The organism is Niveispirillum fermenti, from assembly GCF_048066175.1.
Classification (GTDB): domain Bacteria; phylum Pseudomonadota; class Alphaproteobacteria; order Azospirillales; family Azospirillaceae; genus Niveispirillum; species Niveispirillum fermenti.
Window position 1 is genome coordinate 1 of the sequence record NZ_JBLTXA010000032.1, and the last position, 52,239, is coordinate 52,239.

Consider the following 52,239-nt stretch of genomic DNA (forward strand, 5'->3'; position numbering starts at 1 on the left):
GAACATGGTGCCGGATCGCCACACGGATATCCTCTATACGCAAGATATAGGCCGGCCACCGGCTTTTTTCCGTGGCCGCCGTGACGCCAGCCCGCATACTGCTGCCCAATCACTTTCGTCCGCAGGAATATTTGCGTGCCGCACGAAGCCAATCTTCTCGTGACATTGTCGGTCGCCTTCGTTCTTGCCTTCGCCTTCGGCCTAGCAGCCGACCGGTTGAGGTTGCCGCCCCTGGTGGGCTATCTTCTGGCCGGGGTGCTGGTCGGCCCCTTCACGCCGGGTTTCGTGGCCGATGGCGACCTGGCCATCGAACTGGCCGAAATGGGCGTTATCCTGCTGATGTTCGGTGTCGGCCTGCATTTCTCCACGGCCGACCTGATGGCCGTGAAGGGCATCGCCATCCCGGGTGCCGTGGCTCAGATCGCCATCGCAACCCTGATGGGGGTAGGGCTGGCCGAGTTCTGGGGCTGGGGCCTTGGCGCAGGGCTTGTACTGGGGCTCAGCCTGTCGGTGGCCAGCACCGTGGTGCTGCTGAAAGCGCTCGAGGAGCGGAACCTGCTGCAGACGCCCAACGGGCGGGTGGCCGTCGGCTGGCTGATCGTGGAGGATCTGGCCATGGTCGTGGCGCTGGTGCTGCTGCCGGCCACGGCGGGCCTGCTGGGCGGACAGGGCATGGGCGACGGGGTGCAGGACGGGTCCGTGGCCCTGACGCTGGCCATCACGCTGGGCAAGGTCGCCATCTTCGCCGCGCTGGCCCTGCTTCTGGGGCCGCGCGTGGTGCCGTGGCTGCTGACCCAGGTGGCCCGCACCGGCTCGCGGGAACTCTTCACGCTGGCCGTCCTGGCCGCCGCCCTGGGCATCGCCTACGGGTCGGCCCATGTCTTCGGCGTGTCCTTCGCGCTGGGCGCCTTCTTCGCGGGTGTCGTGCTGAGCGAAAGCCGTTTCAGCCATAAGGCCGCGGCCGACAGCATGCCCCTGCAGGACGCCTTTTCCGTCATCTTCTTCGTGTCGGTCGGCATGCTGTTCGACCCGTCGATCCTGCTGCGGGAGCCGCTGGCTGTCGCCGCCGTGTTGCTAACCATCATCGTCGGCAAGTCCCTGGTGGCGTTCGGCATCGTCCTGCTGCTGGGCTATCCCGTCGCGTCGGGCCTGATGGTGTCGGCCAGCCTGGCGCAGATCGGCGAGTTCTCCTTCATCCTGGCGGGAATGGGCGTGGCCCTGGGCCTCCTGCCCGAGGAAGGGCGCGACCTGGTGCTGGCCGGCGCGCTCCTGTCCATCACCTTGAACCCCCTGGTCTTCGCCGCGGTGGAAAAGGTGGCCGTCAGACGCAAGACCCAGCGGGGACAGGCATCATCCTATGGACAGGAAAAGTTCCGGAAACTGACGCAGGAGGTCAACCGTGTCCGCGACAAGATGGCCGAACGGGAAAAGGCTCACAGCCTGCAGGTTCGCAAGCTGGTGGAAACCTTCCCCGTGCTGGCGCAACTGGACATGGCGGAACTGGACCGGCTGCTGCTGATGTTCCGGCCGGGATCGGCGACACCGGGGGCCCGCGTGATCCGCAATGGCGACCGCGCCGACAGCATGTATTTCATCGCCTCCGGCGCCGTGGAGGTGCAGTTGCCAGACCGCACCACCTTCCGCCTGGAGACCGGCAGCTTCTTCGGGGAGATGGCGCTGCTCAGCGGCAACCGCCGCAATGCCGACGTCACCGCCGTGGATTACTGCCAGTTCCTGGTGCTGGACCGGCGCGACTTCAACCAGTTCACCCGCCAGCATGGGGAGGTGCGGGCCGCCATCCTGGAAATGGCCAACCAGCGCCGCCGGTTGAACGCCGCCGCCAAGGCGACCGGGGCCGCCGCGGAAAGTGCCTGACCCGGAAATGAAAATGGGGGCGGACCCGGACGGCCCGTCCCCATTTCAGGTCACCACCGTAGCCCGGCCCTACCTGAAGGCGTCCGCATTCTCGATGATGTGGCTGACGATGCCATATTCCCTGGCCTCTTCCGCCGACATCCAGAAATTACGGTCGGTATCGACGGCAACCCGTTCCACAGGCTGGCCCGTCTCCCGCGCGATCTCTTCATTGATGCGCTTGCGCATCTTGATGATTTCCTTCGCTTCGATCGCGATGTCGGTAGCGGGGCCACCCACGCCGCCGGCCGGCTGGTGGATCATGAAGCGCGTGTTGGGCAGGCAGAACCGGTCCTGCTTGGCGGCACCCAGGAAGATGTGCGCACCGGCCGAGGCCACCCAGCCCGTGCCCAGCACCAGGACCCGCGGCTTCACGAAGCGGATCATGTCATGGATCGTGTCGCCGGATTCGACGTGCCCGCCGGGAGAGTTGATGATGAGCTTGATCGGCTCGTCATTCTCGGCGGCCAGCCCCAGAAGCTGGGCCGTCACGGCCTGAGCGACCTTCTGGTTGATCTCGCCGAACAGCAGGATGGTGCGGGCCTTGAACAGGTTCTGCGCCACGTTCGGCGGCGTCTTCGCCTTTTCGTCCTGGGTATCGGACCCCGGCTTTTCGTCCTCAAGACGCATCGGATTGACGAGCAAGGCGGCACTCCTGGTTGGGTAACTCGATCTCATGTTCTGACCTAGCGGGAAATCGGTCGCGGTTCAACAGGTCATTGGCGGCACGACGGCCGGAAGGGCCCGCCGCCTGTTATGAAAGGTCGATCCACACGCTTTTCAAGTCCGTGTACTTCTCCATCGCATGCAGGCTCTTGTCGCGGCCGAAGCCGGACTGTTTGAAACCGCCGAACGGCGTCGTGATATCACCCGCATCGAAGCAGTTGATCCAGACGCTGCCGGCCTTGATTGTGCGGGCGGCCTTCATGGCAACGGAGATGTCGCGGGTCCAGATGGCCGAGGCCAGGCCATAGATCGTGTCATTGGCGATGCGAAAGGCCTCTTCCGTGGTCTTGAAGGTGAGGGTCGACAGGACGGGCCCGAAAATCTCCTCCCGCGCGATGGTCATGGAACTGTCCACGCCGTCGAACAGGGTCGGCTCGATGTAGAAGCCGCCCGTATCGGTGCGCGCCGCATTGCCGCCCAGGCGCAGCGCCGCCCCCTCCGCCGTGCCCTTGGCGATGTAGGACAGAACGCGCTCGTGCTGGCGGGCATCAACCATGGCGCCCATGGTGGTGGCCGGGTCCAGCGGGTCACCGGGCTGCCAGCGCCGGGAATGGTGGATGACGCGCTCCAGGAACTCGTCCTTGATGCTTTCATGCACCAGCAGGCGGGAGCCGGCATTGCACACCTCCCCCTGGTTGAAGAAGATGCCACCCGCGGCGTTTGCCGCCGCCTTGTCCAGGTCGGCGGCATCCGGCATGATGATATGCGGCGTCTTGCCGCCGCATTCCAGCGACACGCGCTTCAGGTTGCTTTCCCCCGAATAGCGCATGAAAAATTTGCCCACCTCCGTCGATCCGGTGAAGGCAAGCATGTCCACATCCATGTGCCGGCCAATGGCCTGGCCCGCCGTCTCCCCGAAGCCCGGCACGACATTCAGCACCCCCTTCGGCACGCCGGCCTCATCGGCCAGCTCGGCCAGGCGCAGGGCGGTCAGCGGCGATTGCTCGGCCGGCTTCAGCACGACGGAATTGCCCGTGGCCAGGGCCGGCGCCAGCTTCCAGACCGCCATCATCAGGGGGAAGTTCCAGGGCACGACGACACCGATCACGCCCAGCGGCTCCCGCAGGATCAGCGACATGGCATCGGGCCCGCTGGGACCGACCTGGTCATAGAGCTTGTCGATCGCCTCCGCGTAATACTGCACGCAGCGGGCAGACAGCGGCACGTCGATGGACCGGCTGTCGCGGATGGGCTTGCCCATGTCCAGCGTCTCCAGCAGGGCCAGCTCGTCGGCATTCTCCTCGATCAGGCGGGCAAGCTTCAGCAGCACGGCCTTGCGCTTGCGCGGGTGGGCATCGCGCCACACGCCGCTTTCAAAGGCCCGCCGCGCGGCGGCGACGGCACGGTCCACATCCTGCACGTCGCATTCGGCGACGCGCGTCAGCACCTTGCCGTCCCGCGGGCTGATACAGTCGAACTGCTTGCCGCTGGCGGCGGGCACGAAGGCCCCGTCGATGAAGGCCTGGGTGCGGAAACTCAGCCGCGCGGCGCGGTCCTGCCAGTCGGTGGCGGATAGGGCGTCCATGGGATCGTTCCTTGGCAATGGCATCCGGCGCGGGCGGATGGCCCGCTGTCAGGCGCCAGAGTGCCCGGCCCCGCGACAGGCGGCAACCCCCCAAAAGGCGCCGCCCGTCCGGATGCCGTCAGGCCGCCCGCACCTCTGCCAGGAAGCGGTCGACCTCCACCCGCAGCCGGTCGGCCTCCCGCGACAATTCACCGGCAGCGCCCAGCAACTGGTTCGCGGCCTGGCCCGTATTCTGCGCCGTCTCATCGACAACGCTGATGTTGGTGGCGATCTCCTGCGTGCCGACGGCCGCCTGCTGCACATTGCGGGCGATTTCGCGCGTGGCCGCGTCCTGCTGCTCCACCGCCGCCGCAATCGCCGTGGCGATCTCGTTGATCTCCCCGATCGTGTGCGTCACCTCCACCGTGGCCGACACCGCGCTGTTGGTGGCCTGCTGCATGGAGGCGATGCGGGAGGCGATGTCGTCCGTGGCCTTGGCAGTCTGCGTGGCAAGCGACTTCACCTCCGACGCCACGACGGCAAAACCCTTGCCGGCTTCCCCGGCGCGGGCTGCCTCGATGGTGGCGTTCAGCGCCAGCAGGTTGGTCTGGCTGGCAATGTCGGCGATCAACTGCACGACGGTCCCGATGGCATTGGCCTCCGAAGCCAGGGCCTGGATGGTGCGGTTGGTTTCCTCCGCCCTTTCGGTGGCCGTGCGGGAGATGGTGGCGGCCGAGCCGACCTGCCGCGTGATCTCGCCGATGGACCCTGTCATTTCCTCCGCCGAGGCGGCGACGGTCTGGACATTGGCCGAGGTCTGGCCGGTGGAGGCCGCGACCATGCCGGTCTGGTTGCGCGTCGTTTCCGCCATGCCCGACAGGTCGCGGGCATTGCCCTGAAGCTGCGTGGCGGCCGACGCCACCTGCGACACCACCGAGGAGACGCTGCTTTCGAACTGGTCGGCCATCTGGTGCAGGGCACGGCGGCGGTCCGCGGCGGCCTGCTTTTCCGCTTCCTCCATCTGCTCCCGCATGCGGCGTGACTCCAATGCGTTCTGCCGGAACTGCTCCAGTCCCGTTGCCAGCCGCCCGACCTCGTCCCCCCGGTCCAGGCCCGGCACGGACAGGGCCAGATCACCCCTGGCCACCTTGTCCATGGCGTCGGTCACGGCACCCAGCGGCCGCGTGATGGTGATGATCGCCACATAGAGCGACAGGGCAACGGACAGCAGCGACCCGATCCCCGCCACCAGCAGCATGGAATAGGTGGCCGCATCGACATTGGCGGCGGCAGCGGCAGCGCCATCGTCTATCGCCTTACGAATATTGTCCGTCAGCGCGATATTGGCGTCACGCAGCCCTTCCATCCGCGGATCGAAGGACCGCATCACCAGATCCTCGGCATCCTGACCGCGGCCGGCCGTGGCCAGGGGCATGATCTTGTCGAATTCGGCTCGCAATCCTGCCAGTTGCTGTTCAAGCGCCTGGATATCCCGGCTCCAGCGCGGCAGGCGGGCGCGCATTTCAGCATAATCGGCGGCGGCCTGATTGAAATCGGTAACAGCATCACGGGCGGCGGACGCCACATGTTCCGTACCGCTCAGCAGCACTGCCTTGTATGTATGCCTTCCGATCGCAATAACCGTCCGGTTAGTACGGGCGAGATTGACCATCACGGCAACCTCATCTTTGATAAGGGAAGAATATTCACTGTTTCCATGGGCCATGTTTCGTTGGCCAATGAAGAATATGACACCAGACAGCAAGATCATAACGGAGATTATTGCCAGTATCCTGACACTTATCCGTATATCGACAACACGAAACATACAAACCCCCTACAGATGTTCACTGTTCCCCGGCACCAGTATCAACAATTTTAGACTTGTTTTGCCTTTCTCCAGGCTGATCGGCCCCACTTTGCCGAGCAATATCGGTTTTTTCAATATCGGATTTTTCGATTTATCAGCGCTCGGATAACATGACGCCCGGAGGAAGGCAGTGTGGATTGCGCCGCGAGAGCATTGTCTGGTCGGGGAATGCCTGGAGAGCGCCAGAAAAGGCGCGCATGTGACACAACAGGAACTTGCATCACGCCTGGGCAAGCCTCAATCTTTCATATCATCGTATGAGAATGGGCAACGCCGGGTCGATGTTCTGGAGTTCCTGACCATTCTGCATGTGCTGAACCAGGATGCACTGCCCGTTTTCATGGAAATCCGCCGGCGTTTCCTGCCGGCAACGGATGAAAAACCTTCACCCTATCCATAATTACAGTCCCCGGTGAGTACAGTTCACCGGGAAACAGTGTAATATCAAGCTGCGCTGCGCGCCCATGCGCGCGTAAGCCAAAGCCGCCGGATGGCGGCGCCCGGCATCGGGGATACATTGATCAGCACCATAGGTTCTGATCAATGCAGATGCGTATATGGCGCGATGCTGCCGGCAAGCCGATTGTCATGCCGACATGTTTTGCATTGCCGCAAGGCCGGGTCCGGTGTCTCCATCGCAAAATCCACAACCGACGTGACCGCCATGCGCCCCAGCCACATCGCCCTCGCCTTTCTGGTCGCCATCATCTGGGGCGTCAATTTCGTCTCCATCAAGCTGGCGCTGACCGGCTTCCCGCCCATCCTGCTGACGGCGTTGCGTTTTGCCCTGGCGGCACTGCCCGCCCTGTTCATCGCCCGACCGGCGGGGATCGGCTGGAAGCAGCTTGCCACCGTATCGACCTTCCTGTTCACGGGCCATTACGTCTTCCTGTTCATGGGTATCGACCAGGGGATGGCACCGGGTCTGGCCTCCATCGTGCTGCAATGCCAGGCCTTCATGACCATGCTGATCGCGGCAGGCATGCTGGGGGAACGGCCGCGGCCCCAGCAATTGCTGGGGGCCGGCGTGGCCGGCGTGGGTCTTCTGGTCACGGCCACCACGGTGGGCCTGGATGTGACCTGGATCGGCTTCGGGCTGACCCTTCTGGCCGCGGCAAGCTGGGCGATGGGCAATGTGCTGATGCGGCAATTGCCGCCCAGCCCCACCCTGCCGCTGATGGTCTGGCTGTCGGTCGTGCCGCCCCTGCCCGTGTTCACCCTGTCGCTGCTGTTCGAAGGGCCGGAACGAGTGGCCGCGGCGCTGACGGGGGTCACCTGGACGGCCGGGCTGGCCCTGCTCTACATCGTGGTGCTGTCCACCCTGGTCGGTTTCGGCATCTGGGGCATGCTGCTGCGGGAATACAAGGCCAGCCTGGTGGCCCCCTTCTCCCTGCTGGTGCCGGTCACCGGCACCGTGGCGGCCCATTTTGCTTTTGGCGAGACCTTCGGCCCCATGCGTCTGACCGGCATGGCGCTGCTGTTCGCCGGGATCGTCATCACCATCCTGCCGTGGCGGAAGGTGCGGCCGGCGGTGGCGTGATCATGGCTCCACCAGCACCTTTGCCCGCATCTTGGGATGGATACGGCACTGGATGATGAACTCGCCCGGCGCGGTGAAGGTCACCGGCGTTTCCGTGTCGGGGTCCTGCAGCCCGATATCAAAGACGCCGTTCATGCTGGGCGAATAGACATTGTGGCCGAACGGATCCTCGTTCCGGAAGATGACCTGATCACCCACCTTGATGGTGACCGACCGGGGAGCGAAAGCGATGTCCCGCTGGGCGATCACCATGGGTGCCTGGGCGCCACCGGATCCCGTCAGCATGCCCAGGGCCACCAACGGGACAAGCGCGAAGACGCGGTTGCGCCGACCGACCATCAACCCGCCCCCGTCCGATCAGCGCTTGTCCAGGATGGCGATGTCGATCACATCGCTTCCATCCCCGATGCGCCCCATGCGCTTCATCGCGCCCCGCTGCACGTCCAGATCATAGAGGATGCCGCCGGCAACGGCCCGCCCGTGATATTCGTCCTCGGCATCGGTGAAGATATCCACCCCTTCCACGATCGTGCCGGCCGGCACGCCGAGCGGTCCGATGGTGCGCAGGACGCCATCGTTCGGCGGGTCCTGCGACAGCCACGCTCCGGCGGCGCTATCGACGTCGAAAAGCTGCGTCTGCGTCGCCCCGGCGAAGGAATTGATATAGGCGCCGGCATAGACGGCAGGCTTTTTGCCTGCATTGACCTTGTCCTTCGGGTGGTAGGCCAGCGGCTTGTCCACGGCCGCCGCTCCCGTCTCCACATTGACGCGCAGATTTTGGCCGTCCGATCCCATGACACGCAAACGGTCCGCCTGGGGATTGAAATCGACCACCACATGGTCGATGGCCGTCAGCGCGACCGACAGCCTGGGCCCAGCCGTGGCCGCCCCCGTCGCCAGATCGATGGCATAGAGATGGTTGTCGCTGGCCAGCCCATAAAGCGCACCATTGGCCGGACGCACGTCGATGCCCAGCAGCTTGCCCTTCACACCTGTCACGGGCAGCACTTTCACCATACCCGGCGACGTGTCGGAAAACAGCAGCAGTTCATTGCGCTGATTAAGACCTGCAATTTCCAGCGCCTGCACCGGAACTGCCATGCCGGCCCATGCCAGCGCGGTCAGAATGATCGCCCGTCCCCTGTTCATTGCGTCCTCCCCACACGACTCCGGCCCAATGCCATTGTCGGCCGCATGATAAGGTAGAAGAATGAAAGCGCCTGTCACCTATCCGTAAGGGCAGGCGATCATGGCTTGATGTTGAAAATGGCGCAGATTTTCTGGCGCAACTGCATGGGGGAAAACGGCTTCACGATATAGGCATCGACCTTGTTGGCGCGGGCGGCATGGACGAAATCCGCCGTCTGGTTCCCCGTCAGCATCAGGAACGGCATGTTCTCCCACGTCTTGCGAACATGCTGAAGCAACTGCAATCCCGTCACGTTGGGCATGTTCCAGTCCGAGATGATCAGGTCATAGCGCAATTCGCTGTCTTCCAACGCCTCGATAGCCGCCTTTCCGTCCTTGACGATATGGATGTTCTGGATTCCCAGATGGATCAGCACCTGACGCGCCAGGCGCTGGGCAAAGACATTATCCTCCACCAGCAGCACGCTCAGTTTCTCGAAGCCGGGTATTTGGTCACGGTTCAGCATCAGGTTATCTTGGAACAGGCCGTCAGGCATCAGGCCGCAACCGGCAAATGAAGTCAACGTATCCAACCGGATCATGTCCCATCTTCCGCGGGGACCGGGGATAGCGATAGCAGGCGGTCGCGCTGCCCGCGCAGCCAGATCAGCCCTTCGTCAAGATCATGGCGCAGTGCCGGCAGCAGCACGGCCAGGGACGGGACATCGCCCCCGTGCCCCGCAAGCTCCACCTTCGACGCCGTTCGATAGACCCCGGCCATTCCAAGGCTGCCCGCCGCGGATTTCAGGGAATGGGCTACCTCCGCGACCTGCTGGGGGTCCGGCATGCCGTTGGCGGGAAACAGATCGGGTTCCACCTCCGGGAGGATCGACAGGATGGTCTCGATCAGATCCAGGACCATCTCAGGCCCCATGCTGTCTGCCATGTCGGTCAGCATTTCCGGCACGAACGGATCGGTTCCCGTCAGCAGGGAGACGGCACCCGCCTCTGCGGCCCTATCATCATGCGGCGACGATGCCATCTCTTCCTGGCCGGCTGCTTCGGTCCCATCTGGGAACAGGCGATGGATCACCTTGAACAGATTGGCCGGATCGATCGGCTTGGCGACATGCCCATTCATGCCAGCATCCAGGCAGCGCTGAATGCCGCTGGTGCCCACGCTGGCCGTCGCGGCAACGATCACGACGCCGGACGCCGGCCCCGGCAGGGCGCGGATGGCGCGCGTGGCGGTCATCCCATCCATGCGGGGCATATGCACGTCCATCAGCACAAGGTCCAGCGCCGGAACGGCGTCGCGGACGGCGGCGACCGCCTGTTCCCCGTCCGTGGCAAACAGCACCTCATGTCCATGTTCCGCCAGGGCGCCGGCCAGAACCTTGCGATTAACCGGATTGTCATCGGCCACCAACACACGCAACGGCCTCACGACATGGTCGTCGAAGCCGGCTGTCGCGTCACCCGCGACCGGGTTGCCTTCCACCAGAGGGATTTCAAACCAGAATGTACTGCCCTGGCCGGAAACGCTGTCGACGCCGATGGTCCCGCCCATGGCCTCCACAAGCTTCTTGCAGATCGCCAGGCCCAGGCCGGTGCCCCCGAATCGCCGTGTAATGGAACTGTCCGCCTGCACGAAGCTGCCGAACAGCTTGGCGCGCGCCGCTTCCGATATGCCGATGCCGGTGTCGGCCACCTCCACCCGCAGGCGGGCGCCATCGGGCAGCATCAGGGCACGCAAGGTGACGCCGCCCTCCTCGGTGAACTTGATGGCATTGCCCACAAGGTTCAGCATCACCTGGCGCAGCCTGTTGGGGTCGCCCTTCAGATAGGGGGGCAGCCCCTCCTCCACCTCTTCCTGCAGCCAGAGCCCCTTCTCCTCCGCCCGGTTGCGCATCAGCATGGTCGTGCCGGCAACCAGTGACGCCAATTCGAAATCCAGCACCTCGATATCGGCCTTGCCGGCCTCCAGTTTCGAGAAATCCAAGATGTCGTTGAGGATGCGCAGCAGCGATTGACCAGACAGCAGGACCGTCGACGCCAGTTTCGTCTGCTCCTCGTCAAGACCCGACCGCAACAGCAGCCGCGTCAGCCCCAGCACGCCGTTCATGGGTGTGCGGATTTCGTGGCTCATCATGGCCAGGAACTCGGACTTGGCACGGGTGGCGGCCTCGGCCTTTTCCTGGGCCTCCCGCACCACGGCCATGGCACCTTTGAACACGCCCAGCGCGCCGGCCACCCGGCCGATCTCGTCCCGTCGCGCCATGTGCGGAACCGTTACCTCCATATCGCCGCCGGCCAGTTGGATCGTGGCGCGGGTCAGACGGTCAAGGGGCGTGACGATATTGCGGATCAGGGCGATGGTGATGCCGACCACCAGCGTGAACAGCACCGCGATCAGCATGCTGGTGCGATCGGCCGCCGCCCTGATCGTCTCCTCCGCTGACAGCCGGAAGCGATACCCATCCTCCGCCGCCATCTGGGTGACAATCTCCAGATTGTTGATGATGCCGATGCCCAGCCGCTCCATCGACCGCATCGCATCCTCACGACTGGCGCCGCCGGGCATGTCGATCAATCCGCGAACGGCCTCGATCCAGGCAATGTTCTGTTCACGGATGCGGGCGACATATCGGCCGATCTCCGGGTTGAGGCCGCGCTCCTCGGCAACCGCCAGACTGGCCAGGAAATTCTCGTCGCTGATCTCCAGATCCTCGCGGAAGGTCTCCGGCAACCCTCCAGGGGATTTCAGAGCCCGATCGACCATCAGGTCCAGCATGACGAAATCGGTCTGTGCCAGCCGGGCATAATTGATGGCCTGAAGCGGCTGATCATACATGCGGATGACTAAATCGCCGGTTGACCGCACCACCAGGACAGCAACGACCCCGATGATCACGGCGGCAAGGACCGCCACCGCGAAAGCCGCCGCCAGCTTGAAACGGATGGTTCTGAGCATGCCGGACGGCCCCGTGCCTGAAATACCGTTCCTTTATGCGCGCAGGAGGCAGGATGCCGCAAGCCGTCAGCCCGCCCCGACCCGTCACCGCCTTGACAGCGCGGTCCGCCCCTGCTGCCATGCAGCCGTCTGAACCAACATGGGATCGTCCCCGGAATGACCGCCAGCGCCGACCTGCTTCGCGAGATCGATCTTTTCCGGCAGCACTATCCGGCCGTGACGGCCGTCGATGTGCTGCTGCCCGATCTCTGCGGGGTCTTCCGTGGCAAGCGTGTGCCCGTGGCGGAACTGGACAAGGTTTGGAAGGACGGCGTCGCATTCCCCGGCTGCACCTTCGCCGTCGACATTACCGGCGACACGGTGGAGGAAACCGGCATGTCGGTGGAGAAGGGCGTGCCCGACCGCGTCTGTCTTCCCGTTGCTGGCACATTGGCCCCGGTGCCGTGGGCCGCCCGGCCGATGGGCCAGGTTCTGCTGTCCATGCGCGACGGGGACGGCTCCCCCTTCCCCTATGCGCCGCGCGCGCTGGTGGAAAGGCTGGTCGGCGAACTGGCGGGGCGCGGCCTGACGCCCATGGTGGCGATCGAGCTTGAATTCTACCTGCTGGACCGTGACCGGCCGGCGGGTGTGCGCCCGTCGCCGCCCGTGTCCAGGCGCAGCGGCCTGATCCAGAACCGCACGCAGGTCTATGGGCTGGCCGAGTTGGAGGATTTCGAGGAGGTGCTGGACGAGATCACGGCGGCGGCCCAGGCCCAGGGCATCCCCGCCGGGACCGCCATTGCCGAATATGGCCCCGGCCAGTACGAGATCACGCTGGCCCACCGGCCCGACGCCCTGCGCGCCGCCGACGATGCCGTGCTGTTCAAGCGCGTGGTCCATGGCGTGGCCCGGCGCCACGGGTACGAGGCGACCTTCATGGCCAAGCCCTATGGCGATCAGGCCAGCAGCGGCATGCATATCCATATGAGCGTGCTGGACCGTGAGGGACAGAATATTTTCGCCGCCGAGGCGCCGCAGGGCTCGCCCCTGCTGGCGCACGCCATCGGCGGCATGGCGGAGACGATGCCCGCCTGCATGGCGCTGGCGGCGCCCGGCGCCAATAGCTGGCGCCGCTTCCAGGCCGGGTCCTATGCTCCGACGGTCATCGCCTGGGGCGTCAACAACCGCACCGCCCCCTTGCGCATTCCGGCCGGCGGGCCGGACAGCCGCCGCGTGGAATACCGTATCGCCGGTGCCGACGCGAACCCCTATCTGGTGCTGGCCGGCATGCTGGCCGGCCTGCTGCACGGGCTGGATGGCAGGATCGATCCCGGGCCGGCGCTTGAAGGCAACGCCTATGCCGCCGACGCGCCGCACCTGCCGACCGAATGGGGCGTGGCCCTGGATCTGTTCCAGGGATCGCCCGTGCTGCGGCATTGGCTGGGCCAGGCGTTCGTCGACACCTATGCCATCACCAAGCGGGCGGAGCGCGCCAAGTTCAACCAGCAGGTCACGCCGCTGGAATGGGAATGGTACCTTCGGGGCTGACATCACGGTGCGGGACCGCGAAAGGCCCCGCCCGCATCAGGCCAGGCCGCCACACGGTTCAGGCAGCGGCCGTCAGGTCGCTCAGCTTGGTCAGCAGGTAATCCACATCCTCGCTGGCCAGTTCCTCGAACTGGGTCAGGATGCGTTCCAGCATGCGGCGGCGGTGCCGCTCCCGGTCATGGTCCAGCCCATCGAAATCCGTCTCGTTCGCCACATCCAGCGCAATGCGCAGGGCGGGATAGAGCTTCGGCGGCAGGCCCGTCCGGTCGAACAGGGATTTCAGCCCCAGCCGGCCGGCATCATGGATCAGCAGACGCGCATTGGCCACCGGTACCTGCCCCAGTTGCGCCAATGCCGTCTCGAAAAACGGCACGTCGCCCATGCACAGCGCCCGCAGCAGCAGCGACGGGGTCAACCGGTGGCTGCGGCGCAGTTGCGCCACCAGCTTTTCCAGCTCCACATCACCGGCACCGCCCACCAGGCCATAGGTCGCCCGCTCGCGCGTCTGGAGAACCAGATCGGCCGCGACATCGTTGGGCAACTCGTGCTTGGCGACCAGCCGTTCACGCAATTGTTCGGAAACCAGCGCCACCAGCCGTTCGGCCACGGTCACGGGCAGCTTGGCCCGGTTGACCATCGGGGCGGCCACAGCCTCGCTGTCCGGGAACCGGTCCAGCGCCTTGACCATGGCCTTTTCGCCGACCGCCGCCGTTTCGTTCGACAGCAAGGTCGCGACGGCCTTCTCGCTGCCGCGTTCCACCAGCGCATCGGCCACCGATTCGGCGACATTCGCCCGCTTGGCCACGGCCGTCTGCTTGTCGGACGACCCGGACCGGATGATCTCCACCAGGTCCTCATCCGTCAGGACGGTCGAAACCTCGATGAAGGGCAGCGACACCTCCTCCACGTCGCGGGCCATCGCAATGGCCACGTCGCGGGGGATGCCGGCGTTCGTCTTCAGGCTGTCCGCCAGGGCGGAACGCACGCGCGTGGCCACATCGCGCGCCATGATGCGCACGATGTCCTCCGCCAGCACCCGCTCCGACGCCGTCAGGTTCGGCTGGGCGAAATGCTTGGCCACCTTCCCCGCCATCTCGGCGCGGGTGGTGGGGGATGGATCGGTCAGCAGACGCTGCACGTCCTGCTGGGACAACTTGTCGGACATGGGGTGGACGCACCCTCCCTGGATCGACCGCGTGGCCGATACCGGCCATCAGGCAGCCGGTACGGACTCCGCTGTTTCTTTAACATTTAGTGCAGAGTTCTGCCAATTGCGAACGCCAATTTGGATCAGAAACCACAACGGGAACAGCGTACTGCGCAAGCATGGCAAGACCACCATCCGGAAGGATAGGTGAAAAACCATTGCGCCAGAGGAAACAGGCGCGTCCCGCATGCCTATGAATGCATGCCTTGTCCGACTCGTCCAGCCCTTCCTTTACCCCTTCCCGCCGGCAAGGACGGGAGGCCACCCGGCGCGCCTACCGTCCCGGCGGCGATGCGGCGGCAAAGGCCTTTTGCGCCACCGGGTGCAGGGGGGCGGTGCGGGCCCGCTCTGCCATGCCGTCACCCTCCACCCCACCGAAGGCCGGGTGCTGGGCGGTCAGGTCCGGCCGCTGTTCCAGCAGGATGCGCACCATCTCCGCCACAGCCGCCTCATCCGTGCCGGCCCGTGCCACCAGGGTAGCGGCCACGCCGATGCTGGCCACATCCTCCGGCACGCCGGGATAGACGGCGGCGGGAATCGTGGCACGGACCAGATCCTTGCGGCCCTCCAGCAGCTTGTCGATGCCCGGCCCGCCGATCGGCAGCACGCCGGCCCCGCACGTGACGGTCGCATTGTGAATGGCGGCGTTGGGATGGCCGGCCGCGACGAAGGCGGCATCCGTCTCACCGGCGCACAGGGCCGCCAATGCCGCGTCGGGCATCAGGTCCCCGGTCTCCCGCAGGCCACGGACCCCCGCGGCATCCAGCACCATGTCGGCCAGATTGCGCAGCGCCGAGCCGCGCGGGCCCAGATTGACGCTCTTGCCCTTCAGCTTGGTGATATCGTCGATCTCGGCCCCCGGCCGTACCAGCAGGGTGACCGTCTCCGCATGCAGCGTGGCCACGGCGCGCAAGTCCGTGAATGGGCCGTCACCGGCAAAGCGCCCGTCCCCGCGCCAGGCGGCGGCCTGCCAGTCCGACTGGACGATGGCGAAATCCACCTGGCCGGCACGCAGGGCATTCAGGTTATAGACGGGCCCATCCGTCGCCTCGACCAGACAGCGATAGCCATGGCGCGCCCGGTCCTGGTTCACCTGCCGGCACAGCGCACCGGCCATGGGATAGTAGAGCCCGTTCACGACCCCGGACGCGATCACCATCTGCCGTTGCGCGGCGGGCGTCCCGCCCCCGGACTGGGCAGTGGCGGACCCGGGCAGCAGGGGGGCGGCCAGCAGCGTCACGAGAAGGGCGAACGGCAGACGTCGGGAACAGGTCAAGGCTCTCTCACCAAAAGGCTTGGAAAAGGAGGGTCACCGCGGCAGCGGGTCGACCCGCACATTGGCCATGCCCTGCTGCAGCGTCCATTCGACGATACGCCGCAGCACGGCACCCGATGCGCGGTCGAAGGCGTGGATGATGTCGCTCAACGCCGGACTTTCGGCCCGGACCTTGGCTTCGAACGTCTCCCCCGCCACGATGTTGCGCCGGGGCATGCGCACCAGCTTGGCATTGATCCGCACGGTCGCCTCGGGCGCCACGTCGCGGGTCTCCCCCCCGTCGTAGCTGGCGTGGAAATCGCGCATGTCGGTCTTCAGGACGAAATCGGCCCGCAGGCCCGACCGTTCAACCCCCACGGCGACGATGCGGCGGCTGTTCTCGAAACTTTCGACGATCAGGGTCTGCATCATGTCGGGCGCCGTGTCGGCCCATGTCGCGCCGGAATAGTAGGTCATGCGGTTGGCCGTCTCCCCCAGCATGATGCGCGGCGTATCGATGGCGGAATTGGCCAGCGGCGTCTCCACCAGCAACTGCCAGGGCGCACGGGCCAGCCCGGCCGTGAACTCCTTGGCCGGTGTCAGCACATAGATCTTCTGCGACCGCCCGCCCGTCAGCAACTGGGCGGGCGAACAGGCGGCCAGCGGGACCAGCGCCCCCAGGGCCAGCAGGTTGCGGCGGCTGAATGTCATGTCGCTCACTCCGTTTTCACTCCGCTATTGCCGCCGAACAGCAGGTCCGTGGGGTCGCGTTCCAGGCGACGGGAGACGCGGCTGAGATTGGCGGTCAGGTCCTGCAGATGCACCAGCAACTGGCTGAGATCATAGAGGCCGGTAGAGGTGAAGTCGCGGATGGGTTCCCGGTTCTCCTCGATCATGCCGGCCAGCGAGGCGGACAGGCGATTGATCTCCTCCGTGGTCTTCGCCAGTTCCGAGGAGATGGTGGTCGCATTGCGCCCGACCGTCCCGACCGTCTCGTTCGCGGTAACCATCAGCGTCTCGGCCTGCCGGCCCAGCACATCCACCTGCCGGCGCAGGTCGGTGATCAGCAGATTGGTGTTGCGCACCGTCTCGTTGGCATTGCCGCTGGCCAGAGCCAGATTGGACAGCAGGGCACCGATGGCCTTCTGATTGTCATCGTTCAGCAATTCGGTGAGGCGGCTGGAAATCTTCATCAGGTTTTCCAGCACCTCCGGCGCCTTGGACAGGACCGCGGCGATGGAGCTTTCACGCGACGGGATGATGGGAATGCCCTGCGTCTTTTCCCGCAGCAGGGGAGCATCCTTGCTGCCGCCGGCAATCTCCACATAGACGCCGCCCGTCACGCCCACCGGCTCCAGCGAGGCGATGGCGTCGGTCTTGATCGGCGTCTCCTCCGGCACCTCGATGGTCAGGCGGACCTGCTCCACATTTTCCGGATTGATGCGGATGTCGGTCACCGTGCCGACATTGACGCCGCGATAGCGCACGGGCCCGCCCTCCACCAGCCCCGTCACGGTGCCGGTGACCATGATGTAATAGGGCTGGATCGCCTTGTCGAACTGCACCTTGGCCAGCCAGATGACGAAGATGAAGATGGCCACCGCCAGCGCCAGGACAAAGGCACCGACAGCCGTGTAATTGGCCCGTGTTTCCATGTCCTATTTCCCTTTCGCCGCACTGGCCGCGCGACCGCGCGGCCCATGGAAGTAATCTCTGATCCAGGGATGATCCTGGCGCAGCAATTCGTCAATGGTGCCCACCACCACCTTCTTGTCGACCAACACCGCGATGCGGTCGCAGATGGCATAGAGGCTGTCCAGATCATGGGTCACCATGAAGACGGTCAGCCCGAGACTTCTTTGCAATGATCCGATCAGCTCGTCGAAGGCGGCGGCCCCGATCGGGTCCAGGCCGGCCGTCGGTTCGTCCAGGAACAGGATCTCCGGGTCCATGGCCAGCGACCGGGCCAGGCCCGCACGCTTGCGCATGCCGCCGGAAAGCTGTGACGGGTATTTGGGGCCGGCATCAGGCGGCAGGCCGACCATGGCCACCTTGACACGCGCGATCTCGTCGATCAGGTCCTGCGGCAGGTCGGTATGCTCCTTCAGGGAGACCTGGATATTCTCCAGCACGGTCAGGGAGGAGAACAGCGCCCCGTCCTGGAACAGCATGCCCCAGCGCGCCTGCAGCGCCAGCCGTTCGCGTTCGCCCAGTTCTCTGGTATCGCGGCCCAGCACCTCGATCCGGCCGGCCGACGGTTCCATCAGGCCCACGATCTCCCGCAGCAGCACGGACTTGCCCGTGCCGGACCCGCCCACCAGGCCCATGACCTCGCCCTTGGTCACGTCCAGGTCCACCCCGTCATGCACCACCTGGGCACCGAACCGGGTGACAAGGCCGCGCACGCGGATGATCGGTTCCGTCGCCCCCTGTGCCGGCTTTTCCGCATCCGTCATGTCATATCCCGATATAGGAGAAGAGGACGGAGAAGGCGGCATCCAGCACGATCACCAGGAAGATGGAAACGACGACCGAGCGCGTGGTCAGCAAGCCCACGCTTTCGGCACTGCCGCTGACCCGAAGGCCTTCGTAGCAGCCCACCAGGGCGATCACCACAGCGAAGACGGGCGCCTTGACCAGCCCCACGAAAAGCGTCGTCGTGTTCACGGCGATCTGCAGCTGACGGGTAAACTGCACGAAATTGATGTCGAGATAGACGTAGGCCATCACCGCACCCCCCGCGAGTGCCACGACATTGGCAAAGAAGCCGATGAGCGGCAGGGCGATCAGCAGGGCCAGCATGCGCGGCAGCACCAGCATCTCTACCGGGTCCAGGCCCAGCGTGCGCATGGCGTCCACCTCCTGGTTCACCTTCATCGTGCCGATCTGGGCCGTAAAGGCCGAACCGGAACGGCCGGCTACGATGATGGAGGTCATCAAGATGCCGATTTCCCGTAGCACCCCGATGCCCAGCAGATTCACGACATAGATTTCGGCTCCGAAACGACGTAGCTGATCTGCGCCCTGATAGGCGAGAACCACGCCGATCAGGAAGGAAAGCAGGCCAACGATGGGCATCGCGTTGAGGCCCACCTGCTCCAGATGAAAGAAAAGCGGCCGCAGCCGCAGCCGGCCGGGGGACCGCAGCACGCGCAGGGCCGTGACGGTCACCAGCCCCAGGAAATTCAGCATAGACAGAATGTCTTGCCACATGCCGATCGTTGCGCGACCGATCCGATCGGCCAGCGCAAAGGGTACCGGCCTGGCGGCCGGTGCAGGGGGTGCCTTGTCGGCGATGGCGCCGCGCACATCCTCCAGCAGGGTCAACAAATCCTGGCGGCCGCCGTTCAGCGAGACCTTGTGGCCATCCGCCTCCAGCCGGCCGATCAGCCGGTCCAGCAGGATGGCGCCGGTGGTATCGAGCGCCGCAAGCGAAGACAGGTCGATGCGAACATCGACCTGTCGCCGGCCCTGGGCCGGGTCGCGCATCTGGGATTGCAGCTTGGGGGCCGAAGCCAGATCCCACCGGCCCGATGCTGCCAGCACCAGCCGATCCTGCTCCCAGTTTGACGTGAGGGTTCCGGTTTGCACTGTCACCTGGTCCGTGGCACGCCGCAACCAAGGGCGGCATCCCCTTCCCATTGACATGGCTCGACCGGACCGGTCAACACCTGGATACCCGCCGCCGCCCCTGCGCTCACCATTCGCTTAGACTTAGAACATATAGTAATCACTATCGATATAGGCCTGCCGGCCCTCTTCCATCCCCCATTTCAGGTAATGGTAGAGCGGGTTGAGGTCGGCTGCGGCAACGTCGGGGTTGGCGGTCAGGTAGGCGTCGCCATCAAAGAAAGGCGACGGGTTGCGTCCTTCCTTCCAGCCATACAGCTCGTAATGCGCCCAGGCGTCGATGCCGGACGCGGCGACATCGGGATTGGCTTCCAGGTAATAGTTCGCATCGAAATAGAGATGCGTGCTGCGACCCTCGGCCAAACCGTTGGCTTCATAATGGGTAACGGCCGCCACGCCGGCTGCGGCCACGTCGCCATAGACCTCGGCATAGTAGGCCGCGTCGAAGCCATTGGTGGCCTGGAAGGGGCGGCCTTCGAAACGGCCGTAATACTCATAATGCTCGGCGCCATCCTTGTAGATGCCGGCCTGCACGGCCGCATATACGTCGGGATTGCTGTTCAGATAGAATTCCTCGTCGAACCCGCCCCAGAAGGGGGTCGGCTCGTACAGGGCGATGACCTTGTCGGCGAAGATGGCGAACTGGATATTGACCAGCGTGTCGTGATTGTCGGCGCCCGTGATGGTGATGACCCCATCATCATTGTCCAGGTCGTAATCGGCCGCCACGCCGGTATAAAGGGCAGCGTTCAGCCCGCCACCGCCGTTCAACACATTGGTACCGGCCCCACCGGCGATCAGGTCGAACCCGATGCCGCCGTTCAGTGCCTCAGAGGCGTTGGTGCCATTGATCCGGTTGAATTCGTGGTAGATCGTCATGATCCTCGTCTCCATCGTAGCGTTTCCGCCGCGGGGGCGCCATTGAGGGCCGCCGCGACCTGCCGGGCGAACGTCGCGGAGCCATCCGCCGGTCGCGAGGCTCGACAACGACGCGGGCGTTGCGGCCCGGTGTCGATGCACGCCATTGCGGGGGCGTGCGTCGGGTAAACGCCATGCCGGGTGGATTGGGGCCGCCGGGCATTGGCATTACCCGCAGGGCCGTACCGATTTGGGATAGGGGACAGGCATCCGCCCCACACCGCGTGCGGCTGGTGACAGGGCATTTGGCAGGGACGGACGGAAACGCAGCCTATCCTGTCGCGCCGGGATGCCAGCGCCGCAGCAGCAGGCGCTGCACCCAGGACATCAGGGCGAAGATCAGGATACCCAGCAACGACAGCAGGACCAGGGCGGCGAACAGGCGCGGCATGTTCAGGCGGTTACCCGCCTCGATCACCCGCCAGGCCAGCCCCTGGGCCGTGCCGGAACCCGCCACGAATTCCGCCACCACGGCGCCGATCAGCGCCAGCCCGCCTGAAATCCGCGCACCGGCCAGGATATAGGGCAGGGCGGAGGGAAGCTGGAGCCGCCACAGAACCTGCCAGCGACCGGCACCATACAGCCGGAACAGGTCCCGCAGGTTGGGATCGACCGCCGCCAGCCCGGCCGTGCTGTTGGACAGGACGGGAAAGAAGGCGACGATCCAGGCCAGGATCAGCAGGGCCAGGCCCACCCGTTCATACCCGACCCAGATGATCAGCAACGGGGCGATGGCCACGACGGGCGTGACCTGCAATATGATGGCATAGGGATAAAGCGCGGCAGAAAGCGCCCGCGACTGGTTGAACAGCACGGCCAGCCCCACCCCGCTGACCAGCGCCAGCAGAAAGGCCTGGACGGTGACCACCAGGGTGAGGACGGTCGAGCGCAGCAGGATGCCGGCATCGTTCCACAGGGCCGCTGCCACCAGATGCGGCGGCGGCAACACGAACACGGGAATGTCCCACAACCACACCACCGCTTCCCACAGCCCCAGAAACAGCAGCCCGACAAGCGGCGGCAGCAGGCGCTGCATCCATGCCCCCGTCATGTCGCGGCCTCCCCCATGGCCCGGTGCAGCCGCTCCGACACGGCCCGGCAAAGCGCACCGTAATCAGAGCCCGTCCGGGTGGACAGGTCACGCGGCCAGGGCAGATCGACGGGCAGGTCCGCCACGACCCGGCCCGGGCGCGCCTTCATGATGGCAATACGGCTGGAAAGATAGACGCTTTCGAAAACGGAATGAGTCACGAACAGGGTCGTGAACCGTTCCCGGCGCCACAATGCCAGCAGATCGTCATTCAGTTTCAGCCGGGTGATCTCGTCCAGCGCGGCGAACGGCTCATCCAGCAGCAGCAGGCGCGGGCGCGTCACCAGGGCCCGGGCCAGGGCGGCGCGCATCTTCATGCCGCCCGACAATTCGCGCGGCCAGGCCCGCAGGAAGTCACCCAGGCCGACACGCTCCAATCCTTCGGCGGCACGCGCATTCCCTTCGGCCCGGTCCATCCCGGCCAGATCCAGGGGCAGGCGCACATTGTCGAGGATGCGGGCCCACGGCATCAGGGTCGGTTCCTGGAAGACGAAGCCGACATCACCGCGTGCCAGGGGCCGTTCCCACGCCACGGCCCCCGCCGTCGGCGCGATCAGACCGGCGACCAGCCGCAGCACCGTGCTTTTCCCACAGCCGCTGGCCCCCAGCAGGGACAGGAATTCCCCCTCCGCCACCGCCAGGTCCAGACCATCAAGGGCGCGGGTGCCATTTGGATAGGTCAGGGACAGGCCCGACAGGCGCAGCAACCCGCCGCTCACAACGTGGACCTGATGATGGGGAAGACTGGACGCATCACCTGTTCCTCTTTCGGGCGCGGGCTGATATTAGCGCGCAACAGGCCATTGTCGAGCGATCGGGCGGATTGATGACACCCTCCCCCTATTTCCAGATCCTTGTGCGCGAGGTTGCGGCATCGCTGCCCGTGGCCGGGCGGCCGGACGGGCTGCCCTGCCTGATCAACCTGCGCCTTGGTACGAATGTGACGGGTCCCTTCACGGGTGACCCCGATGATATCGGCATGACGGTCGATTATTCGCAGATCGTCCGCCATATCCTGGGACCCTTCGCCCAAAAGGGGCCCTTTGCCGACGCGCCGTCGCTGGCGCAGGCACTGGCCGATTTCATCTTCGCCTTCGATGACCGCATCCTGTCGGTGAAGCTGGCCTTGCGCAGCCCGGCCGACCCCGGCTTCGACCACCAGATGGAATGGGAGCGCCCCGCATGAACCAGCCGCATGCCGTCCTGATCACCGGCGGCGCCCGCCGCCTGGGCGCCGCCATGGCGCTGGCCTGTGCCGGGGCCGGCATGGATGTCGCCATCCACTACCGCACCGAAGGACCGGCGGTCGCGGAGATGCTGGACCGGTTGCGGGCCCATGGGGTTGCCGCCACGGCCGTGGCCGGCGACCTGGCCGATCCGCGCCAGGTGCCGGGGTTGATGCCGGCCGCGGCGGAAGGGCTGGGCCGGCCGCTGACCGCACTGGTCAATTCCGCCTCCATCTTCGAATGGGATGACATCACCAGCCTGTCGGCGGACAGGCTGGTGGCCCATTACCTGCCCAATACCGTGGCCCCCGCCCTGCTGTCACAGGCGCTGCTGGCACAATTGCCGGCGGGGGCGGCCGGTACCATCGTGAATATCCTGGATCAGAAGCTGTCCAATCCCAACGGCGACCATCTCAGCTACACGCTTTCCAAATATGCGCTGATGGGGCTGGGGAAGACGCTGGCCCGGGCCGCAGCACCCCGGCTGCGCGTCAACGCCATCGCACCCGGCTATGTGCTGCCCGCCCCGGGGCAGGAGCAGGCCGCCTTCGAACGGCTGCACGACCGCACGCCGCTGGGCCGGGGGCCCGACGCGGACGATATCGCGGCGGCCTGTCTCTACCTGCTGCAAGCTGACAAGGTGACGGGCCAGACGATCCATGTCGATGCCGGGCTGCGTTTTGCGTCCCTGGAACGCGATATCAGCTTTTATTGAGCCCTTTCCGCCTTGCCTGCCCCCCCTCGCCTCTGCCTATACTGGTCCATCCGAAACAATGTGGAGGGCTGCGGGCGTAGCACCAAATTCCCAGCCCCGGCGGGCAGGCACCTGTCCCGGCCGTCGCGGATGCTTCTGGGCCGCCAACCCGCGGCGTCGTCATGAGTAAGCTGGAAGAATTCATCCGTTCGCGGCACATCACCGAGGTTGAGTGCCTGGTGCCGGACATGGCCGGCATCGCCCGCGGCAAGATCGTCCCGGCCGAAAAGTTCCTGCGCATCCTGCGGGATCGCGGCCTGCGCCTGCCCGAATCCATTTTCATCCAGACGGTGACCGGTGAATACCCGGAAGACGAGGATGTGACGAGCGTGGAGAACTGGGACGTCTACATGACGCCCGACCCCGACAGCGTCCGCATGGTCCCCTGGTACAATGAACCCACGGCGCAGGTCATCTGCGACTGTTTCTATGCCGATGGTTCCACCGTCGATATCTCCCCCCGGTCGGTGCTGAAGCGCGTCCTGAAGCTGTACGAGGCGCGCGGCTGGAAGCCGATCGTGGCGCCGGAGCTGGAATTCTTCCTGGTCGCCGTCAACAAGGACCCGGATTATCCGCTGGTGCCGCCGGTCGGACGGTCCGGCCGGCAGGAAAGCGGCCGGCAGGCCTATGGCATCGATGCGGTGAACGAGTTCGACCCCATCTTCGAGGATGTCTACGATTTCTGCGAAAAGCAGGCGATCGACGTCGACACGATGAGCCACGAGGCCGGGGCCGCGCAGATCGAGATCAATTTCAATCATGGCGAGGCGCTGGACCTGGCCGATCAGGTGTTCCTGTTCAAGCGCACCGTGCGCGAGGCGGCCATCCGGCACAATGTCTATGCCACCTTCATGGCCAAGCCCATGCAGAATGAGCCGGGCAGCGCCATGCATGTCCATCAGTCGCTGCTGGATGCCAGCACGGGCGTCAACCTTTTCGCGACGGCGGATGGCGGCGATACCCCTTTGTTCATGAGCTTCATCGCGGGCCTGCAGAAATATCTGCCCTATGCCATGCCGCTGCTGGCGCCCAATGTGAATTCCTATCGCCGGCTGGTGCAGGGATCGGATGCGCCCATCAACGTGCATTGGGGCCGGGACAACCGGACCACGGGCTTCCGCGTGCCTGTCAGCCCGCCGGAGGCGCGGCGCGTGGAAAACCGCGTGGCCGGTGCCGATGCCAACCCGTACCTGGCGCTGGCCGCCTCCCTGGCCTGCGGCTATATCGGCATGACGCAGGAACTGGAGCCGTCCGATCCCGTCAAGGGCTCGGCCCACCGGCTGGCCTTCGCCCTGCCGCGCCACCAGGGCGACGCTCTGAACAAGTTCAATGGCTGCAAACCGTTGAAGGAGGTTCTGGGCGAGCGGTTCGTATCGGCCGTCAGCTATGTCAAGCAGGCCGAGTATGACGCCTATCAGCGGGTGATCAGCAGTTGGGAGCGGGAGAACCTGCTGCTGAACGTGTGATACGCCGCGCCTTGAAGAGCCGGGCCGGCTCTGCTTCACGGCCGCATGCGCAGGGTTGAAAGGCGGTCCGGTCACGGGTCCAGGGCCGCTTTTCAAGCCATGCGCGGCACGCAGGCTTGCCCAGGCGCCGCCCCCGGATGGCGCAAAGCCGGAAGCGCAATTATATTACGCCCATCGAAAACAACGATGGAGACTATCATGCGGTACTTTTTCATGCTTCCCATGCTGCGGCTCGGTGCTTTTTCTCCGTTCGCCGCTTCGGTTCGGCAGTACCCGGCCAACCGCCGCGATTGAGGCGGAAAGGCCTGCTTCTTTTAGCAGTTCCCATTTTTCAGTCTGAAACCGAATGCGCTGCCGGTTGTCTATCTCCTCCGGCATGGTTGTCAGGACCCCGCCCCGGCGATTACCTTCGCCGGGGCGTTTTATTCAGGGGGCCCCGCCAGCCGACAAAGGACCGCGCATCATGACCACCCCCGTCGCCGATGGTTTCCACATGCCGGCCGAATGGGCACCGCATGCCCGCTGTTGGATGGCGTGGCCGGTCCGGGCGGAAAGCTTCCCCAACGGGCTGGAGGCGGCGCGGCAGGCCTATGCCGCCGTGGCCAAGGCCATTGCGGGGTTCGAGCCCGTGACCATGCTGTGCCCCGATGGCGCCCTGGCCGATGTCAGCCTGGCCTGCGGGGCCGGCGTGTCGGTCCTGCCCATGCCGACATCGGATAGCTGGGTGCGCGACAATGGCCCCAGCTTCGTCATCGATGGCCGGGGCGGGGTGGCCGGGGTGCATTGGGGCTTCAACGCCTGGGGCGGCAATTACAGCGATTTCCAGGCTGATACCCAGGTCGGCCGCCTGATCCTGGAAAGCCAGGGTCTTAAGCGCTATGCGGCGCCGCTGATCATGGAAGGCGGGTCCTTCCATGTGGATGGCGAGGGAACGCTGCTGACGACCGAGGAGTGCCTGCTGAACCCCAACCGCAACCCCCACCTGACGAAGGCGGAGATCGAGGCGCATCTGGCCGCCCATCTGGGCGTGCGGCAGTTCATCTGGCTGAACAAGGGGTATGAGCAGGACGAAACCGATGGCCATATCGATGAGATCGCGGCCTTCGTGAAGCCGGGCACCGTGCTGACCATGGTGACGGACGACAAGGATGACCCCAACTACCCGATATTTCAGGACAATCTCGCCCGCCTGCGCGCGGCCCGCGACGCGGCGGGCCGCGAACTGGAGATCGTGACCCTGCGGACACCGGCCCGGCAGGAACAGGACGGGGTCCGCCTGACCCTCTCCTATACGAACTTCTACATGGCCAATGGCGGCATCGTGATGCCCCAGTTCGAGGACCCGGCGGATACCGAGGCTGTCAGCCTGTTCCGCCGGCTGTTCCCGGACAGGAAAATCCTACCCGTGCCGGCGCTGGATATCGTGCGCGGCGGTGGCGGCATCCACTGCATCACCCAGCAGCAGCCCGCCGGTCAGCCGGCGTAATCGCGCAGCAGGGCCTCCAGCCGGCGCTGTTCGGGCAGCAGGTTGAGCCGGTAATGGGCCGCCCCGCCCAGGATGACCAGCAGCAGGGCGCCGCCGGCCAGGGCCAGAAACTGACCGGCATGATCGGGCGCCATCTTGCCACCCGCCTGCAAACCATCCAGTGCCAGCAGCAACAGCGGCAGCATCACCAGCCACGCCCCCCCCACAAACAGCAACCGCAGCCGCCCGGCCCGGTTCGCGTCCAGCATGGCCGCAACACTGTCCGGCAGTGTACGGCCGGCGGCCCCATGGTCGCGCAGATGGCGACGATGGGGCCGCCCGACCAGCAGCAACAGGCCCCAGCACAAAGCCAGCGGCGGCAGCGCCGTCCACAGGTCGGCCCCGTCCCCCTGCCCCGCGATGGAGGTGGCGAACGCCCCCGCCGTGACCAGGGAAAGGACGGCCCCGACGGCCCCCAGGAACCAGCTTGTCCGGTGGCGTCGCCCGATCAGGTCGCGCATCATGGCATCGATCATGGCGTTCTTCTCCTTGTCGGCAGGGTGGTTGGCACCGGACGCGAAGGTCCGGGACAAAGGATCATCATTCATGCCCGGGTTCCTCCCGCAGCAGGGTGGTGACACGTTGCCGGGCGCGGGACAGGCGCACGCCGACATTGGTGGTCGAGATGCCATGCATGGCCGCCATCTCCCCATAGGAGACGTTCTCCAGCGACAGCAGCATCAAGGAACGATCGACGGAGGACAGGGTACGGATGGCCGCGTAAAGCCGGTCGACCCGCTCCTGTCCGCCAGGGTCGGCGCCGTTGCCGGAAAACAGGGCCAGATCGGCCTGCCCTTGCCGGGCCCGGCGGAACAGCCAGTTCTCCCGCCGGCGCCAGGTCAGTGCCCGGTTATGGGCGACCCGGTGGATGAAGGTGACAGGCGACGACTCGGCACGGAAGGCGGGAACCGCCTTCCACACTGCCAGCATCAGTTCCTGGAGAAGGTCGTTCTGGTCCGCCGGGTCGGCGAAGGCACGCGCCACATGGACCAGCAGGCCCACATGCGCCTTCATCCATTCCCGGAATACCTTGTCCTGCGCGTTCATCCCCGCCCCGCCGATGGTTCGAACCGTTAGACGGTGGTCCCCATCCATTTCTTACAGGGCGGGATGAAAATTCCGGACCGGGCCGATCCGCGGCGGCGGACAGACCCGCCCGTCAGATGCCCCCGCCCTGCTGCTGCTGTTCGCGGCGGAACGGATTGGCGGGGTAGACGCCCAGGAACTTCACCTCGCGCGCGAAGAAGCCCAGTTCCTCCATGGCCAGGCGCAGGGACCTGTCCTCCGGATGGCCTTCCACATCGACATAGAACTGCGCCGCCGTGAAGCGGCCGTCCACCATGTAGCTTTCCAGCTTGGTGATGTTCACGCCATTGGTCGCAAAGCCGCCCAGGGCCTTGTAAAGGGCCGCCGGCACACTGCGTACCCGGAAGACGAAGCTGGTCACGCTGTCCGTGCCGCGCGGCGGCACATTGGGTTCCCGCGCCAGGATCAGGAAGCGGGTGGTGTTGTGCGCTGCATCCTCGACCCCCTTGGCCAATATTTCCAGCCCATAGATTTCCGCGGCCAGGTCGGAGGCGATGGCCGCCTTGGTCGGATCGTTCCATTGCGCCACATCGGCCGCCGCGCCGGCCGTGTCGGCGTGGTTCACGGGGGCAAGACCGCGCTCACGCAGATAATTGCGGCATTGTGACAGGGCCTGGATGTGGCTGTGGACCTCCTTCAGCCCTTCCATGGTGGCGCCCTTGGGGGCAACAAGGCAATGCACCACGCGCTGGTAATGCTCTGCGATGATGTGCAACCCGCCATGGGGCAGCAGATGGTGAATGTCCGCCACACGGCCGGCGACGGAATTCTCCACCGGGATCATGGCCAGCCGGGCCCGTCCCTCATGCACCGCGGCGAACGCATCCTCGAACGACGTGCAGGGCAGTGACACCATCTGGGGAAACACGCTGCGGCAGGCCAGGTCGGAATTGGCGCCGGGCGCGCCCTGATAGGCGATGGTGGAAGCGGGCATGGTCGTCACTTCGAGAAGGGTTGGCGGGGAAGGCGCCGCAGGTTACGGCAGAGCCCTCAAGGGGCCAGCACAAGGCGGGCGCGGTCAAGGTCTTCGATGGTATCCACGCCCAGCGGCACAATGTCCACCCGCGCCAGCGCGATGGTCATGCCATGGGAGAGCGCGCGGAGCTGCTCCAGCCTCTCCCGCCGTTCCAGTATGGAAGGCGGAAGGGCGACAAACCGTTCCAGCGCCGCCCGGCGATAGGCGTAAAGCCCGATATGATGGAACAGGGGGCCTTCGCCCCAGGGGGCCGTGGCGCGCGTGAAATAAAGGGCGCGGCCGGCAGCCGCGTCGTCCGCCATTTCAACCACGGCCTTCACGACATTGGGGTTGGTGCGCTCCGCCGGCTGGGTGATGACGGCGCCCAGCGTCGCGATGTCCACAGCCGGATCGGCCAGCGGGCCGAACACGGCACGGATGGCGGCAGGGTCGATGGTCGGCAGGTCGCCCTGCACATTGACGATGGCATCATGGCTGCCATCGGGATCGACATGGCGCACCGCCTCCCACACCCGGTCCGATCCCGACGGATGATCAGGATCGGTCAGCACGGCACGGCCTCCCGCCGCTTCTACGGCCCGCACGATCGAGGGCTCGGCCGCGGCGACAAGAACCGGGCCGATCGCCGCCTCCATGGCGCGGCGCCAGACATGCACGATCATCGGCACGCCATGGATGTCGGCCAGCACCTTGTCAGGCAGGCGGGTGGAACCGAGGCGGGCGGGGATCACCACCAGCGGACGGCGGGGAAGGGAGCGGTTTTCTGCGGTCATGGTTTTCCCGTGCGACATTTGGTCCGCCGGGTCAAGCCGGAAAGCCATGTGCGTCCGCGCATCCTTCGGCTAAGTATCGCGCATGGATGGAAGACATGGCGGGCATGGACGTGCCCGCCGGTTGGCGTTATTGTGCCCGCGCCCGGCGCACCCAAGGGATTAGGACTGATGGCGAGCAGCACCTTCAACAAGATTTCGATGGCGATCCTGACGGCGGTCCTGATCGCCTTTCTGGCCGGATTCGTCTCCAAGAAGCTGATCCACCCCACCTTCCCGGCTGAACGCGCCTTCAAGGTGGAAGTGCCGGAGACCGATACCGCCGGCGCCGCCGCCCCCGCCGCTCCGGCCGAACCGGATCCGGTCTCCCCGATCCTGGCCGCCGCCAGCGTGGAAGATGGCCAGAAGCTGACGCGCGCCTGTGCCGCCTGCCACAGCTTCGACAAGGGCGGTGCCAACAAGGTCGGCCCCAACCTGTGGAACATCGTGAACAACAAGCATGCCCATGCCGAGGGCTTCGCTTATTCCGACGCGATGAAAAGCCAGGAAGGCCCGTGGGACTATGAGCACCTGAACAGGTTCCTGGCCAATCCGAAGGCCACCATTCCCGGCACGAAGATGAACTATGCCGGCATGCGCAAGGTGGAGGATCGCGCCGCGCTGATCGCCTATCTGCGCACGCTATCGGACGATCCGGCCCCCCTGCCGTAAACGCAGCGGATCGGCAATGTGTTATGAAGGGGCGGTCGCAGGGCCGCCCCTTTTTTCTCGTCCTTATTCATCCTGGCCCCCCAGCTCCGGAGTCGTGACATGTCCAGCGTGCCTGACAGCCTGATCGACCTCGCCAATCGCTGCGCCGATGCGGCCGGGCTGGTGGCCCGCCGGCATTACCGCACACCGGTCCCCGTGGATGTGAAGGCGGATGCCTCGCCCGTCACCATCGCCGACCGGGAGGTGGAATCGGCCATCCGTGCCCTGATCACGGCCGAACGGCCCGGTGACGGCATCCTGGGCGAGGAACATGGCAGCCAGGGTCTGAACGCGGAATATGTCTGGGTCATCGACCCGATCGACGGCACGAAATCCTTCATCACGGGCCGGCCGCTGTTCACGACCCTCATCGCCCTGCTGCATCGTGGCGTGCCCGTACTGGGCATCATCGACCAGCCTGTCATCGGCGACCGCTGGATCGGGATCACCGGCCAGCCCACGACCTTGAACGGCAACCCCGTGCAGACGCGCCCCTGTTCCGATATCGCCATGGCCACGCAGGCGGCCACCATGCCGTTCCATCAGGTGGAATTCGCCATGACCCATGCGTCCAGCCGCTACATGGTATGGGGTGGGGATGCCTATGTTTTCGGCCTGCTGGCCGCCGGCTTCGTCGACCTGATGGTCGAAGCGGGCTTGCAGCCCTATGATTGGGCGGCCCTGGTCACCGTGATCGAGGGCGCCGGCGGCGTCATCACCGATTGGGAAGGGTTGCCGCTGCGCCTGGGTTGCAGCGGCAATGTCGTGGCCGCCGGCGACCCGGCCCTGCATGCCCATGTGCTGGCGATGTTCCGCGACCGGCGCTGATTTGCCGGCGATGTGATCAGCAGGAAGGCCGGCCCGCCATCGCCCGATGGGGTCAGGCCCTCATCCCGGTTCCGCCAACACGGGCTGCCGGCAGGCGCACCGTGACGGTCGTGCCGACGGCCGGCGTGCTTTGCATGGTCAGGCTGCCGCCATGCGCCTCGGCATAGCCGCGGGCCAGCGGCAGGCCCAGCCCGGCACCCGGCTGGCGGCGGTTATGCCCGCCCTCCACCTGGGCGAACGGCTCCAGGGCGATGCGCATGGCGTCCACCGTCATGCCGATTCCCTGGTCCGCAACCTCGATCAGCATGTCCCCCGTGATGGCGTCCAGCCGGACACGGACATCGATGCGCTGGCCGCTTTCCGAAAAGCGGATGGCGTTGCCCATCAGATTGACCAGCATCTGCTTCATCCGCACCTCGTCCGACAGGATGCGAATGCCCGGCGGGGACACATCGATGCGCAGCGGCACCCCGCGCTCCACCGCCTTTTCCCGCACCAGCCGTTCGCACCGTTCGATCAGGGCGCCGATTTCCACCCAGCTTTCCCGCAGTTCCAGCGCCCCGGCATCCATGCGGGCAATATCGAGCAGGTCATTGACCAGCCGCAGCAGATGCAGCCCGCCTTCATGGATGTCGTTGGCATATTCACGATATTGCGGCGCCCCCAGGGTGCCCAGCAATTCATCGCGCAGGATTTCCGAGAACCCGATGATGGCGTTTAGCGGTGTCCGCAATTCGTGGCTGATATTGGCCAGGAACTGGCCCTTGGCACGGTCGGCGATGGCGGCACGCGCCTCCGCGGCGCGCAGGTTTTCGCGGCTGGCCATCTCCTCCCCGCGGTCACGCGCCACGATGGTCAGTTCACCCGCCCCCATGCCCGGCGATGACAGCACGATCAGGCTGACCGGCACCGCACCGCCACCGGGGCCCGCCAGATGCAGCGGCGCCCAATCCGGCCGGCCGGGCTGCGTCCCCGACTGCGCCCGGCGATGGAAAGCCAGCCTGTCATCCGGGACAACCAGATCGAGGAAGGGACGCCCCAGAACCTGGCTGCGCTGGCCAGGCATCAGGCCGAACAGGGCCAGACCGGCCCGGTTGACCAGCTCCACCCTGCCTTCCCGGACCAGACAGACCATGTCGGGCAGGCTGTCGATCAGGTTGTGGCAATGGTCCAGCATGCGGGACAGCGCCTGCTGCGTCTGGCGTTCACGTTGCACAATGCGCTGGCCGCGCAGCAACATGAGGCCAGTCAGCATGAACAGGACCAGGATGACGAGCGCCAGGGCCCAATAGATGCCATGCAGGAAATCCTGCGCCGGGGTTGGCATGCGCCAGCTTATCCAGCCGACCGGCGGCGCGTCATCGGGTGCCCCATATTCCCGCAGGGCCAGCACACCGGTTGCGCCTCCCGGTACCAGACGGGACGGCATGTCCAGATTGTCCAGCAGCAGGGGTTCCAGCGCATGGGCCACGGCGGCCCGATCCACCCTTTGAAGGAACAGCAGGGTCAGCCCGTCCGGCCGGGCGCTGCCGCCCAGAGCCGGCCTGATATCGGCGGCACTGGCGAGATAGAGGCCGTCGGGCATCCGGACCAGCCCCGTCACCGCCTCCGTCATGCCGGGGGGATTGGCAATGGTACGCGCCACCATCTGCCCCAGGGCCGGCGGCAGGTGCAGTTCCCCCCGCCTTTCCGCAGACAGGCGCTTGCCATCGCGAACCGCATAGACCACCCGTTCCTGACGGTCCACCACCATGGATAGCGCGATGCGGAAGGCCCCGTTCAGATAGATGCCGACATTCTCGTCTGCCCAGGGCTCGTTGAAATTGTCGACCATATGTGTGACGGCCGCGTCCCAGCCGGCATAATCACGGGTCGTGGCGGACAGGGCCACATCATAGGCGGCCAATGTCCGGCGGACACGCTGCTGGGTCCGCTCCGCCTCGCCGGAATCGAAATGCCGCGCAGCGGCGAACAGGATCATGGCGATGGCCGTGATGGCGATGGCCAGCAACATCAGCACCGGCACGGCGGCGGTGGGAACCGCCCGCTCGCCGTTGTTCGGCAGGGATTGTAGCGGGTCTGGCAGCAGGTCCTGCATCGCGGAGGGGGAGCGCTCTCTCAAAAGGGCCGGAAGCCCCATCCTTTACCCGAAAGGGGTAGGCTTGCAACCAGGATCGCGCATCAGTGTGGCAAAGCGGCCATCCTTCCAGGGCAGCCCTGCGGAGAGGCCGGCAATTCCCTCGGGCGGGACAACGGACAAGCCGCCCTTCCTCCCGTACCTCGTGTTGTTTAAGCCACACAGCCAGTGGCGTCATGAACACGTCATAAAACCGCATCAAATCGGCAATGCACCTTTGGTAGCCCTCCCCCGGGGCCTGAGGGGCAGCCGACGATAACCCGCAAATGGGAATTCGGCCGCGCTGACAGGCTTTGTCGCCGCGATATCCCATCGGAGAACAACAATGAGCCTCAAGTCCAACCTGCTGGCCGGCGCTGCCGTCGGCGCCGCCATCCTGGTCGCCGGCCCGGCCGCCGCGCAGACCGCCGCCCCGTCCCAGGCGCAGATCGACACCCTGTCCCAGCAGATCCAGGCGCTGCAGAGCCAGCTCACCTCGTTGAAGGACAGCGTCGCCAAGGATTCCGCCGCGACGAAGAAGACGCTGGAGGCGATGCCCAGGGTCACCGCCGACGGCGGCCGCATCCGCATCCAGTCGGCTGACAAGAAGTTCGACGCCGCGATCCGCGCGCGCATCCACATGGATTACGGCTTCTTCAACGCCGGCAAGAACTTCACCACCGACGCCACCGACGGGTTCCAGATGCGCCGCGCCTTCCTGGGCGTCGCCGGCAAGGTCTATACCGATTGGGCCTATGAATTCACGGCCAACTTCGCCGACAACCGTGGCGGCGGCTCGCAGATCCAGGCGGCAAACATCGCCTATACCGGCTTCAAGGACTGGACGATCATCGGCGGCGTGCTGCAGCCGAAATTCACGCTGGATGACAGCACCTCCTCCAACGACATCGCCTTCATGGAACGCGCCCCGGTCGGCAACATCGTTGTCGGCATCGGCGGTTCCGACAGCCGCACGGGCGTCGGCATCATCAACAAGGGCGAGAGCCACATCCTGGCCGCCTATGTGACCGGCAACGCCACCAACACCAGCGGCACCATTGACGATCAGGTCAACATCCTGGGTCGCGCCGCCTATGCCTTCTGGCAGAGCAATGAAGGGGCGGCCGGTATCGGTGTCTCGGGTGTCTATCAGACCAGCCCGCAGGCCACCGCCCGTCCCGTCGCCGCCGGAACGGCCACGACCTCCATCTCCTTCGGCGACCGGCCCGGCCTGCGCGTCGGCGGCAACCGCACCTCGCTGACCAGCACCGGCGCCATCAACCAGATCGACGGCGCCTATGCCTACGGCGCCGACCTGGGCGTCAATTTCAAGAGCTTCTGGGCCGCCGCCGAATATTACAATTTCGGCGCCAAGTATGACGATTACACCGCCACCGGCGCCGCCCAGACGCTGGCCGACCCGGAATTCAGCGGCTACTACGTCTCGGCCGGCTACATCCTCACCGGCGAGCGCCGCAATTATACGCCGGGCGAATGGGCCGGCGTGAAGCCCGCCTGGCCGGTCGGCCAGAATGGCTTCGGCGCCTGGGAAGTCGCCACCCGGTTCAGCCAGGTCGACCTGATCGACCGGGCCGGCGGCATCGCCGGCACCGGCACGGGCAAGGAGACCAACTGGACGCTCGGCGTGAACTGGTACGTCAACCCGGCCATCCGCTTCATGCTGAACCATGTGATGAGCGAGACCAAGCGCCCCAACGGCACCGATGTCGAACTGGATATCACCGCCGTCCGCATGCAGTTCCAGTTCTGACCCGCGTCAACGGGCTGCGGACCCCGTCCCTGCCAGTATTACGGCAGGGACGCCACAGCCCGATATTGGAAGGGCCGGCCGGATCAATCCGGCCGGCCCTATTATTTTATACCAGCGCCCAATCGGCACCCCATCGTCCGATGGGAAGGGGTCACAGACGGCGGATCGCGGTAATGCCCTTCGCCCCGGCACGGGCCAGCACATCGGCCAGGGGTTCCGCCACGACCTGCATATGGAAAGCGTTGGCGTGCAGCAGGGTCGCCGCATCGGTCATGATGCCGACATGGCCGGGGAAGAAGACAAGATCGCCACGCTGGTATGTCACGCCCTTGCCATCACCGGACACCAGGGTGCCGATAATCGCCGCCTGCTGATCACTGTCGCGCGGACAATGATGGCCGGCCGCCAGCAACGCCACCTGTACCAACCCGGAACAATCGATGCCGATGCTGGTCCGCCCGCCCCAAAGATAAGGCGTCCCGGCGAACTGTTCCGCCACGGCAACAAAGTCCGCCGCCGTAATCGCCACGGGCGCCAGATGGCGGGCATGCAGCCAGCCCCCGCCATCCACCTGCCGCCATTCCCCCTGTTCCGCCGTCACCACGACGCGCGCGCCCAGCGACAATACATCCACGAAGGGCTGTTTCAGGTCGGGTTCAGGCAGCAGGAAGGTACGCAAGGCCGAGACCTTGTGCGTGGGCAGGGTGATATCGGCGTCCAGCGCCTCCACCCGCACCCACCCGACATAGCCGTCGGTGCCGTTCTGGCCCCAGGCCCAGCCGTCGCGTTCATCCAGGACCGTGAAGGTCTCCCCGAACAGCAATTCGGTGGTCTGGCCCGCCTCGAACGAAGGCTCCGCCTTCACGGCGGCAAAGCCGCTGCGAATCTGGCAGGGAACACCATCGATGAAGCGGGCGGCATCGACGCGGCCACGCAGATAGGATGCGGCGAGGTCCTCCCGGTAGGGATGGACGCGGGGATCAAGCTTTTCAGTGTCGGTCATGCCGATGGGGCCAGGGCTTCGGTTCGGGCACCGTCCACCAGCACGGGGGGTACGACGCCATTGATATCCAGGACGGGATCGATGATCCCGCCTTCCTCGCCGACCGCGGGCGCCTTTTCCGCATCGATCACCATCTGCCCGAACTCGGCCAGATAGACGGACCCTTTCACGGTCCGCTGGACCAGTACGTTACGGCGATCCTCCTGATCGCGCTTGCGCTTGATGTAGCCCAGCCGGCCCAGCCGGTCCAGTGCGCGGGTGATGGCCGGTTTCGATACGTTAAGGGCGGATGCCAGCCCGCGTACCGTATGCGGCGGCGGCGTGAGGAACACGGTGAGCAGCAGGGCCAGTTGCCGTGCCGACAGGTCGGGTCCATCCTTGCGCACGCTGGCCACCAGGGCCCGTCGCCATAGTTGCAGCGCCTCAAGGTTCCGTGACATGCCCGCCCCCCGAACTGCGACACCCGGCCCTGCGGCAAATCGCAACCGGACACGAAACGGAGTGTGCCGAATAAAGGTTTCTTCGGCAAGACGCGATCCGTGACGACAGACGGGCAATCGTACAGGCATCGGGGTCAGGCGGGCGGAACGGCCTTTCCAGATCGGCGACGGCCCGCAACCCGTCAGACAGTCACTCCCATGCCTGCAACGCGCTGCGAGAGATCCCGGCCCAAGCGTCCGACGGGGTCCGACCAGTCGCCGGCCCGCGCCTGCCGGTAGAGGCGGGCGGAGGGATACCACGGACTATCCCCGGACAGATGGCCCCACCGCCAATCCGGTACGGCCGACAGCAGGATGGCCACGGGCACGCCGGCCGCCCCCGCCAGATGGACAGGCATGGTACAGGCACTGACCAGCAGGTCCAGTTGCGACAGGACAGCCAGCGTATCGGCCAGATCCCCCAGACCCGGCGCCAGGTCAATGGCGTTTCCGGGCAGATCGTGGCTGTCCAGATCATTGCGCCCACCCCCTTTCTGCAGGATCACAGGCGTGATACCGGGCAGCCGCATCAGGGGCAGCACGGGGCCAAGGCCGGGCGATCGTGACCGGTCGCGCTTGTAATCAGGATTACCCGCCCAGACGAAGCCGACCTTCAGCCCGACGGCACCGGACAGGGCTGGCCGCCATTGCGCGACGAGTTCCGGATCGGGAGACAGATAGGGCATGGGACCCGGCACATGGCCGGCATCATCGATGAACAGTCCCGGCAGGGACAGGCAGGGCAGAACACCGTCCACGGCGGGCACGGGGTCACCATCTTCCAGGAAGGTTTCCACGCCGGCGAACCCGTCCAGCAGACGGCGCAGGGGCGCCGGCCGATGCATCACGATCCGCACGCCCTGCGCAGCCAGCAGCGGAATGAAACGCAGCACCGTGACGATGTCCCCCAGCCCCTGCTCCACCGTGACCAGGACCCGCATTCCCGGCTCTGGCCGGCCTGTGATGAAGGGCAGACCGAACGGTGCCGGCGTCGGACCGCGCGTGCCGCCCGGCCGACGCTCGAACAATGGCCACCCCCGGCGGACGTCCCCACGGGCCAGCAGCAGCATCGACCGGTTCCAGTCCGCCCGCACCGCCTCTGCCACATCGGCAGGCGCCACCCGTGCCGCCTGACCGAAGGCGCACAGCGCGGCCACATCCGCCCCATCCTCGAACAGGGCGGCCCCCAGGCTGTTCCAGCTTGCCGCCGCATCGGGGGCCAGGGCACAAGCCCGCCGCAGAAACCGGGCCCCATCCGCATACCGGTCCTGGGCGATGCGTGTCAGGCCGAGATTATGCCACGCACCGGCCATCGCCGGGTCCAGCCGGACCGCCGTGCCATAGGCCTCCGCCGCTTCTGCATGCAGCCCCTGGGCCCGACAGGCATTGCCCAGAAGCATATGCAAAGCCGTCATGGCGGGCTGGGTGCGCAGGACTGTCGTGAAATCGGCAGCCGCCGCCGCGGCCCGACCCAACAGCAACAGCGCCTGCCCCCGCAATATCAGTGCATAGGGATCGCTGCGCGCCAGCCGCAAGGCCGCTTCCGCCGCGGCCAGGGCCCCTGCGCCATCCTGCGCCGCCAGCCCTTCCTGCGCCCGTTGCGTCAGCCGGGCCAGTTCCGCCAGCAGGCTTTCGCGTTGCGTCGAAGAAGCCATCGGGTCCATCCATGGAGACAGGGAAAAAGCAGAGACAGGGGAAAAGGCAGCCGGACAATGACCGGCCCAAACACCGACCCCGGCTGAACCGACGGCGGCCAGCCTGAAGTAATTTTCTGAAAATTGAAAGGCAGACGGCAAAACGATACCGCTGCCAGAAAGCAGCGGCACCGATCAGATCATTCTTGCAAGGGATTGAATTGGGAAGGGATCGAAAAGACGCCGGGTCAGGCGACGAAATTGACGGCACTGCCGGCCGTACCGCCACCGGCAATCGCAACCGTCGGAGAGGCCGCAACAACCGGCATGCTGCCGACACCCGCCCCACCCGAGGGGGGTAAGGGGACACCCCTGGCAGCGCCCGCAATAGCGGCCACATCAGCCCTGGCGGAACTCAGCAGGCTGTTGCCCTGCGGTTCGCCCTGCCCACCCTCATCGCGCGTGGATGCGGGCATGGCCATTTCACGGCCCCGCAACTGATATTCCCGAACGACCTGCTTGGACGGGTATTGCTGCTCCACATCACCATTATTGCCATCCCGGAACATCAGGATGGCGATGGCAGCGTCGTTGTCATATTGCAGGACGGGGCTGAGATAGGGCAGAGAGGCGCGCTGGGCCACCGGGGCTTCAGGTACACGGGAACCGTCCGACGCGCCGCTGGTCTGCGTCACCGCCGGTTGATAGGTCGACCCCAGGCCTCTGATCCCCTCGATAAGCATGATCGTTCGCCCATTTCAAAGCAATCCTACGATAGCGCGCTTTCAATCGACCTGCAAACAGATTCTTAACTTCTCTGCAGAACCCGCTGAATCAAGGTTGAATCCCGGCACAATCGGGCTAGTCCATGGGGAGGTGCCTGCGGTCGAACGACTCCGACCTGTCCAAAAGTAAAAGCTCCCTATTCTTGGCGGGACTTGCCCCTCCTCTTGCCGCGACCCAATCTGTTAGCTCATCGGCCAGATCGGCAATCACAGGGCGCCAGTCACCCCAGGCCGGCTGCCGGAACAGCTGCAGGCCGGGATACCAGGGACTGTCCCGCCGTTCCCGCAGCCAGCGCCAGCAACCGTCGAACCGCGAGAGGACCCAGACAGGCACGCCCAGGCCGCCGGTCAGGTGGGCCACCGCCGTATCGACGGCGATCACCAGGTCCAGTTCCGCCACCAGCGCCGCGGTATCGGCGAAATCCGACAATTCCGCGGTCCAGTCGGTCAGGGGGAAGGGCACCGCCGCCGCATCGGCTGCCCTGTCGCCTTTCTGCAGGCTGATCAGGCTGACCCCCGGCACGGTGCCCAGCAGCGTCAATTGCGGCAGGGAAAGGCTGCGGCGGCGGTCGATCGCGGCGGCCCGCGGGTCGCCGGCCCGGCCATCCCCGGCCCAGACCAGCCCGACCCGGGGGCCGGGCTGGCCGGACAACCGGTCCCGCCACCGCGCCCGCCGGACAGGATCGGCCATCAGGTAGGGCACGCGGGCCGGAACATCCGCCAGCGTCCGCGTGCCCAGGCGCAAAGGAAGGCCCAGCAACGGGCAGCGCAGCCCTATCCCGGCCGGCACGGGGCTGCCCAGCGCCGCCACCGTTACGGCCGATGGCAGGCTTTCCCGGAACAGCCGAACCAGGGCCGGCTGCACATGCAAGATGACATCCAGCCCCCGCTCCACGAGCATGGGCACATACCGCACGAATTGCAGGCTGTCCCCATGTCCCTGTTCGGCATGGACCAGCAGGCCCGTTCCCGGCGCCAGGCCATCACCGTTCCAGACGGGCAGCGCCTGGAGGGCATCGGACAGGGGGAAGCCCGGCACCTGCCAGCGCCACTCATATTCCTGCCAGCCCGTCGCCAGATCGCCGGCCATGAGCCGGGCCTGGGCCCGCTGCCAATGAGCCACCGGCAGATCGGGGGCCTGCCGCAGCGCGCGGCGATAGCAATCCTCGGCCCCGGCATCATCGCCGAGATCGCGCAGCACGGTGCCCAGGTTCATGGTGGCCGCCAGGCTTTCCGGCTCCAGCGCCAGGGCCCGGCGCAGGGACTGTTCGGCCTGGGCCAGATTGCCCAGCCCATGATCAGCCGCGGCCAGCGCCACCAGGGCCGGGGCGCTGGCAGGTGCGAGGCGGACCGCCTCCAGCGCCGTCTGGCCGGCCTTGGCGAAATGCCCCAGCACGGCCAGCGCCTCCGCGCGGCCAACCAGGGCCGGCACGCAATCCGGGTGACGGCTCAGCCATTCATCGAAAATGCCCAGCGCCTCCGCCGGGCGTTCCATACGCAGCGACGCCGTTCCCCGCCGGATCCAGGCAGCCTCCATGTCCGGGGCCAGCGCCGTCGCCTCGGCCAGGGCGGCCCTGGCTGCGGGCTGCGTCAGGCTTTCCGGGGTGATGAACCGGTTGAGCAGCAGGCCCGCCAGATTACGCCGCAGGTCGGCATGGCCCGGCGCCTTTTCCAGCGCCTGCCGAAAGGCGGTTTCTGCCGCGGCAGGATCGCCGGCCTGGGCCAGCAGGGCCCCCCGCTCGCCCAGCGCCTCCGCCTGCCGGGCCGGTTGGCCTTCATAAAGGGGGATGGCACGGGAAAGGGCATCCAGGGCCCCTTCCCTGTCCCCCGTCTGGCGCAGCGCCTTGCCGAGATTGAACCACCATTCCGCCTGCCCCGGTTTCATCCGCACGGCCTGGCGCAGCGCGCGCAGGGCCGGTTGCTGCTTGTCCTGGCCCAGACAGGCCATGCCCAGCAGGTAATGGATATCGGCCAGGGCCGGCACAACGACCAGCAATGCACGATAGGCGGCCTCGGCCTCGGCCAGCCGGCCGGCACGGTGCAGGGCCAGTGCATGGTCGACGGCCTGGTTGATTTCCGTGGAATTCATGGATTGGCCTTGGCAGGGACCGGCGGGGTGGCCCGGCCTGTGGTCGCCGCGGGGTCGGAGGATGGAACCAGCGGGGTCGGCGGCAGCGGCGCGGCTGTAACCGCCGGCGTTGCGGCGGGCGGCATGACGGCGGCAGGCTGGGGCGCCGGCGGGGAAGGCGGCGGTGGACGGGACGGCACATACATGTAATTGCGCGTCACCTGCCCCTTGTGGCTGGCGCAGGCCGGCAGCAGCAGGCAAAGGCCAAGAAGCAGCGCCAGCCCCGGATAATTGCCCTTCACGTCCACTTGCATCCCTGTTCCGGCCGATCGTCCATGGCGGCCAGCCTACGCTCAGCGGGATATCTGTTCCAGAAAGCTTTCGTCATGCAGCACCAGATAGCCGTTGCGATAGCTGATCGCCCCGGCATTCTGAAAGCTTTTCAAGGTCTTGTTCACGATCTCGCGTGACACGCCCAGCATGTTGGCCAGGTCCTCCTGGCTGATGAAGGTCGCGATGCGGACACCGGCATCCGACGGGCGGCCGTAATTCTGCGCCAGCATGATGATGCGCTTGGCCAGACGCCGCGTGACATTCAGGAACACCGTGTCCTCGATGATGGCGCTGGTCCAGCGCACACGCTCGCACAGCACGACCATCAACCGGATGCACAGATCCGGGTGCTGTTCCAGGAAGGGCATGAAGTCGCGGCGGTCGATGCGGAGCAGTTCCGTCGGCTCCTGCGCCACAACGGTGGCCGTCCGCTCCCCTCCGTCCAGCATGGCGATCTCGCCAAAGACCGAGCCGCTGTCCATGATGTTCAGCAGCATCACCTTGGCATCCTGCGACTCGGTCTGAACCGCCACGCGGCCGCGCAGGATGATGTAGAGACTGTCCCCCGGATCCCCCTTGGCGAATACCCGTTCATCCGCCACAAGGCGGCGGGGCCGGGCGAAGCCCATGACGGCTTCCATTTCCGCATCGCTCAGGGCGGCGAAAAGCCCGTTGCGGCGCAGTGTGCCGAGATCGACGGCCGGCGGCACGGCAATCCCCCTTCATCCTGTTCACCGGAACGACAATCGCCGGCTTCGCAGCGTAAAGGATTGATCCCGCACCCTGAAAATGCAAGTCAAACGTGCAGCGGCAGGACCGGACGGGCCACACGCTCCCACATGGTCGTATGCTCGAAGGCGAAGATCGGCCGCACAGCCAGGGTCCCGCCGGCGATCTTGTCGCGCAGAACGGTCAGCAGCGCCAGCGCATCCTCCCGCTTCTGATCGGCCCGGCCCGTCGGCAGCCAGTCGCGGAAGGCATTGATTTCCGCCGCGTCCACCCCCTCGCCGGCCGCGTCGCGCAGGATGCGGCCGAAATTGCGGTCCCGATAGGAAAGGTCCTTGGCCAGATCCTGCAAAAGCCGGCGGGTGCCACCGGACAGGATGCCGGCGGCATAGGCGTCGGACAGGGTGCGGCGGATATTGACCATGGCTTCCGAGAGAACGGGATAGCCCAGTTCGGCGGGCCCGTGTGTCACCGCCACCTCGTCATCATCCTCCAACCGGCCATCGGCATAGGCGTCGAACACGGCGCCGACACCTTCCATCCCGAACGGATGCAGTTCCGCGGCCCGCAGGGCGCCCATGCTGGCCGCGCCCAGGACGGGGATGCCCTTGCTCAGGGCGAACAGGATTTCCTTATGCCAGACGGCCGGCACATTCTCAAAGAAACCGTCGATGATGGCGATGGCCGCGGGATTCTCCGTCACGGCACGCAGCACATCGCCCTGCGCCACGGGCGGGCGGTAATCGGCCTGCAACACGCGGCGGGCGGCCGATACGGGCAGGGACGGGCCCAGGAAGACAATGACATGGTTACTCATGACGTTCAGCCTCCGGCTGGCGTTTAAACCTATTTTGCGGTGATCAGAACCTGTTGGCTCTGATCACCGCCCTCAATCGCCGGCGCCAACATTCGTTGGCGCGGGCGACGCCGCACGAGCGGTGCTGTGGCGGTCGCCGCCGGACCAACGTGCGATGAGTTCTACTCATCGCAAGGTGGTATAAGCGGATGGTGCGGCGACCGTCAGAGGCTGGCCACATGGCGGGCGCGGGCGCCCAGGCAATAATTGCCGGCGCTGTCGATGCCTTCCAGGCCGGGCACCACGACGCGCACGACCGGCAGGCCGATCTCGGCCCGCGTCAGATCGACGACGGCGATATCCTCGATACCGACAGTGGCCAGACGCCGGCGCAACTCCTCCAGATCACCGCGCAACGACTGGCCCTGCCAGCCGCCCACATCGTTGAAATTCCCGATCGTGGCGCCCAGGCGCAGGCGCTTCAGCCATTCCGCCTGCTGCTCCTCGGCCAGGTAATGGTCGTACTCCTCGCGGCGCATGTCGTCGCGCGCGCCGGAAATGAAGGTCAGGCGGCTCTGGGCTGCCTCCGTCAGGGCGCGGGACAGCGCGATCTCGGGGACAAGATGCGTGCCATAGCCGGCCGCCGGGCGCACGGTGACGCCGGGTCCCTCGCAATCCTGGACGATGCGGGCCATGAAGGTGGGCACGCCCGTGTCGGCCGTCTGGTCCCAGACGCCGACGGCAACGCCGGCCTTGGCGAACCGGGCGATCAGGGCGCGGCAGGTCGGATCGGCGATGGTTTCCAGGTCGATACGGGTTTCCTCCTGCGCCTCTTCCGGCAACAGGTTCCACAACGTGCGGGCATCACGCTCGATCACCTCGCACAGCCCATGGATCACGGCCTCGATCCAATGGTTGCCCGAAGCCAGGCCGTTGGACGTGGCCTGGAAGCAGCCATGGCCCGTCGGCAGCGGCAGGGTATAGTTGGTGTGGACCATCTCATAGGGGATCCACAGGCTGTTGCCATCGCGCAGATTGGTGCCTTCCGCCCAGAGAAGCTGATGATAGGGCGTGTAGGCGCTGTCCATGTGGCAGGGCAGGCGCGTGGGGTCGACAACGGGCAGCGAATAACGCAGATCCTCGTATGACCCGATCCGCAGCGACAGGTGCGTCGCACGCTCCGCATGCCAGCTTTCGATCGACTCCATGACGGCGGACGCCTTGGCGGCCGCCAGCGTCGTACCCTTGCCCTGCGATACGGCCAGGGCCCGCGAATTGGGCCGGTTCACCATCACGACCGGTATGCCGATCGTATCCAAGCCCGTCACATTGGCGACGCGCGTGATGCCGAACAGGGGAAACAGGGGCTTGACGCGGGCCAGCGTTTCCTCCGCCGAGACCAAGCGGCGCCACTGGCGCGTTTCGATATTGTCCCAGTCGGCCGAACGAACCCGTTCCATACCCTGATCCCCTTGTCCGATAACCATGCACCGCGTAACCCGACCGGCGGACGGCCTGCACCCGGATACGGGCAAGATGCCGTCCGCCTGGCACAGATCAGATGGAGGCGGTGTAATATTCGGCGCTGGCGCCATAATATTCGGCGGCGGCACCGGCATCGTCGGGACGGCGGGCAGCAACACGCGCCTGCGTCACGCTCTGGGTCTCATTGGAGACGACCACCGCACCTTCGGTGGAAACACGGTAAAGACGGCCGTCAGCACCACGAACAAGCATCTCAAACCTCCTGATGATTACATGTAGAGTTCGGAGAAGCACAGGGCACTTCTCGCGAACGAAAGGTAATGCGGCGCGAAGCTTTTGCCGTGTGAAGTGCTTCACAGCATTGTATGCAGGCAGGGCGCTATTCTTCTGTCACGGGAGCCAAGTGCCTGGGGCAGGCACGCTGAAGCGGCTGCTGAAGGGCTCCGGAATAATAGTAGAAGAGGCGAGGCCGCCATGAACGCACCGCACACCCGTTCCGATATCCCGGTTTACGAGCCTCATGATCTTGAGGTGGACGGTCAGTTGATCAGTCACAATGTCTGGGTCGATGGCCACCGGACCAGCGTCCGCCTGGAAGCCGTGATGTGGCAGGCCCTGCATGAGATCGCCGAGCGCGAGGAACTGACGATCCATCAGGTCATCACCATCGTGTCCCGCCGGCAGCACCAGAACGCTTCGCTGACGGCAACGATCCGGGCTTTCCTGGTGGCTTACTACCGTGCTGTTTCCCGCGGCATTGCCACGCTGATGTTGCGGGAGCTCTCCGACCTGCCGTCGGATATGAAGCTCTGATCCCTCTCTTCCCGTCATCCGCATTGATACCAGCCTGCCGCCTTCGCGCAAGGCTGGCCCACCCGCCCGTCCATCGGGCGGGTGTTGCGCTTTACCGGTCGGGCTGGCTGACACCACCGGCGGGACAAGGCACTGATGGCTCTATTGCAACCGGATCAGCCTTGATGTCTGGCGGAAGCCTTCGTCAAGGGCGGCCAGGTCGGACGGTTGCGGCAACAGGACATCCAGCAGGCCATAGCCGCGATCACGGACAATAGCACCCAGGTCCCGCAACTCTCCCAGCGCCTCGTCCAGCCTTCCCAGCATGGCCAGCGCAACGACGCGGTAACGCCGGGCCCATGAACCGTGCAGGCAGGCCCCCCGCCCCATGGCCATGCGGATACCACGCTCGATCTCGGTCAGGCCTTCGGTGCCGCGGCCCATATTGACAAGGGCGAAGCCCCGGCGGGAAAGGCTCATCGTGTCCATCAGGGTGGAACCTGTCGACCGGGAAAGCGCCAGGCTTTCCGAGCAATTGGCCAGCGCCTCACCGAACCGGCCCTGCCGGATCTGGATTTCCGCGGCATCCGACCGGGCATAGATACGGTTGAAGGGATGGGTCGTGCTGTCGGCCCGGCGGAAGGCGCGGGCTACCAGCGCGTCCGCCTCTGCGTGGCGATCCATAAGCGACAGGCAGCGGGCACGACGGCTGGCGATCAGCGTCGGTGCGTCCAGCGTCAGGTAACGCGGGCCGTCCACCTGCTGGAAACGGCCCCGCTCAGCCAGTTCCAGCAGGTCCAGGGCGCGGTCCAGATTGCCGTGATCGAAGCGGCAGCCCGCGGCAATGATCAGCAGGTCGGGATGGGCGCGGTCGACACCGCCGCAATGGTCCAACGCCATGTCGGCCAGTTCGACAGCCCGGTCCATATGGCCGAACACCCATTCGACATTCACCTGTTGCGCCAGTCCGGCCAGGGCGCGTTCCTGGTCGCCGACGCGCCGGGCCAGGGTCACGGCCTTGTCCAGTTCCGTGACGGCGCGGTCACCCTGGCCCGCCGGCATGGCGGCCCGGGCCAGCGCCAGCCGCAGGTCGATGGCGGAGGAGGCGGTCATCTCGCTGGCCGGCAAATTGTCATTGGCGTCGACCGCGATGCCGAACAGGGCCAGCGCCTCCGTGGCCTGTGATCGCTTCAGCGCATCCAGCCCGGCATCGCTGCCCGCACGGACCGCCAAAGCCCACAAGCCCCCGCCGGAGGCATGCCGGGCCTGTGCAGCCATCCGGCCGGGCAGGGACACGAAGTCCGGTTCGTCCAATAAGGTCGCCAGCCGGCCGTGCAGTTCCTTGCGCTCCCGCCGGGGGACGCCCGCATAGACGGCTTCATACAGCAGGGCGTGATGGAAGCTGTACTCCAGGCGGGGCAGCAGACGGGTCTCGTCCAGGAATCCCGCCTCCACCAGTTCCGGCAGGCGGCGGGCAGCGACGTCGCCGCCGGTCAGCGCCGTCAGCAGCCCCGCATCGAAGGTCGGTCCGGTGACCGCCGCCATACGCAGCAGGTTGCGCGCCTGCTCATCCAGCGTGTCGGTCCGGGCCACCAGCAGCGTCTGTACCGAATCGGGAAGCTGTAGACAGGGCGACGGACCCAGGCACATATCCCCGTCCGGACCGGTCAGCGTGCCATTGGCCACCAGGACACGCACGCCCTCAACCAGGAAGAAGGGATTGCCGTGCGACCGGCGCATCAGTTCCAGCTTCAGCCCGTCCAGCCCGGGGGCATCCCCCATCCAGATCGCCAGAAGCAGCAGCATGTCCTGTTGTGACACGGGGGTCAGCCGGTGGTCCGTGACACAGGGATGGTCCATGAGGTTCTGCGGCAGCCCCTCGTCACGGCTGGTGATGATGACGGCCATGGGCACCTGCGGCGCCAGCGACGGCAGGGCGGCGATGACGGAAAGCAGCATGGGGTCGGCCCAATGCGCATCCTCCACCACGACCAGCAAGGGCCGCCGCATGGCGGTGGCACGGGCCAGGGCGACCACCGCCGCGGTGGCAAGGCCGACAATGGCCATGGTCGCCTGCTCCGCCCCGGCCTTTTCCGACGGCGCGGGGTGAAGGATGCGGGCCAGCGCCTTGGCTTCCTCCGGCGTGGCGCCCGCCGCCTGCAACAGGGATTGCGTGCCATCCTGCGTCCCGGGCAACGGCCGGTCCAGCAGTTCCACGACCAGTTCCTGAAGGGCCCCAGGCGCACCGACGGGATGGATCAGGGGGATCTGCCATTCGACGACACGCAACCCGCGCTGGCGCGCCTCATCGGCCAGTACGCCGACCAGGCGGGTCTTGCCCATGCCGGGTTCGCCACGCAGCAGATGCGAGCGGCCGGCCCCGGCCCCGCCGCCGATGGCGTCCAGCACCTGCACGAGATCGGCGCGCAACGGATCGCGCCCGACCATGGGCAGCATTTCTTCCCGCTGCCGACGGCGGCGGCGCACGGCCAGCAGCGCATGGGTTTCAACCATCTCGCCCGCGGCCAGGGTCAGGGTGGCGACGGGTTTCGTGTCGGCCCAGTCATGGGCCAGCCGCGCCGTGGCCTCCGCCATCAGCACGCTGTTGGGCTCGGCCTTCTGCTGCAGCTTGGCCGCAACATGGATGGCGGCGCCGACCGCCGGGCTCTGCACCTGGGTCACGTCGCGGGCGTGGTCCCACAGCACCTCGCCCGAGCAAAGGCCGATGCGGACCGCATGTTCGCCGCGCGCCACCTCACGCACGATGGCGTCTGCGGCGAAACAGGCGCGCACGGCATGCCGCTCCTGCGCCACCGGCGCGCCGAAAACGGCATAGATGCCGTCGCCCAGCGTCTGACACACCGTGCCGCCGAACCGGCGGACATGACGGTTCATGATATCGATCAGCCCGGTAAGCTGGTCGTAGACATCTTCCGGATCGTTGGGGATGACAAGCTGGGAGGAATTGACGATGTCGCAAAACAGCACAGTGATGCGACGCCGGTCGAAGTGACCGACACCCCCCGCGCTCACAATGGGCGGCATGCCATTGTGTGCGACTTTGCCGTCTAAACCGCTGTCTGCCGACATGCTGCCCGCCCGCCAGAGTCACAAAACGTTAACAGGAGAATTTGATCCTGGCTGTCCCCCACACCCTTGAAGGACGTCATCTGAGTCCTTCAAACATACGATAGCACCCCCGCAGGCTTATGCAAACAGGTCAAGCGCACAAGGTCAGGCATGCGCATCCAGAATTTGCCGCAGATGGCTTACCGCCAGCCCGATCCCTCCCGCCCCGCCGGACATGAAAGGACGCATGACGGCAAACCAGGGGCGCACACCGGCCCCCAGCAGGGACCAGTCATCACCCGTGGGCACCACGCGCCAGACGGGCGTGCCCAGCGCCCCCGCCATTTCCCCCACGGCCGTCGGGGCCGTCACGACCAGATCGAGCCCGGCGACCAGGGCAGCCACACCCTCCAGGTCATCGGTCAGGTCCAGCCCCGGCACCCTGTGAAGCGGCCGTCCCGCCAGCCGCTCCAGCGCCGCGCATTCCTCCGGCATGGCGTCATATTGCAGGCAGACGGGCTGCAAGCCATCCAGCCCGGCCAGCGGCGCCCATTGCGCGACATCCAGATAGTTGTGCTGCCGCCGGTGGGTCAGCAGACGGGAACGCCAGCACAGGCCGACGCGCAGCCCCGCCGGCAACCCGTCGAGCCAGGCCTGCATCTCGTCGCGACGGCGGCGGTCGGGAACCAGATAGGGAGCCCCGGTGAACCCGGCCAGGCTGCCGCCTCGCAGAAGGGCGGGCAGATCGCCCGCCGGCACATGCCGGTCGGCCGCCGCCCGCTCCACATGGTCGTGATCAGGCCGGCTGGGCGGGGCCGGCCGGACGACGGCCCGCGGGAAGCTTCGCGTAAAAAGGCCGACAAGGCGCGGATCGCAGTCGATGGTGGTGCGGCCGGCGCGGGCGATGGCGTCACCATAGAGGCTGGCGAACATCAGTTCATCGCCCAGCCCCTGCTCCCGCCAGATCAGCAGATGCCCCTTCTCCAGCGGCTCTCCCCGCCAGACGGGCACATCGAAGCGGCGATCGGGTTGCGCCTCCCCCGCCGCGAAACGCCAGGCATAGTCCGGCCAGCCGCCCTCCAGGTCGCCCCCGGCCAGGCGCAACAGCGCCCGGCTGACGCGCGCGCGCGCCAGATCGGGGTCCAGTTCCAGCGCCCGGTCCAGCGCCGCACGCGCCCGGTCCCTGTCCCCCCTTGCCAGATGGCAGAGCCCGAGATTGCCCCAGGTTTCGGCGAATCCGGGCTGCAGGGCCAGGGCGCGGGACAGCACCGCTTCCGCCCCGGCCAGATCCCCGGCCTGCTCCAGCACGCTGCCCAGGTTGGCCAGGCCGCGGACATTCTCCGGCTCGATCCGCAGCCCGGCCTGATAGGCCTGCGTGGCCGCCGCCAATTCATCCAGTTCCTGCAGGGCCACACCCAGGAAGATATGCGCCTCCGCGCTGCCGGGGGCCGCCTGCACGGCCGCGCGGTGGCAGGCCAGCGCCGCCCCCAGCTTGCCCCGCTGCACCAGTACATTACCCAGGTTGGACAGGGTTTCCGCATGGTCGGGGCGCAATGCCAGGGCCCGGCTGTACGCCTCCTCCGCCGCGCCGAGCTCACCTTGCAGGGACAGCACGGCCCCCAGATTGTTCCAGGCCTGCGCATGATCGGCCTGGACCGACAGCAGTTCGCGATAGGTCGCCGCCGCCGCGTCCAGCTCTCCCAGCGCCCGCAGGCTGTTGGCCAGGTTGAACCGCGTGCCGCCATGTCCCGGCCGGCCGGCCAGCGCATGGCGGTATTCATCGGCGGCCTGACGGTGGGCCCCCATGGCGGCCAGGGCATTGCCCAGATTGAAATGGAAGGGCGGATGGCCCGGCTTCAGCTTCAGCGCCTGGCGATGGGCGGCGACGGCCGCCGCCGCCTGCCCGGCGGCCCGCAGCGCGCTGCCCAGATTGTCATGCACATCGGGGTTGGCCGGCTGCCGCCGGGCCGCCTGTCGCAGCAGGTCGACGGCGGCGGCCGGCTGGCCAAGCTGCAGACTGGCCACGCCCAGCAGGTTCAGGAGCTGGGCATTCTGCGGATCGCGCGCCAGCAGCAGTCGATAGGCCGCCGCGGCACCCGCCACATCACCGGCCTGATGCAGGCTGACGGCCTGCTCCGGCGTCATCCGTTTCGTTGCCTGGCTCATCCGTTCCCTATCCCTATGGCCGCCCGGCCTAACGGGCCGGTTCGGGCCATTGTCCTTGTTAGGCGTAACCCGATGTGGAATAATGCCCCTATGATTTAACCGTTCATAGGGCACGGCAACCGTTATGAAGCCTGCGACGGGTTACAGCAATCGTCCGACCTCCGACGATCCCCGCGATGTTGAAGCCTGGGGCCTGACCGAAGCCGCCCGGCGCCTGATTCATGCCCGGCAGGCGCCGGACAATCCGGACATGCTGCGTCAGGCGCTGACGCTCAACCAGCGCCTCTGGACCATTTTCCAGACCTCCATGGTCGATCCGGAATGCCAGTTGCCCAAGGATGTACGGGAAAACATCCTGGCCCTGTCCATCATCGTGGACCGGCAGACCTTCGACCGGCTGGTCGATCTCGACATCAACAAGCTGGACCGGCTGATCGATATCAACCGTGCCGTCGCCACCGGGCTGTCGCAGCGTCCCGCCGCCGGTGCCGATATGCTGGCCACAGCCGCGGTGCCGGCCACCGGCTCCCCTACGGCCAGCACCCCCACGGCCAGCGCATCCGCCGCCCCGAAACCAGCAGCCGCGCCCCCCAGCGCCGGCCGTGTCAGCATATCCATCTGATCTGCCGGAACTGTCCCGCGCCGGCAAGATCGGGGACGAAGTTGCGGAACCCCGATATTCGCTATCTCCAGGTTGATTTCCATGCGATGATCATGGAAATCAACCTGGAGATAGATTGCATTTTATGCAATTCCGGGCTATGATCCTGGGAGATAGGGGCTGTTTCGGGCATCCACCTGGGATGCCGTGATAGATAGAGGGAGACGGATCATGGTCACGTCCGTTGGCACCAGTTCGATTTTGAGCAGCAGCAGCACATCGTCGCTGTACAATACGAACACGCCCGCCGCAACGGCGTCCGCGTCGGCCAACAGCGTGCTGAACAGCACCAGCACCCAATTGTCGGATATCGAAAAGCAGCTTGCCAACTATGCGGCGGAGGCCGCGAAGCAGCGCAAGAAGGACGAGGCCCAGTCCAAGGTCCAGGTCGAGACCTTCGAAAAGACCGTCCGCAAATCCCCCTATTCCACCAATGGCGCCGCGACCGATATCGGCACGCTGGTCAAGGACACCACCCGCCTGAACGTTTACAGCGCCCTGAACAAGGGCGACAAGGGCGATGTCTTCAAGCTGCGGGTACAGAGCGCCGGTGACACTCAGATCGGTTTTCTGGGGGATGAAGGGCTGCGCATTCAGATCATGACGCGCTATGGCTCCGTCCTGGCCGACAGCAAGGAAGGCCAGGGCAAGGCCAGCCGCGAGTATGAGGCCATGCAGAAGGGCGAGATGAAGCTGGCCGCCGGTGATTATTATGTAAAGGTCACCCACGATGGCGCAGAGACGGTGAAGGACGCGACCGGCGCCACCAAGACCTCCAAGAATTATGCGCTGCAATTCTCGCAGGGTATCTATCGCAAGGATTACGATACGATCGCCCAGCAGCCCAAGGCCGGCGATGGCATGCCGCAACAATCGGCAGCCCAGGTTGAACTGGTCAGCATGCTGACCGCCGCACAGAGCTTCGATATCGGCGCCTCCGGCACGACCAAGCTCAACAACGTGCTGTTCGGCTGAACCCCTGCCGGCACTGGGTCTTCAAGCAATGATCGAAAAGGCCGGCCGGGCGGTGGCATCCGCCCGGCCATAGCTTTTTCCGGCCTGACGCAGGCGCAGTGCCAGATCGGCATCGGATGCCGCCGCCGCAGATGGGGCCGTCGACCGGTCCACGGTTCCGGCCGCTTCCCCCGCCACTCCGGCCGCTTCCCCCGCCCCTGTCCCCTCCCCCTCTGGATCGTTCTGCTGCTGGCGAAGTTCGGTCTGGGCCGCGGCCTTGTTGGCATCGGCCTGGGCGGCGACGGCGCGGTCCTGCGGCGATGGTTCCTGCGGGGCCAGGGCCGCGCGCTTCACCACCTCCATCTTGGTGATGGTCGCCTCCGGGTTGTTCCGGACGGGCGAGACATCGATGGGCACCTCCCCGCCCGTGACATAGCGGCGGCCATCGGGACCCGTGGTGTATTCGTAGCGGATACCGCCGGCATAGGGACCGCCGGCCGTCTTGTGTGCCTGCTCGTGGGTGCGGACCTTGGCGTCGGTCTTTTGCAGCTCCCGCACCTGCGATTGCTGGTCGGTCGTCAGTTCCTGACCGGACGCCGCGGCGCTGGCGGGCGCAGCCGTCCTGCCCGCCGGCGTAGAGGCCGACGGCCCCATGAAGCCGGTACGGATGCCGGAAATATCGGCCATGGCGCGAGGGTCGGGCACAAGGGTTTCGGTTGCGGGACCGTGCAAGTCTA

General features: G+C 66.1%; 48 protein-coding genes. 14 read left to right on the plus strand and 34 right to left on the minus strand.

Going from position 1 to position 52,239, the window contains the following annotated elements; all coding sequences use genetic code 11:
- Positions 1–135 precede the first annotated feature (135 nt).
- Positions 136–1,875, plus strand: a complete 1,740-nt coding sequence (locus tag ACM9LZ_RS21095) for a cation:proton antiporter domain-containing protein (protein ID WP_416621502.1) — start codon at positions 136–138, stop codon at positions 1,873–1,875.
- 69 nt (positions 1,876–1,944) lie between these two features.
- Here the strand turns inward: ACM9LZ_RS21095 and ACM9LZ_RS21100 are convergent, their stop codons facing one another.
- From ACM9LZ_RS21100 to ACM9LZ_RS21110, 3 genes are all read right to left on the minus strand, one after another.
- Positions 1,945–2,559: an ATP-dependent Clp protease proteolytic subunit gene (locus tag ACM9LZ_RS21100; protein ID WP_416621503.1), complete on the minus strand. Its 615-nt coding sequence runs from the start codon at positions 2,557–2,559 to the stop codon at positions 1,945–1,947.
- A gap of 109 nt (positions 2,560–2,668) precedes the next feature.
- On the minus strand, positions 2,669–4,165 hold the full coding sequence (locus tag ACM9LZ_RS21105) for an aldehyde dehydrogenase (RefSeq protein WP_416621504.1): 1,497 nt from the start codon (positions 4,163–4,165) through the stop codon (positions 2,669–2,671).
- A 118-nt stretch (positions 4,166–4,283) separates the two neighbouring features.
- Complete coding sequence (locus ACM9LZ_RS21110; protein WP_416621505.1) at positions 4,284–5,972, minus strand: methyl-accepting chemotaxis protein; 1,689 nt, start codon at positions 5,970–5,972, stop codon at positions 4,284–4,286.
- A 172-nt stretch (positions 5,973–6,144) separates the two neighbouring features.
- Here ACM9LZ_RS21110 and ACM9LZ_RS21115 point away from each other — a divergent pair, with 172 nt between their 5' ends.
- Complete coding sequence (locus ACM9LZ_RS21115; RefSeq protein WP_416621506.1) at positions 6,145–6,414, plus strand: helix-turn-helix domain-containing protein; 270 nt, start codon at positions 6,145–6,147, stop codon at positions 6,412–6,414.
- A gap of 264 nt (positions 6,415–6,678) precedes the next feature.
- On the plus strand, positions 6,679–7,554 hold the full coding sequence (locus ACM9LZ_RS21120; protein ID WP_416621507.1) for an EamA family transporter: 876 nt from the start codon (positions 6,679–6,681) through the stop codon (positions 7,552–7,554).
- Here ACM9LZ_RS21120 and ACM9LZ_RS21125 read toward each other — a convergent pair whose 3' ends face one another.
- The 4 genes from ACM9LZ_RS21125 to ACM9LZ_RS21140 all read right to left on the minus strand — a co-directional run bounded on the left by ACM9LZ_RS21125 (position 7,555) and on the right by ACM9LZ_RS21140 (position 11,656).
- Complete coding sequence (locus ACM9LZ_RS21125; protein WP_416621508.1) at positions 7,555–7,893, minus strand: plastocyanin/azurin family copper-binding protein; 339 nt, start codon at positions 7,891–7,893, stop codon at positions 7,555–7,557. It abuts the gene before it with no gap.
- An 18-nt stretch (positions 7,894–7,911) separates the two neighbouring features.
- The gene (locus tag ACM9LZ_RS21130) at positions 7,912–8,703 is read right to left on the minus strand and encodes a DUF4394 domain-containing protein (RefSeq protein WP_416621509.1); all 792 of its coding nucleotides are present in this window, start codon (positions 8,701–8,703) and stop codon (positions 7,912–7,914) included.
- Between the two features lie 98 nt (positions 8,704–8,801).
- A complete protein-coding gene (locus tag ACM9LZ_RS21135) occupies positions 8,802–9,209 on the minus strand; it encodes a response regulator (RefSeq protein WP_416621510.1) in 408 nt (135 codons plus the stop codon).
- 71 nt (positions 9,210–9,280) lie between these two features.
- A complete protein-coding gene (locus ACM9LZ_RS21140) occupies positions 9,281–11,656 on the minus strand; it encodes an ATP-binding protein (RefSeq protein ID WP_416621511.1) in 2,376 nt (791 codons plus the stop codon).
- Between the two features lie 156 nt (positions 11,657–11,812).
- Between ACM9LZ_RS21140 and ACM9LZ_RS21145 the strand changes: the two genes are divergently transcribed.
- Entirely contained in the window at positions 11,813–13,183 is a 1,371-nt protein-coding gene (locus tag ACM9LZ_RS21145; protein ID WP_416621512.1) for a glutamine synthetase family protein, read from the plus strand.
- A 58-nt stretch (positions 13,184–13,241) separates the two neighbouring features.
- On the opposite strand, the gene spbR is transcribed toward ACM9LZ_RS21145, so the two are convergent.
- The 9 genes from spbR to ACM9LZ_RS21190 all read right to left on the minus strand — a co-directional run bounded on the left by spbR (position 13,242) and on the right by ACM9LZ_RS21190 (position 22,002).
- Entirely contained in the window at positions 13,242–14,348 is a 1,107-nt protein-coding gene (gene spbR / locus ACM9LZ_RS21150; RefSeq protein WP_416621513.1) for a SpbR family protein, read from the minus strand.
- A gap of 316 nt (positions 14,349–14,664) precedes the next feature.
- Positions 14,665–15,666: a TAXI family TRAP transporter solute-binding subunit gene (locus ACM9LZ_RS21155; RefSeq protein WP_416621514.1), complete on the minus strand. Its 1,002-nt coding sequence runs from the start codon at positions 15,664–15,666 to the stop codon at positions 14,665–14,667.
- Positions 15,667–15,699: 33 nt separating this feature from the next.
- On the minus strand, positions 15,700–16,356 hold the full coding sequence (locus ACM9LZ_RS21160) for an ABC-type transport auxiliary lipoprotein family protein (RefSeq protein ID WP_416621515.1): 657 nt from the start codon (positions 16,354–16,356) through the stop codon (positions 15,700–15,702).
- Positions 16,357–16,361: 5 nt separating this feature from the next.
- On the minus strand, positions 16,362–17,300 hold the full coding sequence (locus tag ACM9LZ_RS21165; protein WP_416621516.1) for an MlaD family protein: 939 nt from the start codon (positions 17,298–17,300) through the stop codon (positions 16,362–16,364).
- 3 nt (positions 17,301–17,303) lie between these two features.
- Complete coding sequence (locus ACM9LZ_RS21170; RefSeq protein WP_416621517.1) at positions 17,304–18,101, minus strand: ABC transporter ATP-binding protein; 798 nt, start codon at positions 18,099–18,101, stop codon at positions 17,304–17,306.
- Position 18,102: 1 nt separating this feature from the next.
- On the minus strand, positions 18,103–19,236 hold the full coding sequence (locus tag ACM9LZ_RS21175) for an ABC transporter permease (RefSeq protein ID WP_416621518.1): 1,134 nt from the start codon (positions 19,234–19,236) through the stop codon (positions 18,103–18,105).
- 123 nt (positions 19,237–19,359) lie between these two features.
- Complete coding sequence (locus ACM9LZ_RS21180) at positions 19,360–20,154, minus strand: hypothetical protein (RefSeq protein WP_416621519.1); 795 nt, start codon at positions 20,152–20,154, stop codon at positions 19,360–19,362.
- 310 nt (positions 20,155–20,464) lie between these two features.
- The gene (locus tag ACM9LZ_RS21185) at positions 20,465–21,244 is read right to left on the minus strand and encodes an ABC transporter permease (RefSeq protein WP_416621520.1); all 780 of its coding nucleotides are present in this window, start codon (positions 21,242–21,244) and stop codon (positions 20,465–20,467) included.
- Positions 21,241–22,002 (minus strand): ABC transporter ATP-binding protein, encoded by a 762-nt coding sequence (locus ACM9LZ_RS21190; protein WP_416621521.1) that lies wholly within the window; start codon positions 22,000–22,002, stop codon positions 21,241–21,243. The genes ACM9LZ_RS21185 and ACM9LZ_RS21190 overlap by 4 nt, the downstream gene beginning before the upstream one ends.
- A 107-nt stretch (positions 22,003–22,109) precedes the next feature.
- On the opposite strand from ACM9LZ_RS21190, the gene ACM9LZ_RS21195 reads away from it, so the two are divergent.
- The 4 genes from ACM9LZ_RS21195 (at position 22,110) to ACM9LZ_RS21210 (ending at position 26,215) form a co-directional block, all read left to right on the plus strand.
- Complete coding sequence (locus ACM9LZ_RS21195; protein ID WP_416621522.1) at positions 22,110–22,469, plus strand: tunnelling fold family protein; 360 nt, start codon at positions 22,110–22,112, stop codon at positions 22,467–22,469.
- Positions 22,466–23,224 carry an SDR family oxidoreductase gene (locus ACM9LZ_RS21200; protein ID WP_416621523.1) on the plus strand — a complete coding sequence of 253 codons (759 nt, stop codon included), beginning with the start codon at positions 22,466–22,468 and terminating at the stop codon, positions 23,222–23,224. Before ACM9LZ_RS21195 ends, ACM9LZ_RS21200 begins: the two co-directional genes overlap by 4 nt.
- 161 nt (positions 23,225–23,385) lie before the next feature.
- Positions 23,386–24,729, plus strand: a complete 1,344-nt coding sequence (locus ACM9LZ_RS21205; RefSeq protein ID WP_416621524.1) for a glutamine synthetase family protein — start codon at positions 23,386–23,388, stop codon at positions 24,727–24,729.
- Between the two features lie 463 nt (positions 24,730–25,192).
- Entirely contained in the window at positions 25,193–26,215 is a 1,023-nt protein-coding gene (locus ACM9LZ_RS21210) for an agmatine deiminase family protein (RefSeq protein WP_416621525.1), read from the plus strand.
- Here ACM9LZ_RS21210 and ACM9LZ_RS21215 read toward each other — a convergent pair.
- The 4 genes from ACM9LZ_RS21215 to ACM9LZ_RS21230 all read right to left on the minus strand — a co-directional run bounded on the left by ACM9LZ_RS21215 (position 26,203) and on the right by ACM9LZ_RS21230 (position 29,089).
- Entirely contained in the window at positions 26,203–26,802 is a 600-nt protein-coding gene (locus ACM9LZ_RS21215; RefSeq protein ID WP_416621526.1) for a hypothetical protein, read from the minus strand. The two genes, ACM9LZ_RS21210 and ACM9LZ_RS21215, sit on opposite strands and share 13 nt — an antisense overlap.
- Positions 26,795–27,301, minus strand: a complete 507-nt coding sequence (locus ACM9LZ_RS21220) for an RNA polymerase sigma factor (protein WP_416621527.1) — start codon at positions 27,299–27,301, stop codon at positions 26,795–26,797. Before ACM9LZ_RS21220 ends, ACM9LZ_RS21215 begins: the two co-directional genes overlap by 8 nt.
- A 112-nt stretch (positions 27,302–27,413) precedes the next feature.
- On the minus strand, positions 27,414–28,274 hold the full coding sequence (locus ACM9LZ_RS21225) for a prephenate dehydratase (protein ID WP_416621528.1): 861 nt from the start codon (positions 28,272–28,274) through the stop codon (positions 27,414–27,416).
- A gap of 56 nt (positions 28,275–28,330) precedes the next feature.
- Positions 28,331–29,089 (minus strand): 3-deoxy-manno-octulosonate cytidylyltransferase, encoded by a 759-nt coding sequence (locus ACM9LZ_RS21230; protein WP_416621529.1) that lies wholly within the window; start codon positions 29,087–29,089, stop codon positions 28,331–28,333.
- A gap of 168 nt (positions 29,090–29,257) precedes the next feature.
- Here ACM9LZ_RS21230 and ACM9LZ_RS21235 point away from each other — a divergent pair, with 168 nt between their 5' ends.
- Both ACM9LZ_RS21235 and ACM9LZ_RS21240 read left to right on the plus strand, forming a co-directional pair.
- Positions 29,258–29,797 (plus strand): c-type cytochrome, encoded by a 540-nt coding sequence (locus ACM9LZ_RS21235; protein WP_416621530.1) that lies wholly within the window; start codon positions 29,258–29,260, stop codon positions 29,795–29,797.
- A gap of 99 nt (positions 29,798–29,896) precedes the next feature.
- Positions 29,897–30,664: an inositol monophosphatase family protein gene (locus tag ACM9LZ_RS21240; protein ID WP_416621531.1), complete on the plus strand. Its 768-nt coding sequence runs from the start codon at positions 29,897–29,899 to the stop codon at positions 30,662–30,664.
- Positions 30,665–30,716: 52 nt separating this feature from the next.
- Here ACM9LZ_RS21240 and ACM9LZ_RS21245 read toward each other — a convergent pair whose 3' ends face one another.
- The gene (locus tag ACM9LZ_RS21245) at positions 30,717–32,786 is read right to left on the minus strand and encodes an ATP-binding protein (RefSeq protein WP_416621532.1); all 2,070 of its coding nucleotides are present in this window, start codon (positions 32,784–32,786) and stop codon (positions 30,717–30,719) included.
- Positions 32,787–33,126: 340 nt separating this feature from the next.
- Here ACM9LZ_RS21245 and ACM9LZ_RS21250 point away from each other — a divergent pair, with 340 nt between their 5' ends.
- Positions 33,127–34,551, plus strand: coding sequence for an OprO/OprP family phosphate-selective porin (locus ACM9LZ_RS21250; RefSeq protein WP_416621533.1), 1,425 nt, complete (start codon positions 33,127–33,129; stop codon positions 34,549–34,551).
- 151 nt (positions 34,552–34,702) lie between these two features.
- Here ACM9LZ_RS21250 and ACM9LZ_RS21255 read toward each other — a convergent pair whose 3' ends face one another.
- From ACM9LZ_RS21255 to ACM9LZ_RS21300, 10 genes are all read right to left on the minus strand, one after another.
- On the minus strand, positions 34,703–35,554 hold the full coding sequence (locus ACM9LZ_RS21255) for a C40 family peptidase (RefSeq protein ID WP_416621534.1): 852 nt from the start codon (positions 35,552–35,554) through the stop codon (positions 34,703–34,705).
- A complete protein-coding gene (locus ACM9LZ_RS21260; RefSeq protein WP_416621535.1) occupies positions 35,551–35,994 on the minus strand; it encodes a MarR family transcriptional regulator in 444 nt (147 codons plus the stop codon). Before ACM9LZ_RS21260 ends, ACM9LZ_RS21255 begins: the two co-directional genes overlap by 4 nt.
- Positions 35,995–36,176: 182 nt before the next feature.
- Positions 36,177–37,688 carry a tetratricopeptide repeat protein gene (locus ACM9LZ_RS21265; protein ID WP_416621536.1) on the minus strand — a complete coding sequence of 504 codons (1,512 nt, stop codon included), beginning with the start codon at positions 37,686–37,688 and terminating at the stop codon, positions 36,177–36,179.
- 227 nt (positions 37,689–37,915) lie between these two features.
- On the minus strand, positions 37,916–38,410 hold the full coding sequence (locus ACM9LZ_RS21270) for a hypothetical protein (RefSeq protein WP_416621537.1): 495 nt from the start codon (positions 38,408–38,410) through the stop codon (positions 37,916–37,918).
- 118 nt (positions 38,411–38,528) lie between these two features.
- Positions 38,529–40,541: a tetratricopeptide repeat protein gene (locus ACM9LZ_RS21275; protein WP_416621538.1), complete on the minus strand. Its 2,013-nt coding sequence runs from the start codon at positions 40,539–40,541 to the stop codon at positions 38,529–38,531.
- A complete protein-coding gene (locus ACM9LZ_RS21280) occupies positions 40,538–40,834 on the minus strand; it encodes a hypothetical protein (protein ID WP_416621539.1) in 297 nt (98 codons plus the stop codon). The genes ACM9LZ_RS21275 and ACM9LZ_RS21280 overlap by 4 nt, the downstream gene beginning before the upstream one ends.
- A gap of 39 nt (positions 40,835–40,873) precedes the next feature.
- Positions 40,874–41,563, minus strand: a complete 690-nt coding sequence (locus ACM9LZ_RS21285; RefSeq protein WP_416621540.1) for a Crp/Fnr family transcriptional regulator — start codon at positions 41,561–41,563, stop codon at positions 40,874–40,876.
- Between the two features lie 86 nt (positions 41,564–41,649).
- On the minus strand, positions 41,650–42,396 hold the full coding sequence (locus ACM9LZ_RS21290) for a TfuA-like protein (RefSeq protein ID WP_416621541.1): 747 nt from the start codon (positions 42,394–42,396) through the stop codon (positions 41,650–41,652).
- Positions 42,397–42,599: 203 nt separating this feature from the next.
- A complete protein-coding gene (locus ACM9LZ_RS21295) occupies positions 42,600–43,835 on the minus strand; it encodes a YcaO-like family protein (RefSeq protein ID WP_416621542.1) in 1,236 nt (411 codons plus the stop codon).
- A 97-nt stretch (positions 43,836–43,932) separates the two neighbouring features.
- Complete coding sequence (locus tag ACM9LZ_RS21300; RefSeq protein ID WP_416621543.1) at positions 43,933–44,112, minus strand: hypothetical protein; 180 nt, start codon at positions 44,110–44,112, stop codon at positions 43,933–43,935.
- A 222-nt stretch (positions 44,113–44,334) separates the two neighbouring features.
- On the opposite strand from ACM9LZ_RS21300, the gene ACM9LZ_RS21305 reads away from it, so the two are divergent.
- Positions 44,335–44,673, plus strand: coding sequence for a ribbon-helix-helix domain-containing protein (locus ACM9LZ_RS21305; protein WP_416621544.1), 339 nt, complete (start codon positions 44,335–44,337; stop codon positions 44,671–44,673).
- 141 nt (positions 44,674–44,814) lie between these two features.
- Here ACM9LZ_RS21305 and ACM9LZ_RS21310 read toward each other — a convergent pair whose 3' ends face one another.
- Positions 44,815–47,697, minus strand: a complete 2,883-nt coding sequence (locus ACM9LZ_RS21310) for an ATP-binding protein (RefSeq protein WP_416621545.1) — start codon at positions 47,695–47,697, stop codon at positions 44,815–44,817.
- Positions 47,698–47,886: 189 nt separating this feature from the next.
- Positions 47,887–49,887 carry a tetratricopeptide repeat protein gene (locus ACM9LZ_RS21315; RefSeq protein WP_416621546.1) on the minus strand — a complete coding sequence of 667 codons (2,001 nt, stop codon included), beginning with the start codon at positions 49,885–49,887 and terminating at the stop codon, positions 47,887–47,889.
- Between the two features lie 124 nt (positions 49,888–50,011).
- Between ACM9LZ_RS21315 and ACM9LZ_RS21320 the strand changes: the two genes are divergently transcribed.
- Complete coding sequence (locus ACM9LZ_RS21320) at positions 50,012–50,509, plus strand: flagellar biosynthesis regulator FlaF (RefSeq protein WP_416621547.1); 498 nt, start codon at positions 50,012–50,014, stop codon at positions 50,507–50,509.
- Between the two features lie 210 nt (positions 50,510–50,719).
- Positions 50,720–51,523 (plus strand): hypothetical protein, encoded by an 804-nt coding sequence (locus ACM9LZ_RS21325; protein WP_416621548.1) that lies wholly within the window; start codon positions 50,720–50,722, stop codon positions 51,521–51,523.
- Between the two features lie 21 nt (positions 51,524–51,544).
- Here the strand turns inward: ACM9LZ_RS21325 and ACM9LZ_RS21330 are convergent.
- Positions 51,545–52,239 (minus strand): putative metalloprotease CJM1_0395 family protein (locus ACM9LZ_RS21330; protein ID WP_416621549.1); only part of this gene is annotated, 695 nt, incomplete at its 5' end.

Coding starts and splice junctions, on each gene's coding strand:
- ACM9LZ_RS21105 (WP_416621504.1), bottom strand. CDS start 4,165: ATGGACGCCCTATCCGCCACCGACTGGCAGGACCGCGCCGCGCGGCTG.
- ACM9LZ_RS21110 (WP_416621505.1), bottom strand. CDS start 5,972: ATGTTTCGTGTTGTCGATATACGGATAAGTGTCAGGATACTGGCAATA.
- ACM9LZ_RS21120 (WP_416621507.1), top strand. CDS start 6,679: ATGCGCCCCAGCCACATCGCCCTCGCCTTTCTGGTCGCCATCATCTGG.
- ACM9LZ_RS21125 (WP_416621508.1), bottom strand. CDS start 7,893: ATGGTCGGTCGGCGCAACCGCGTCTTCGCGCTTGTCCCGTTGGTGGCC.
- ACM9LZ_RS21130 (WP_416621509.1), bottom strand. CDS start 8,703: ATGAACAGGGGACGGGCGATCATTCTGACCGCGCTGGCATGGGCCGGC.
- ACM9LZ_RS21135 (WP_416621510.1), bottom strand. CDS start 9,209: ATGCTGAACCGTGACCAAATACCCGGCTTCGAGAAACTGAGCGTGCTG.
- ACM9LZ_RS21140 (WP_416621511.1), bottom strand. CDS start 11,656: ATGCTCAGAACCATCCGTTTCAAGCTGGCGGCGGCTTTCGCGGTGGCG.
- ACM9LZ_RS21145 (WP_416621512.1), top strand. CDS start 11,813: ATGACCGCCAGCGCCGACCTGCTTCGCGAGATCGATCTTTTCCGGCAG.
- spbR (WP_416621513.1), bottom strand. CDS start 14,348: ATGTCCGACAAGTTGTCCCAGCAGGACGTGCAGCGTCTGCTGACCGAT.
- ACM9LZ_RS21160 (WP_416621515.1), bottom strand. CDS start 16,356: ATGACATTCAGCCGCCGCAACCTGCTGGCCCTGGGGGCGCTGGTCCCG.
- ACM9LZ_RS21165 (WP_416621516.1), bottom strand. CDS start 17,300: ATGGAAACACGGGCCAATTACACGGCTGTCGGTGCCTTTGTCCTGGCG.
- ACM9LZ_RS21170 (WP_416621517.1), bottom strand. CDS start 18,101: ATGACGGATGCGGAAAAGCCGGCACAGGGGGCGACGGAACCGATCATC.
- ACM9LZ_RS21180 (WP_416621519.1), bottom strand. CDS start 20,154: ATGACGATCTACCACGAATTCAACCGGATCAATGGCACCAACGCCTCT.
- ACM9LZ_RS21185 (WP_416621520.1), bottom strand. CDS start 21,244: ATGACGGGGGCATGGATGCAGCGCCTGCTGCCGCCGCTTGTCGGGCTG.
- ACM9LZ_RS21195 (WP_416621522.1), top strand. CDS start 22,110: ATGACACCCTCCCCCTATTTCCAGATCCTTGTGCGCGAGGTTGCGGCA.
- ACM9LZ_RS21200 (WP_416621523.1), top strand. CDS start 22,466: ATGAACCAGCCGCATGCCGTCCTGATCACCGGCGGCGCCCGCCGCCTG.
- ACM9LZ_RS21205 (WP_416621524.1), top strand. CDS start 23,386: ATGAGTAAGCTGGAAGAATTCATCCGTTCGCGGCACATCACCGAGGTT.
- ACM9LZ_RS21210 (WP_416621525.1), top strand. CDS start 25,193: ATGACCACCCCCGTCGCCGATGGTTTCCACATGCCGGCCGAATGGGCA.
- ACM9LZ_RS21215 (WP_416621526.1), bottom strand. CDS start 26,802: ATGAATGATGATCCTTTGTCCCGGACCTTCGCGTCCGGTGCCAACCAC.
- ACM9LZ_RS21220 (WP_416621527.1), bottom strand. CDS start 27,301: ATGAACGCGCAGGACAAGGTATTCCGGGAATGGATGAAGGCGCATGTG.
- ACM9LZ_RS21225 (WP_416621528.1), bottom strand. CDS start 28,274: ATGCCCGCTTCCACCATCGCCTATCAGGGCGCGCCCGGCGCCAATTCC.
- ACM9LZ_RS21230 (WP_416621529.1), bottom strand. CDS start 29,089: ATGACCGCAGAAAACCGCTCCCTTCCCCGCCGTCCGCTGGTGGTGATC.
- ACM9LZ_RS21235 (WP_416621530.1), top strand. CDS start 29,258: ATGGCGAGCAGCACCTTCAACAAGATTTCGATGGCGATCCTGACGGCG.
- ACM9LZ_RS21240 (WP_416621531.1), top strand. CDS start 29,897: ATGTCCAGCGTGCCTGACAGCCTGATCGACCTCGCCAATCGCTGCGCC.
- ACM9LZ_RS21250 (WP_416621533.1), top strand. CDS start 33,127: ATGAGCCTCAAGTCCAACCTGCTGGCCGGCGCTGCCGTCGGCGCCGCC.
- ACM9LZ_RS21255 (WP_416621534.1), bottom strand. CDS start 35,554: ATGACCGACACTGAAAAGCTTGATCCCCGCGTCCATCCCTACCGGGAG.
- ACM9LZ_RS21260 (WP_416621535.1), bottom strand. CDS start 35,994: ATGTCACGGAACCTTGAGGCGCTGCAACTATGGCGACGGGCCCTGGTG.
- ACM9LZ_RS21265 (WP_416621536.1), bottom strand. CDS start 37,688: ATGGCTTCTTCGACGCAACGCGAAAGCCTGCTGGCGGAACTGGCCCGG.
- ACM9LZ_RS21270 (WP_416621537.1), bottom strand. CDS start 38,410: ATGCTTATCGAGGGGATCAGAGGCCTGGGGTCGACCTATCAACCGGCG.
- ACM9LZ_RS21275 (WP_416621538.1), bottom strand. CDS start 40,541: ATGAATTCCACGGAAATCAACCAGGCCGTCGACCATGCACTGGCCCTG.
- ACM9LZ_RS21280 (WP_416621539.1), bottom strand. CDS start 40,834: ATGCAAGTGGACGTGAAGGGCAATTATCCGGGGCTGGCGCTGCTTCTT.
- ACM9LZ_RS21290 (WP_416621541.1), bottom strand. CDS start 42,396: ATGAGTAACCATGTCATTGTCTTCCTGGGCCCGTCCCTGCCCGTATCG.
- ACM9LZ_RS21295 (WP_416621542.1), bottom strand. CDS start 43,835: ATGGAACGGGTTCGTTCGGCCGACTGGGACAATATCGAAACGCGCCAG.
- ACM9LZ_RS21300 (WP_416621543.1), bottom strand. CDS start 44,112: ATGCTTGTTCGTGGTGCTGACGGCCGTCTTTACCGTGTTTCCACCGAA.
- ACM9LZ_RS21305 (WP_416621544.1), top strand. CDS start 44,335: ATGAACGCACCGCACACCCGTTCCGATATCCCGGTTTACGAGCCTCAT.
- ACM9LZ_RS21310 (WP_416621545.1), bottom strand. CDS start 47,697: ATGCCGCCCATTGTGAGCGCGGGGGGTGTCGGTCACTTCGACCGGCGT.
- ACM9LZ_RS21315 (WP_416621546.1), bottom strand. CDS start 49,887: ATGAGCCAGGCAACGAAACGGATGACGCCGGAGCAGGCCGTCAGCCTG.
- ACM9LZ_RS21320 (WP_416621547.1), top strand. CDS start 50,012: ATGAAGCCTGCGACGGGTTACAGCAATCGTCCGACCTCCGACGATCCC.
- ACM9LZ_RS21325 (WP_416621548.1), top strand. CDS start 50,720: ATGGTCACGTCCGTTGGCACCAGTTCGATTTTGAGCAGCAGCAGCACA.